This window comes from Kerstersia similis (genome assembly GCF_965139615.1).
Classification (GTDB): Bacteria; Pseudomonadota; Gammaproteobacteria; order Burkholderiales; family Burkholderiaceae_B; genus Kerstersia; species Kerstersia similis.
Genome location: NZ_CBCSIQ010000009.1, coordinates 56,877 through 114,547, shown reverse-complemented (window position 1 = coordinate 114,547; position 57,671 = coordinate 56,877). Strand labels below are relative to the sequence as shown.

At 63.5% G+C, this 57,671-nt stretch carries 50 protein-coding genes and 1 riboswitch (2 of these 51 cut by a window edge); of the genes, 28 read left to right on the top strand and 22 right to left on the bottom strand.

Going from position 1 to position 57,671, the window contains the following annotated elements:
• The 4 genes from ACNA1V_RS07940 to metK all read right to left on the bottom strand — a co-directional run.
• Window positions 1-269, bottom strand: the 5' portion of a protein-coding gene (locus tag ACNA1V_RS07940; RefSeq protein ID WP_415833057.1) for a phage holin family protein. 67 nt of this gene lie to the left of the window's left edge; 269 of the gene's 336 nt are visible here — the first part of the coding sequence; the start codon lies at window positions 267-269; the stop codon falls past the left edge of the window.
• Window positions 270-402: 133 nt separating this feature from the next.
• Entirely contained in the window at window positions 403-1,815 is a 1,413-nt protein-coding gene (ahcY, locus tag ACNA1V_RS07935) for an adenosylhomocysteinase (RefSeq protein ID WP_415833056.1), read from the bottom strand.
• 193 nt (window positions 1,816-2,008) lie between these two features.
• A riboswitch (S-adenosyl-L-homocysteine riboswitch) is annotated at window positions 2,009-2,088 on the bottom strand.
• On the bottom strand, window positions 2,081-3,109 hold the full coding sequence (locus ACNA1V_RS07930) for a glycosyltransferase family 4 protein (RefSeq protein ID WP_415833055.1): 1,029 nt from the start codon (window positions 3,107-3,109) through the stop codon (window positions 2,081-2,083). Its footprint overlaps the riboswitch before it by 8 nt.
• A gap of 180 nt (window positions 3,110-3,289) precedes the next feature.
• Window positions 3,290-4,450, bottom strand: a complete 1,161-nt coding sequence (metK, locus tag ACNA1V_RS07925) for a methionine adenosyltransferase (protein WP_415833054.1) — start codon at window positions 4,448-4,450, stop codon at window positions 3,290-3,292.
• 252 nt (window positions 4,451-4,702) lie between these two features.
• Between metK and ACNA1V_RS07920 the strand changes: the two genes are divergently transcribed.
• From ACNA1V_RS07920 to xerC, 5 genes are all read left to right on the top strand, one after another.
• On the top strand, window positions 4,703-5,581 hold the full coding sequence (locus ACNA1V_RS07920; RefSeq protein WP_415833053.1) for a lysophospholipid acyltransferase family protein: 879 nt from the start codon (window positions 4,703-4,705) through the stop codon (window positions 5,579-5,581).
• 136 nt (window positions 5,582-5,717) lie between these two features.
• On the top strand, window positions 5,718-6,614 hold the full coding sequence (locus ACNA1V_RS07915) for a lysophospholipid acyltransferase family protein (protein ID WP_415833052.1): 897 nt from the start codon (window positions 5,718-5,720) through the stop codon (window positions 6,612-6,614).
• A gap of 107 nt (window positions 6,615-6,721) precedes the next feature.
• Entirely contained in the window at window positions 6,722-7,633 is a 912-nt protein-coding gene (gene dapF / locus ACNA1V_RS07910) for a diaminopimelate epimerase (protein ID WP_415833051.1), read from the top strand.
• A gap of 31 nt (window positions 7,634-7,664) precedes the next feature.
• On the top strand, window positions 7,665-8,486 hold the full coding sequence (locus ACNA1V_RS07905; protein WP_415833050.1) for a DUF484 family protein: 822 nt from the start codon (window positions 7,665-7,667) through the stop codon (window positions 8,484-8,486).
• A complete protein-coding gene (xerC, locus tag ACNA1V_RS07900) occupies window positions 8,479-9,474 on the top strand; it encodes a tyrosine recombinase XerC (protein WP_415833049.1) in 996 nt (331 codons plus the stop codon). Before ACNA1V_RS07905 ends, xerC begins: the two co-directional genes overlap by 8 nt.
• A 69-nt stretch (window positions 9,475-9,543) precedes the next feature.
• Here xerC and feaR read toward each other — a convergent pair whose 3' ends face one another.
• Entirely contained in the window at window positions 9,544-10,536 is a 993-nt protein-coding gene (gene feaR / locus ACNA1V_RS07895) for a transcriptional regulator FeaR (protein ID WP_415833048.1), read from the bottom strand.
• A 345-nt stretch (window positions 10,537-10,881) separates the two neighbouring features.
• Here feaR and ACNA1V_RS07890 point away from each other — a divergent pair, with 345 nt between their 5' ends.
• The 4 genes from ACNA1V_RS07890 (at window position 10,882) to ACNA1V_RS07875 (ending at window position 16,010) form a co-directional block, all read left to right on the top strand.
• A complete protein-coding gene (locus ACNA1V_RS07890; protein ID WP_415833047.1) occupies window positions 10,882-12,183 on the top strand; it encodes an NAD(P)/FAD-dependent oxidoreductase in 1,302 nt (433 codons plus the stop codon).
• 47 nt (window positions 12,184-12,230) lie between these two features.
• Window positions 12,231-12,599, top strand: a complete 369-nt coding sequence (locus ACNA1V_RS07885) for a cupin domain-containing protein (RefSeq protein ID WP_415833046.1) — start codon at window positions 12,231-12,233, stop codon at window positions 12,597-12,599.
• A 145-nt stretch (window positions 12,600-12,744) separates the two neighbouring features.
• Window positions 12,745-14,187 (top strand): APC family permease, encoded by a 1,443-nt coding sequence (locus ACNA1V_RS07880; protein WP_415833045.1) that lies wholly within the window; start codon window positions 12,745-12,747, stop codon window positions 14,185-14,187.
• A gap of 242 nt (window positions 14,188-14,429) precedes the next feature.
• Window positions 14,430-16,010, top strand: coding sequence for an amidase (locus tag ACNA1V_RS07875; RefSeq protein WP_415833044.1), 1,581 nt, complete (start codon window positions 14,430-14,432; stop codon window positions 16,008-16,010).
• A 112-nt stretch (window positions 16,011-16,122) separates the two neighbouring features.
• Here the strand turns inward: ACNA1V_RS07875 and ACNA1V_RS07870 are convergent, their stop codons facing one another.
• From ACNA1V_RS07870 to ACNA1V_RS07845, 6 genes are all read right to left on the bottom strand, one after another.
• The gene (locus ACNA1V_RS07870; protein ID WP_415833043.1) at window positions 16,123-17,304 is read right to left on the bottom strand and encodes a HoxN/HupN/NixA family nickel/cobalt transporter; all 1,182 of its coding nucleotides are present in this window, start codon (window positions 17,302-17,304) and stop codon (window positions 16,123-16,125) included.
• A 174-nt stretch (window positions 17,305-17,478) separates the two neighbouring features.
• Window positions 17,479-18,255 (bottom strand): DUF1007 family protein, encoded by a 777-nt coding sequence (locus ACNA1V_RS07865; RefSeq protein WP_415833042.1) that lies wholly within the window; start codon window positions 18,253-18,255, stop codon window positions 17,479-17,481.
• A complete protein-coding gene (locus tag ACNA1V_RS07860) occupies window positions 18,252-19,304 on the bottom strand; it encodes a metal ABC transporter solute-binding protein, Zn/Mn family (RefSeq protein ID WP_415833041.1) in 1,053 nt (350 codons plus the stop codon). Before ACNA1V_RS07860 ends, ACNA1V_RS07865 begins: the two co-directional genes overlap by 4 nt.
• Window positions 19,304-20,185, bottom strand: coding sequence for a metal ABC transporter permease (locus ACNA1V_RS07855; RefSeq protein ID WP_415833040.1), 882 nt, complete (start codon window positions 20,183-20,185; stop codon window positions 19,304-19,306). The genes ACNA1V_RS07860 and ACNA1V_RS07855 overlap by 1 nt, the downstream gene beginning before the upstream one ends.
• Window positions 20,176-20,919, bottom strand: a complete 744-nt coding sequence (locus ACNA1V_RS07850) for a metal ABC transporter ATP-binding protein (protein ID WP_415833039.1) — start codon at window positions 20,917-20,919, stop codon at window positions 20,176-20,178. Before ACNA1V_RS07850 ends, ACNA1V_RS07855 begins: the two co-directional genes overlap by 10 nt.
• Window positions 20,916-21,149: a hypothetical protein gene (locus tag ACNA1V_RS07845; protein WP_415833038.1), complete on the bottom strand. Its 234-nt coding sequence runs from the start codon at window positions 21,147-21,149 to the stop codon at window positions 20,916-20,918. Before ACNA1V_RS07845 ends, ACNA1V_RS07850 begins: the two co-directional genes overlap by 4 nt.
• Window positions 21,150-21,323: 174 nt before the next feature.
• Here ACNA1V_RS07845 and ACNA1V_RS07840 point away from each other — a divergent pair, with 174 nt between their 5' ends.
• From ACNA1V_RS07840 to hslU, 5 genes are all read left to right on the top strand, one after another.
• Window positions 21,324-21,833 carry a Fur family transcriptional regulator gene (locus ACNA1V_RS07840; protein ID WP_415833037.1) on the top strand — a complete coding sequence of 170 codons (510 nt, stop codon included), beginning with the start codon at window positions 21,324-21,326 and terminating at the stop codon, window positions 21,831-21,833.
• Between the two features lie 395 nt (window positions 21,834-22,228).
• The gene (locus tag ACNA1V_RS07835) at window positions 22,229-23,374 is read left to right on the top strand and encodes a CobW family GTP-binding protein (protein WP_415833035.1); all 1,146 of its coding nucleotides are present in this window, start codon (window positions 22,229-22,231) and stop codon (window positions 23,372-23,374) included.
• A 196-nt stretch (window positions 23,375-23,570) separates the two neighbouring features.
• Window positions 23,571-23,948, top strand: a complete 378-nt coding sequence (gene dksA / locus ACNA1V_RS07830; protein ID WP_193755146.1) for an RNA polymerase-binding protein DksA — start codon at window positions 23,571-23,573, stop codon at window positions 23,946-23,948.
• Between the two features lie 262 nt (window positions 23,949-24,210).
• The gene (hslV, locus tag ACNA1V_RS07825; protein WP_415833034.1) at window positions 24,211-24,750 is read left to right on the top strand and encodes an ATP-dependent protease subunit HslV; all 540 of its coding nucleotides are present in this window, start codon (window positions 24,211-24,213) and stop codon (window positions 24,748-24,750) included.
• 83 nt (window positions 24,751-24,833) lie between these two features.
• The gene (hslU, locus tag ACNA1V_RS07820; RefSeq protein ID WP_415833033.1) at window positions 24,834-26,162 is read left to right on the top strand and encodes an ATP-dependent protease ATPase subunit HslU; all 1,329 of its coding nucleotides are present in this window, start codon (window positions 24,834-24,836) and stop codon (window positions 26,160-26,162) included.
• 138 nt (window positions 26,163-26,300) lie between these two features.
• Here hslU and ACNA1V_RS07815 read toward each other — a convergent pair whose 3' ends face one another.
• The 5 genes from ACNA1V_RS07815 to ACNA1V_RS07795 form a co-directional block, all read right to left on the bottom strand.
• A complete protein-coding gene (locus ACNA1V_RS07815; protein ID WP_415833032.1) occupies window positions 26,301-26,612 on the bottom strand; it encodes a copper-binding protein in 312 nt (103 codons plus the stop codon).
• 102 nt (window positions 26,613-26,714) lie between these two features.
• Window positions 26,715-27,944: a Bcr/CflA family multidrug efflux MFS transporter gene (locus ACNA1V_RS07810; protein ID WP_415833031.1), complete on the bottom strand. Its 1,230-nt coding sequence runs from the start codon at window positions 27,942-27,944 to the stop codon at window positions 26,715-26,717.
• A 172-nt stretch (window positions 27,945-28,116) separates the two neighbouring features.
• The gene (locus ACNA1V_RS07805; RefSeq protein ID WP_415833030.1) at window positions 28,117-29,436 is read right to left on the bottom strand and encodes a TRAP transporter large permease; all 1,320 of its coding nucleotides are present in this window, start codon (window positions 29,434-29,436) and stop codon (window positions 28,117-28,119) included.
• The gene (locus tag ACNA1V_RS07800; RefSeq protein ID WP_415833029.1) at window positions 29,433-30,002 is read right to left on the bottom strand and encodes a TRAP transporter small permease; all 570 of its coding nucleotides are present in this window, start codon (window positions 30,000-30,002) and stop codon (window positions 29,433-29,435) included. The genes ACNA1V_RS07805 and ACNA1V_RS07800 overlap by 4 nt, the downstream gene beginning before the upstream one ends.
• A 30-nt stretch (window positions 30,003-30,032) precedes the next feature.
• A complete protein-coding gene (locus tag ACNA1V_RS07795; RefSeq protein ID WP_415833028.1) occupies window positions 30,033-30,980 on the bottom strand; it encodes a TRAP transporter substrate-binding protein in 948 nt (315 codons plus the stop codon).
• Window positions 30,981-31,344: 364 nt separating this feature from the next.
• Between ACNA1V_RS07795 and ACNA1V_RS07790 the strand changes: the two genes are divergently transcribed.
• The 14 genes from ACNA1V_RS07790 to hpaA (ACNA1V_RS07725) all read left to right on the top strand — a co-directional run bounded on the left by ACNA1V_RS07790 (window position 31,345) and on the right by hpaA (ACNA1V_RS07725) (window position 46,829).
• The gene (locus ACNA1V_RS07790) at window positions 31,345-32,025 is read left to right on the top strand and encodes a fumarylacetoacetate hydrolase family protein (RefSeq protein ID WP_415833027.1); all 681 of its coding nucleotides are present in this window, start codon (window positions 31,345-31,347) and stop codon (window positions 32,023-32,025) included.
• A 1-nt stretch (window position 32,026) separates the two neighbouring features.
• Entirely contained in the window at window positions 32,027-32,803 is a 777-nt protein-coding gene (locus ACNA1V_RS07785; protein ID WP_278857122.1) for a fumarylacetoacetate hydrolase family protein, read from the top strand.
• Between the two features lie 175 nt (window positions 32,804-32,978).
• Window positions 32,979-34,439 (top strand): 5-carboxymethyl-2-hydroxymuconate semialdehyde dehydrogenase, encoded by a 1,461-nt coding sequence (gene hpaE, locus ACNA1V_RS07780; RefSeq protein WP_415833075.1) that lies wholly within the window; start codon window positions 32,979-32,981, stop codon window positions 34,437-34,439.
• Between the two features lie 110 nt (window positions 34,440-34,549).
• On the top strand, window positions 34,550-35,473 hold the full coding sequence (gene hpaD, locus ACNA1V_RS07775) for a 3,4-dihydroxyphenylacetate 2,3-dioxygenase (protein WP_415833026.1): 924 nt from the start codon (window positions 34,550-34,552) through the stop codon (window positions 35,471-35,473).
• 63 nt (window positions 35,474-35,536) lie between these two features.
• On the top strand, window positions 35,537-35,944 hold the full coding sequence (locus tag ACNA1V_RS07770) for a 5-carboxymethyl-2-hydroxymuconate isomerase (protein WP_415833025.1): 408 nt from the start codon (window positions 35,537-35,539) through the stop codon (window positions 35,942-35,944).
• A 44-nt stretch (window positions 35,945-35,988) separates the two neighbouring features.
• Complete coding sequence (hpaH, locus tag ACNA1V_RS07765; protein WP_415833023.1) at window positions 35,989-36,792, top strand: 2-oxo-hept-4-ene-1,7-dioate hydratase; 804 nt, start codon at window positions 35,989-35,991, stop codon at window positions 36,790-36,792.
• Window positions 36,793-36,804: 12 nt separating this feature from the next.
• On the top strand, window positions 36,805-37,614 hold the full coding sequence (hpaI, locus tag ACNA1V_RS07760) for a 4-hydroxy-2-oxoheptanedioate aldolase (protein WP_415833022.1): 810 nt from the start codon (window positions 36,805-36,807) through the stop codon (window positions 37,612-37,614).
• 92 nt (window positions 37,615-37,706) lie between these two features.
• Window positions 37,707-39,314, top strand: coding sequence for a GMC family oxidoreductase (locus ACNA1V_RS07755; RefSeq protein WP_415833021.1), 1,608 nt, complete (start codon window positions 37,707-37,709; stop codon window positions 39,312-39,314).
• 43 nt (window positions 39,315-39,357) lie between these two features.
• On the top strand, window positions 39,358-40,845 hold the full coding sequence (locus tag ACNA1V_RS07750) for an aldehyde dehydrogenase family protein (protein WP_415833020.1): 1,488 nt from the start codon (window positions 39,358-39,360) through the stop codon (window positions 40,843-40,845).
• Between the two features lie 15 nt (window positions 40,846-40,860).
• Window positions 40,861-42,345 (top strand): NADP-dependent succinate-semialdehyde dehydrogenase, encoded by a 1,485-nt coding sequence (gene gabD / locus ACNA1V_RS07745; protein ID WP_415833019.1) that lies wholly within the window; start codon window positions 40,861-40,863, stop codon window positions 42,343-42,345.
• A 153-nt stretch (window positions 42,346-42,498) separates the two neighbouring features.
• Complete coding sequence (gene hpaA / locus ACNA1V_RS07740) at window positions 42,499-43,431, top strand: 4-hydroxyphenylacetate catabolism regulatory protein HpaA (RefSeq protein WP_415833018.1); 933 nt, start codon at window positions 42,499-42,501, stop codon at window positions 43,429-43,431.
• A 190-nt stretch (window positions 43,432-43,621) separates the two neighbouring features.
• On the top strand, window positions 43,622-45,208 hold the full coding sequence (hpaB, locus tag ACNA1V_RS07735) for a 4-hydroxyphenylacetate 3-monooxygenase, oxygenase component (RefSeq protein ID WP_415833017.1): 1,587 nt from the start codon (window positions 43,622-43,624) through the stop codon (window positions 45,206-45,208).
• A 228-nt stretch (window positions 45,209-45,436) separates the two neighbouring features.
• Window positions 45,437-45,862, top strand: a complete 426-nt coding sequence (hpaR, locus tag ACNA1V_RS07730; protein WP_415833016.1) for a homoprotocatechuate degradation operon regulator HpaR — start codon at window positions 45,437-45,439, stop codon at window positions 45,860-45,862.
• 61 nt (window positions 45,863-45,923) lie between these two features.
• The gene (gene hpaA / locus ACNA1V_RS07725) at window positions 45,924-46,829 is read left to right on the top strand and encodes a 4-hydroxyphenylacetate catabolism regulatory protein HpaA (protein ID WP_415833015.1); all 906 of its coding nucleotides are present in this window, start codon (window positions 45,924-45,926) and stop codon (window positions 46,827-46,829) included.
• Here hpaA (ACNA1V_RS07725) and ACNA1V_RS07720 read toward each other — a convergent pair.
• The 6 genes from ACNA1V_RS07720 to ACNA1V_RS07695 all read right to left on the bottom strand — a co-directional run.
• Window positions 46,804-47,763, bottom strand: a complete 960-nt coding sequence (locus ACNA1V_RS07720) for a p-hydroxyphenylacetate 3-hydroxylase reductase component (RefSeq protein ID WP_415833014.1) — start codon at window positions 47,761-47,763, stop codon at window positions 46,804-46,806. The two genes, hpaA (ACNA1V_RS07725) and ACNA1V_RS07720, sit on opposite strands and share 26 nt — an antisense overlap.
• Before the next feature lie 169 nt (window positions 47,764-47,932).
• Complete coding sequence (locus ACNA1V_RS07715; protein WP_415833013.1) at window positions 47,933-49,108, bottom strand: p-hydroxyphenylacetate 3-hydroxylase oxygenase component; 1,176 nt, start codon at window positions 49,106-49,108, stop codon at window positions 47,933-47,935.
• Window positions 49,109-49,430: 322 nt separating this feature from the next.
• Window positions 49,431-49,646 (bottom strand): TOBE domain-containing protein, encoded by a 216-nt coding sequence (locus tag ACNA1V_RS07710; RefSeq protein ID WP_415833012.1) that lies wholly within the window; start codon window positions 49,644-49,646, stop codon window positions 49,431-49,433.
• 101 nt (window positions 49,647-49,747) lie between these two features.
• The gene (ssuE, locus tag ACNA1V_RS07705) at window positions 49,748-50,335 is read right to left on the bottom strand and encodes an NADPH-dependent FMN reductase (protein WP_415833011.1); all 588 of its coding nucleotides are present in this window, start codon (window positions 50,333-50,335) and stop codon (window positions 49,748-49,750) included.
• Window positions 50,336-50,567: 232 nt separating this feature from the next.
• Window positions 50,568-52,904, bottom strand: coding sequence for a peptidoglycan glycosyltransferase PbpC (pbpC, locus tag ACNA1V_RS07700; RefSeq protein WP_415833010.1), 2,337 nt, complete (start codon window positions 52,902-52,904; stop codon window positions 50,568-50,570).
• 100 nt (window positions 52,905-53,004) lie between these two features.
• A protein-coding gene (locus ACNA1V_RS07695) for an alpha-2-macroglobulin family protein (RefSeq protein WP_415833009.1) crosses the window boundary here: on the bottom strand, window positions 53,005-57,671 show its 3' portion. Its footprint extends 292 nt past the window's final position; the window shows 4,667 of its 4,959 coding nt (coding positions 293-4,959); the start codon falls outside the window, past its right edge; the stop codon is at window positions 53,005-53,007.

Sequence of the window (57,671 nt, the reverse complement as noted above, 5' to 3'; positions counted from 1 at the left end):
CACCAGAAGCCATTGACCGTAAAGCCGCGAAACAGCGAACCCGCCAGCCAGAACACCAGCGCATTGATCACGAACAGGAACAGGCCCAGCGTGACGATGGTAATGGGAAAGGTCAGGAAGACCAGAATGGGCTTGACGACGGCATTGAGCAGACCGAGCACGACCGCGGCCAGCAGCGCCGACCAGAAACTGGCAATGGCGATACCGGGCAATAGCGATGCGACGATCAGCAGCGCGACGGCATTGAGGATCCAGATCAGTAGAAACATGGCACAGCTCCTATGACAGACAACATTGGACATCCTGCATGAAGCAGCCGCCGCGCCGGCCTGCACCCGGCCGGCCGATCAAGCGCGCCAGGCGGCTGTCCGGCAGGAGCAGCGCCCGGCGCGTGCGACTGCCTCAGTAACGATAATGATCAGGCTTGAACGGGCCGTCAACCGGCACGCCGATGTAAGCCGCCTGGTCAGGGCGCAGCACGCTCAGGTTCACACCCAGTTTCTTCAGGTGCAGACGCGCCACTTTTTCGTCTAGGTGCTTGGGCAGCACATAGACCTTGCCCTTGGTATAGGCTTCGTTGCGCGTGAACAGCTCGATCTGGGCGATGGTCTGGTTGGTGAAGGAGGACGACATCACGAAAGACGGGTGGCCAGTGGCGCAACCCAGGTTGACCAGACGCCCCTTGGCCAGCAGGATGATGCGGCGGCCATCAGGGAAGATCACGTGATCGACCTGCGGCTTGATTTCTTCCCATTCCAGCTCTTCCAGGCTGGCAACGTCGATTTCATTGTCGAAGTGGCCAATGTTGCAGACGATGGCCTGATCCTTCATGCGATACAGATGTTCACGCGTGATGACATGGTAGTTGCCGGTGGCCGTGACGAAGATGTCGGCCTTGTCGGCCACCTCGTCCATGCTCACGACCTTGTAGCCTTCCATGGCTGCCTGCAGGGCGCAGATCGGGTCGATTTCCACGACCCAGACCTGGGCGCGCAAAGCGGCCAGTGCCTGGGCGCAGCCCTTGCCCACATCGCCATAACCGATCACCACGGCAGTCTTGCCAGCCACCATCACATCGGTGGCGCGCTTGATGCCATCGACCAGCGACTCGCGGCAACCGTACAGGTTGTCGAACTTGGATTTGGTCACCGAGTCGTTGACGTTGATGGCGGCGAAAGCCAGTTCACCCTTTTGCGACATCTGGTACAGGCGGTGCACGCCGGTGGTGGTTTCTTCCGTCACGCCCTTGATCTGGGCCAGACGCACCGAATACCACTTGGGGTCGATCGCCAGTTGCTTGCGGATGGCGGCGAACAGCACGCGCTCTTCTTCGCTGGCGGGTTTGTCGAGCACCGAAAGATCGGATTCGGCACGCGTGCCCAGATGCAGCAGCAGCGTGGCATCGCCGCCGTCATCGAGGATCATGTTGGCATGCTGCTCATTGGGCCAGGAGAAGATCTGGTGCGTGTATTCCCAGTATTCTTCCAGCGATTCGCCCTTGACGGCGTACACCGGCGTACCGCCGGCAGCAATCGCCGCCGCCGCGTGATCCTGGGTGGAATAGATGTTGCACGAGGCCCAGCGCACTTCTGCGCCCAGCGCCTTCAGGGTTTCGATCAGCACGGCCGTCTGAATCGTCATGTGCAGGCTGCCCGCGATGCGCGCGCCCTTCAGGGGCTGGCTGGCAGCATATTCTTCCCGCGTCGCCATCAGGCCGGGCATTTCAGTTTCGGCAATGGCGATTTCACGGCGGCCCCAGCCTGCCAAGGCCAGGTCGGCCACCTTGTAATCTACGGAAGAAGTCACAGTCGTCATATCAGTCTAGCTCCAGATATCCGGTATCCATGCACGGAGCCGACTGCGCACACGCGCCGCCATCCCCGTGCGAAAGGGAATTGGCGAGCGCCGTTCGTCCCGCGCCCAGGCGCAGGCCACGGCGGCCAGGGCAAGCCCTGTACCGCCCCCATGCCCTGGCAGTGATCCGGGCAGGCGCAAAACGCGCCCGGCCAGCACAGCAACATGGTTGACGAAACTATCCTGAGCCTGGCACGCCGGGCAAGCCGGCGCGTCGCAGCGCTCCTCAGGATGCGCGGAATTGTACCGTACTGACCCCACACAGCGCATCCAGCAATTGCTGCGCAATCGCATCCCAGGTAAATGCCTGCACCCCAGCGCGCACCTTGTCCCGGGGCAGTTGCGCCGCCCGCAGGCAGGCTGCCGTCAGGTTGGCATCCAGGCTGCCTGTCACCCCCTCGCGCACGACTTCGCGCGGCGCATCGGCCGGCAGTGCCGCCACGGGGGTGCCGCAGGCCATGGCCTCCAGCATGACCAGGCCGAAGGTATCGGTCTGACTGGGAAACACAAAGACATCGGCTGCCGCGTAGTACGGCGGCAGCTCGGCATGGTGGCGCGCCCCCACGAACAGCGTATCGGGATACTGCGCTCGCAGCCGTTTATCCTCCGGGCCGCCACCCACCACCACCTTGGTGCCCGGCAAGGGCAGGGACAGGAAGGCATCAAGGTTTTTCTCACGTGCCACGCGCCCGACATTGAGCCATACCGGCCGCGGCAAATGGGACAGCTCCGGCGGCGCGGGCAGATCTGGCGCGAATGCCGCCAGGTCCACGCCACGCGCCCATACCTGCAGATTGGCAAACCCATGCCCAGACAGGACATCGGCAATATTGCGCGTTGGCACCAGCACCCGGTGCGACGGTTTGTGAAACCAGCGCATGAATGCCCACGACCACCTGGCCGGCACCCCCAGGCGCACTTTCAGGTAGTCGGGAAACATGGTGTGAAAGGAAGTGGTGAAACGCCAACCCTGCTTGAGGGCATGGCGCCGCGCCGCCAGCCCCAAGGGCCCTTCCGTGGCGATATGCACGGCGTCTGGCGTAAAATTTCCCAGGCGGTGACGAAAATGGCGGCCGGGCTGCAGGCACAGCCTCAGCGTCGGCTCGGACGGCGCACCGATGGTACGCGCGCCGCCAGGGTCGATGACACGGACCTCATGCCCCCAGGCCGTCAACAAATTGCACATGACGGTCCAGGTTCTCACGACGCCATTGACCTGGGGATGCCAAGCATCCGTCACCAGCAGAATTTTCATGGCAGCACGGCAGGCAGTGGAAAATGCCCCCATTGGGCCAGATGCGCATGACAGCAACAATACATCGTGGCTCCATGAATACAAACGGGGAGCCTGCCTTGGGCAGCTCCCCGTTGTCATCGGCCGTCCTGCTGCCGGCAACCACCGCCGTCAGCAGGCACTGCGTTGATCCTGCCTGCTTCAGCCTTGGCGCAGCAAGGCCGCGCGGTCAGTGGCTTCCCAGGTGAACTCCGGCTCCGGACGGCCGAAGTGGCCATAGGCAGCCGTCTTGGAATAGATCGGACGCAGCAGGTCGAGCATATTGACGATGCCGCGCGGGCGCAGATCGAAATGCTCACGCACCAGCTTGGCGATTTCCTCATCGGGAATGACGCCGGTACCTTCGGTATAGACCGTGATATTGATAGGCTCGGCCACGCCGATCGCATAGCTCAGCTGCACCTGGCACTGGCGCGCCAGGCCGGAAGCCACGACGTTCTTGGCCACATAGCGGGCCGCATAGGCAGCCGAACGATCGACCTTGGAAGGATCCTTGCCGGAGAACGCGCCGCCACCATGGGGGCATGCGCCGCCATAGGTATCGACGATGATCTTGCGCCCGGTCAGGCCGCAATCGCCTTGCGGCCCACCAATCACGAAGCGGCCGGTGGGGTTCACCAGGAAACGCGTCTTGGGCGTCAACAAGCCCTCAGGGAAGCACGGACGGATGATCTCCTCGATCACGGCCTCTTTGATGACATCCTGCGAAATTTCGGGGGCATGCTGGGTGGACAACACCACGGTATCCACTTCCGCCGGCTTGCCATCCACATAGCGGAAGGTCACCTGGGATTTGGCATCCGGACGCAGCCACGGCAGGCGGCCATCTTTGCGCAGCTCGCTCTGGCGCTGCACCAGGCGGTGCGAATACCAGATCGGCGCCGGCATCAGGTCCGGGGTTTCGTCGCAGGCATAGCCGAACATCAGGCCCTGATCGCCTGCGCCCTGGTTCAGATAGTCTTCGCTGGAGCGATCCACGCCCTGAGCGATATCGGGAGATTGCTTGTCATAAGCAACCAGAACGGCGCAGCCCTTGTAGTCAATACCGTAATCGGTATTGTCATAGCCAATGCGGCGGATCGTGTCACGCGCCACCTGAATGTAATCAACATTGGCAGTAGTGGAAATTTCGCCTGCCAGCAGCACCAACCCCGTGTTGCACAGTGTTTCGGCTGCTACCCGGGCATTGGGATCCTGCTCGAAAATAGCATCCAGCACCGCATCGGAGATCTGGTCGGCAACCTTGTCAGGATGCCCTTCGGATACGGACTCGGAGGTGAAAAGGAAGGAGTTCTGCACCACGGTTTTGTCCTTTATAGACCGGCATGGGCCGGCTCTCAGATGAAACGAGGCGTTGCACCCCCAGGAGCCGGCATGACAGGACGGAATCGGGCGCGACGCTTTAGCGGTAAGACGATAGCCGGATGAACCGGCGCCACCCCGCAAGTTGTCGTTTAACACGGTGGCGATTGTCATTCTAAGCGAAAATGCAACGATAATCTCAAATATACCCTGTTGCCGACCCGCACTTTCGTCCTGTTTCCGCCCTGAACCATGCTGCTGTTCCTGCTCCGTCTGCTTGCCCGATTGCCCTTGCCAGCCTTGCATTTGCTAGGCCGTGCCGCGGGCCGTCTGATCTATGCCATCCCTGGCAAGTATCGGGATCGCCTGCGCGCCAATGCGGCACAGGCCGGCTACGACGACCCGGCCTTCGCCCGGCGTGCAGCCGCCCAGACCGGGGCCATGATTCTCGAAACCCCGCGCATCTGGTTTCGCAACGATGCCAGTCTGAAACAAATTGTCTGCGACGACGAATACATTGTTGATGACGCCAGCAAAGAAGGCCGGGCATTGCTGATGCTGACCCCGCACCTGGGGTCCTTCGAAGTCACTGCCCGCTACTTCGCCCGCAAACGTCCTGTCACCGTGATGTTCCGTCCGCCGCGCAAGCCCTGGCTGGCCCCGGCGATGGAAGCGGCACGCAATACCTCCGGCGTTTCCACCGTGCCAGCCACCAGCCAGGGCGTGCGGGCCTTTGTCCGCATCCTGCGCGACAAGGAAACCGTCGGCATGCTGCCCGACCAGGCTCCCAGCCAGGGCGAAGGCGTCTGGGCGCCGTTCTTCGGCCGCCTGGCCTATACCGTCACGCTGCCAGGCAAACTGGCCCGCAACAGCAATGCCATCGTGATCCTGACCGCCGCCGAACGCCTGCCCGGCGGCAAGGGCTGGCGCATTCACCATGCGCGCGTGCCCGAGCCCCTGCCCGAGACCGCGGAAGCCCAGGCAGCACTGATCAATCATGAAATGGAAAAACTGATCCGGCGTTTCCCAGAACAATACCTGTGGGGCTACAACCGCTACAAAGTCCCCCGCGGCGCCACGCCACCCGCCGAGGCCGCGTCAACGCCGGCTTCCCCCGATAGGGGCGTATGAACCACGCGCACCGGCTGCAACGCACCTGTGATGCGCCCCACGCTGCCATCCGCCCGGCCTGCGCTGTTCCCGCCCATCAGCCCAACCGCCGTCACGGCCTGCCTATGCCGCCTCGACAGCCCTCGATTTTCACATCATGGATCGTCCTTCGCTGAAAACCCGCCTCCTGCGCCGCCTTTTTTCCTGGTTCGGGCAGATGCGCCCCAGTACCCGTCTGCGCCTGGGCAAATCCTTGGGCTGGCTTGCCTACAAGCTGGTCAAGCCGCGCACCCGTGTCGCCAGGCGCAACCTGGAACTCTGCTTTCCCGAACTGTCCGCCCAGGCGCGCGAAGACCTGTTGCGCCAGCACTTCCGTGCCCTGGCCCAATCCGTACTGGATCGCGGTGTGCTGTGGTTCGGTACGCCGGCTGCCGTGCGCGCCCTGGTTCGCGTGGAAGGCTTCGAGCACTTGCAGCATTATCTGAACCTGGGCCAGCCCTCCCTGCTGCTGGCGCCGCATTTCATCGGCCTGGACGCTGCGGCCTCGCGCCTGACCATGGATGTCCCCAGTTCAGCCACCATGTATTCAACCCAAAGCGATGCGGAAATCGACGCCCTGATCCGTGAAGGACGCACACGTTTCAACGATGTGCAGCTGGTAAGCCGCCGTGATGGCATCCGTACCCTGCTCAAGCACGTACGCGACGGGCGGCCGATCTACTATCTGCCGGATATGGATTTCGGCAGCCGGGGTTCGGTCTTCGCGCCCTTTTTCGGCAACCTCGCCGCCACCCTGACATCCACCGCCCAGATTGCAGGCAAATGGTCGCTGCCCGTCCTGCCCATTCTGTCGGTCTGGCATCCGGAAGACGGCACCTATACCGTACGCGTCCTGCCCCCGCTGCCCGATTTCCCCGGCGCGGACGACCCGGAAGCCGCCTCGGCCCGCCTCAACCAGCTGATAGAAGGCTGGGTGCGCGAATGTCCCAGCCAGTATTACTGGGTGCATCGTCGTTTCAAAACCACGCCCCCCGGCATGGCCGGCCGTTATTGAGCCATGTGCGGCGCCGGACGCCGCCTCGCAACGTGAAAATGCCACAATGAGGACCGACTGTGCGGGCAGGCTTCCTGCCCGGGCCGCTCCGGATGGAAGATAGACTCATGAGCAAACTCTGGAAGTTCAGCAAGATGCATGGCGCCGGCAACGACTTCGTCGTGCTCGACGGGGTTCGCGCCACGCTGGACATCACGCCGGCGCGCATCCGTGCCCTGGCCAACCGCCATATGGGTATCGGCGCCGATCAGGTGCTGGTGGTCGAGCCCGCCAGCCGTGCCGACGCCGACTTCAGATACCGGATTTTCAATGCCGACGGCAGCGAAGTGGAGCACTGCGGCAATGGCGCACGCTGTTTTGTGCGCTATGTGCATGAGCACGGCCTGTCCACCCGCAATCCGCTGCGTGCGGAAATCAGCACCGGCGTCATCCTGCTGGAAGAAGACGCCGATGGCGAAGTCACCGTCAACATGGGCGTCACCTCGTTTCTGCCCGGCAGCCTGCCCTTCGATGCCAGCGGCCTGGCATCGCGCCAGCAAGGCGCGGATACGCAATGGCAATTGCCTGTATCCGGCACCCAGGGGCTGCCCGATGACTGGCAGCGTCCCTGGCTGTCAGTCGTCAGCGTGTCCAATCCTCATACCGTCCTGCGCGTGGATGATGTCGAAAGTGCCCCCGTCGCACAGCTCGGCCCGCTGCTGGAGAGCCACCCGCGCTTCGCCCGGCGGGTGAATGTCGGCTTCCTTCAGGTACTGGGCCCCCACGACGCCCGGCTGCGAGTCTATGAGCGCGGAGCGGGTGAAACCCTGGCCTGCGGCTCCGGCGCCTGCGCCGCAGCCGTCACCGGCATCCGTCAGGGCGATCTGGTCTCCCCGGTACACGTTCAGACGCGCGGCGGAACGCTGACCATCGCCTGGGACGGTCAGCAATTGCGCATGACCGGACCGGCCGTGACGGTCTATCATGGTGAAATCGACATCGACCGGCTGGTCAGCCAGCAACGGCCCATCCATTTCTGACCCAGGTCCCTTTTCAGGAATGCCAGACGCCATGTCCTCAGACTCCCTGCACGCTGCCGAAGTCGCCCGTTTTCTGGAGCGCAACCCAGGTTTTCTGGCCGAACATGCTGACATTTTCAGCACGGTCACGGTGCCGCACCCGCGATTGCCGCATGTCATCCCGCTGGGTGAACGCCAGAACCTGATCCTGCGCGAACGGGTGCAGACGCTGGAACTCGCCCTGAACGAACTGCGCCACCAGGCAGCGCGCAACGAGCACATCAGCGCCCAGCTGCATGCCTGGCTGGCCGGCCTGCTGGCGGAACCCGACGCCCGGCAGCTGGGGCCACGTTTCGCTCAGGGCCTGGTGCGTGAATTCAACCTGCAAAGCGTCACCTTGCTGGCCTGGCAACCGGCACTGCATGTCGTGGCCGGGCCCGGAGGCGTCAGCACGATCCACGCCTCCCCGCTGAACGAGGAATGGCTGCAGCCCCTGCGCCAGTACACCGCCGCCCAATCCCGCCCGACCTGCTGCGCGACCAGTACCGCCAACCAGGCCCTGGCTCCGCTGCTGGCCACCCTGACAGGCGACACGGCTTCGCCCGCAGGCTCGCTGGCTGTCGTACCGCTGCACGCACTGCAACAACAGGATGACGGCAGCACGGAAGAAGCTGCGCTCACCACAGGCCTGCTGATCCTGGCTGACAGCAGCCGCGACCGTTACCTGCCCAATATGGATACGCTCTTCCTGGAGCGCATCGCTCAATTGGCCGGTGCCATGCTCACCCGCCTGGACGCCGTGCAGCGCGATGCAGCCGGGGCAGACGCTGCGGCACCCGCTGCCATCACCACCGCGCCGGTTTCGCATGACTGAATCTGCGGCTCCCGTCGCAAAGGCAGCACTCGCTGCCCAGCCATTGCCCGCCCCCATGCAGCAATGGCTGGAGTACCTGGAACATCAGCGCCGCTATGCGCCCCCCACGCTTGCGGCTTATCGCACCGACCTGATAAGGCTGGCCGCCTGCCTGGGCGGCATGGCCCCGGAACAGGCTGCCAATGGCCACCTGCGCCAGTATCTGGCCCGCCTGCATGGCCAGGGCATGCAGGCACGCGCGCTGGCGCGCATGCTGGCGGCCTGGCGCGGCTTCTACCGCTGGTGGGCGCCGCAATCAGGGATGCCGGGCAACCCGACTGCCGATCTGAGGCCACCGAAAGCGCCGCGCGGCTTGCCCAAGGCCTTGTCGGTGGAACAGGCACAAGGCCTGATGAACCATGCCGCCGCCAGGGCCGGCCATGACACGGTAGCAACGCGTGATCACGCCATGGCAGAATTGTTCTATTCCAGCGGCCTGCGCCTGTCTGAACTGGTGGCGCTGGATCTCCGGTATATCGACGACGGCGGCTATCGTTCGCAGGCCTGGATAGACCTGCATGAAAATGAAGCCCATCTGCTGGGCAAAGGCGGCAAGCGCCGCATCGTACCGATAGGCTCGCATGCGCATCAGGCTCTGCAAGCCTGGATCGCGGCACGGCCTGCCCTGGTGCCGCCCCAGGCACCGGCCAACGATCGCCATGCACTGTTTCTGGGCACGCGCGGGCACCGCATTGCACCACGAATGATCCAGAAACAGCTGGCCCAGCTCGCCATCACGGCCGGGCTGCCTACGCATCTGCACCCGCATATGCTGCGCCACAGTTTCGCCAGCCATGTCCTGCAATCCGCGCAGGACCTGCGGGCAGTGCAGGAAATGCTGGGCCACGCCAATATCTCGACGACGCAGATTTATACCCGCCTGGATTTCCAGCACCTGGCGAAAGTCTATGACCAGGCGCACCCGCGCGCGCGCCGCCGCGACACCTGAGGCCTGCCCCGGTTCAGGCCCGCCCTGGCCCGGACCGCGCCTGTGGCGCCTGCACCGGGCGCCAGCCGCCTACTGTACGCCCAGCCGGTACTCGCGTGGCGACATGCCGAACTGCTTGCGAAAGGCCCGGCTGAAATGCGCCGCGTCATTGAAGCCGCAAGCAAAGGCAATATCCGTGATGGAGCGTGTATCCGTCAGCACGCTGCGCAACTCGACCGCTGCCTGCTGTAAACGGGCACGCTGGATATAGCGGCATACGCTATCGCCGGTTTCCTCGAACAGCCGGTACAGCTGCCGCACGGAGACACCCATGCGATCCGCAATCCGCAGCGGCGACAGCAGCGGATCCGCCAAGGACTGCTCGATCAGGCTGCGCGCCATGGCCAGCAGGCTGCCTCCCGCCCGCGCCCGCTGCCCGCCCGGCATCCCCGCATCGCCCGCAGGCAGCGCATCCGTCCAGTCGCCTGCCGTCAGCCCTTCACCTTGCCGCAACGATTGCGCCAGCAATGACAACAACGCTTCCTGCATGGCCGCGCCATCGCCTTCCACGGCGCAGTCGCCGATATCGCCGGCGCAGATCTGCTCGACCAGGATGCGCGCCAGCCGGCTGCTGGAACTGAAGCGGCCAATGCGGCACAGCTGATTGAGTTTTTCTGGCAGCAAGCGCGCCACCTTGCCGCGATCCAGGTGCACGGAGGCATGCTCCATCAGCCCTTTGGGCACGATTTCACACCCCTGCACGGCATCCATGAGTACCATATCGCCCGGCAGCAGCTCCATCGTCAACCCCTTCTGGCGCAACAAGGAACTGCCCTGGCGCTGCACGACCAGGAAGCAATGGCTGTCATCGACGGAATCCTGGGCCACCGCCATCTGGCGGCACACGATACGGCCCGCATTGGTGCGGATCCGGGTCAGGCCCAGACCGTCGATATCCTGTTGCTGAATGCTGCCGATGAAGATGCCCTGCTCTTCCGACAGGCTGGCCTCAAACTGGCCGCAAGCCTGCCGCAACAACTCGTTCCAGCGCTTCAGATCATAGGCAACGGGGATCATTTCCATAGCACGGCACCTTTGCATTCATGCACGAACAGCCGATTCGGCCTGGGCACAACAACACTGTGAATCAGCAGACATCAGCAAATTCTGTGCCAAAGCCTCGAAAGCAACGATTAGGGTTTACCTGAATACGCGTCGGCGCGGACAGGCAAATGTTGGCAAGCACGTACCAGATCAACAGGGTGGATTTGCGAGTTAATAAACAAGTTAACGAATTTTCCGGAATCCTGCCTCAGGTCTGCCCATTTCACGCAGCATCGGCCGGAACCCGGACTGAAAACCGGCCTCCTGTGTCTTTTACACCACGCCTGCCGGTTTTCCCGACAAGAAATTGCGCAAGGACTGGCCATGCATATCGACGAAACCGCAACCTACTATACCGCCACCAAAAAATATGAATTGAGCTTCCCCTCGCTGGAGGAAGTCATCGAGGCGGACGTCGCCATCATCGGCGGCGGCTTTTCCGGTATCCACACCGCGCTGGAACTGTCCGAAAACGGCGTCGAAAACATCGTGGTGCTCGAAGCCCGCTACCTGGGCTTTGGTGGCTCCGGCCGTAATGGCGGCCAGGTCATGGCCGGCATCGGCCACGACCTCGGCAAGCTGCGCAAGGATGTCGGCGACGAAGGCGTGCAGGCCATTTTCGCGCTGAGCGACATCGGCCCGCAGATCATGCGCGACCGCATCGCCAAGTACAACATCGACGCCGACTTCCACAGCGGCTACGGCTACATGGCCTACAACGGCCGCCAGGCCAAGACGCTGCGCGCCTGGGAGAAAGAATTCAAGTCGCTGGGCTCGCCCTACGAAATCCGCTATGTCGAAGGCAAGGACGTCCAGCAGATCATCGGCACCGACGTTTATCAGGCCGGCCTGCTGCACCGCGGCGGTGGCCACGTGCATTCGCTCAACCTGCTGCTGGGCGAGGCCAAGGCAGTGACCGAGATCTACGGCGTGCGCATCTTCGAGCACAGCCCGGTCGTGGAAGTCACTTACGGCGGCCATGTCGAGCTGCGCACCGCCAAGGGCCGCGTGCGCGCCAAGCGTCTGGTCTGGGCCTGCGACGGCTTCATCAACCGCCTGGAGCCGGAGCTGCACCGCAGCACCATCAATACCTATGCCTTCCAGCTGATGACCGAGCCGCTGTCCGATGCCATGATCGAGCGCATCAGCCCGATCCGTGGCGCCTACAGCGATATCCGCCCGATCATCAACTACTACCGCGTCACGGCTGAAAACCGCATGCTGTTCGGCGCGGCGACCTCCTATTTCGACTACATCCCGAATGACCTGAAAGCCTGGAACCGCCAGCTGATGCTGGAAGTGTTCCCCTACATGAAAGACGTCCGCATTGACCTGGCCTGGGGCGGCCCCATGGCCACTTCACGCAATCTATTCCCGCAGATCGGCAATCTGCCTGGCCATGACAACGTCTTTTTCGTCCAGGGCTACTCAGGCTTCGGCGTCACGCCCAGCCAGATCATTTGCAAGATCCTGGCCGAAGGCATTCTTGGCGGCTCCGAGCGCTACAAGCTGGTCAGCGCCATCAGCCGCCCCTCCATCCACGGCAAGGACCGTTCGCGCGCCCTGCTGTGCACCCTGGGCAAGATCGCGCACCAGACCGCCGGTTTCTGGCAAGGACGCCGCTGATCTTCCCCCACCCTTTTCAGCCATTCAATCCATAAGGAAACACCACCATGGCACTGACCCCCATTCAACAAGACATCACCATCAAGCAACTGGACGCCTGGGGCAGCCTGACCGGCATCGGCGGCGAAATCCTTGACGGCAGCGACGTCCAAGCCTACGGCAAGATGACCCATGGCGCCCCGACCGACGCCATCAGCGCCGGCTACTTCGGTACCAGCAAGGGCAAATACCGCCTGGTCTATCCCTTCAATGAACAGGCCACCATCCTGCAAGGCGAAGTCCGCATCACGGACGAATCGACCGGCGAAAGCAAGCTGTACCGTGCTGGCGACACCTGGTTCGTCACCAAGGGCACCTCCACCGTTTGGGAAGTGCTGAGCGACGGCTACACCAAGCACTACCTGTCGTTCAACTAATCCGCGCGACCAGCGGATGTATCGGCCTGCAGGCCGGTGCATCCGCCAGGACGCCCATGGCGTCCGACAGGAAAACAATATGCCCCTGGCCAGGACAGCCAACGGGCAGCCCCGACGTCACCCCAGGGCCCGGAGACAAAACAATATGCAAAACCAAGAAACCGGACAGGCTACCGGCCTGAATCGCAATGCCATCGGCCTGTGGAGCCTGGTGTTCTTCGTTCTGGCCACCAACGGCCCGCTGACCGGCCTGGTCGGCGTGGCGCCCACGGCCATCCTGCTGGGCAACGGCATCGGCCTGCCCAGCTCCTACCTGGTGGCCGGTATCGTCTATCTGCTGTTCTGTGTCGGCTTCGTCGCCATGAGCCGCTACATCCACAATACCGGCGCGTTCTACGCCTATATTTCCACCGGACTGGGCCGCCCCATGGGGACGGCCGCGGCGTTCCTGGCCATTGTGGCCTATGGCGGCCTGCAAATGTCCTGCTATGGCATGATCGGATTTTTCCTGTCGCTGGCACTTGAAGAAGTCGGCATCCAGGTCGCCTGGTGGGTGGCCAGTATCGTCATCGCCTGCATCGTCCAGCCCCTCAGTTCGCGCAACGTCGCCCTTAATGGCAAAACGCTGGGCATTCTGATGAGCGTTGAAGTCCTTACCCTGATCATCTTTGACCTGGCAGTCATCGGCGATGGCGGCGGCCCGGAATCGTTCAGCACCGCCTCCTTTACCGTCGAGGCATTCCTGTCTCCCGGCGTAGGCGCCGTTTTCGCCTTCGTCGCCAGTTCATTCATCGGTATCGAGACCACCGCCATCTATGCCGAAGAGGCACGCGATCCGGCCCGTACCATTCCACGCGCCACCTATATTTCCGTCATTCTGATCACGGCTTTGCTGGTGTTGTCGTCCTGGCTGCTGATCGTCAGCTACGGGCCCAGCCAGGCCGTGGCGATTGCGGAACAGAACCCCGGTACCATGTGGTTCGACACGGCTGCGCGCGTCGCCGGGCACTGGCTGTCGCTGCTGATGAACGCCCTGTTGATCACCAGTCTGTTTTCCATCGTCCTCAGCCTGCAGAACACCCTGTCACGCTATCTTTACGCGCTGGGCCGTGAACAGGTTTTCCTGCCGTTCTTCGCCCGGCTGCATCCGCGCCACAAAACGCCGCATGTCGCCAGTTTCGTGCTGGCCATCATCAACATCATCCTGCTGGCTGCCTTCGGCCTGGCCAGCATCGACCCGATGACAGGCGTTCTGCCCCTGGGCAGCGCACCGGCGGCGCTGGGTATCCTGAGCGTGCAGGTGCTGACCTCGCTGGCAGTGATCTGCTTCTTTCAGCGCGACAAACGCCATACCAACATCTGGCAGCGCCTGGTCGCGCCGTTGCTGAGCCTGAGCGCCATGAGCACCGGCGTATTCCTGATCGCCACACACATGGAACTGCTGACCGGCGGCATTGAGTTTCTCAATACCGCCATCCCGATCGGCCTGGTTCTGGTGGCCGCCTACGGCATCCTGGTTGCACTCTGGCTGCGCCGCTACCGTCCACAACGCTACGCCAAACTGGCCAACGCGTCCCTGGACACCTGAACCAGCAGCCCGGCCTGCCACGGCAGACCGGGCCCCACCCCTGACACAGACATTGCCTGACAGGCCCATACAAAAATCTGGCAGGCATTTCCTATTCAAGACCGACCCTTCTGCCTCCTAATAGCAGTTCCGGCAGTATTGCGGCTTCTTGTACGTTCAAGCACTGCCACCCCGGTTTTTTACGCTTCGTTCCAGCAGAACAATAACGAGATGCCGTACCAGGCAACAACAGGAGAGACTTCATGAGCCACCTCATTACGGATAGCCAGGCCGCCGCACAGGACGGCCGCCGCCACTTCCTCAAGACCCTGGGCGCCGCCGCACTGGCCAGCAGCGCCAGCCCTGCCGTGTTTGCCGCTGCCGCCCCGGCACGGCCCGAGGGTGCCATTACCGGCTGGAGTGCGACCGAGCTGTCCAAAGCCATTCACGGCGGCCAGGTCTCCTGCGTGGAAGTCATGGGGGCATACCTGGATCAGATCGACCGTCTGAACCCCACCTACAACGCCATCGTCTCGCTGCAACCGCGCGAACAGCTGCTGGCCGCCGCCACCGAGGCCGACCGCCAGGCTGTCGCCGCCCGCCGCGACGGCACCCGCCTGGGCTGGATGCACGGTTTCCCGCAAGCACCCAAAGACCTCGCCGCCACGGCAGGCATCCTGACCACCAACGGTTCGCCGCTCTTCAAGGAATACGTGCCCAAGCACGACGCCATCATCGTCGAGCGTGCCCGCAAGGCCGGCGCCATCCTGATCGGCAAAACCAACACGCCGGAATTCGGCCTGGGTTCGCACACCTACAACCCGGTGTTCGGCACCACCGTGAACGCCTTCGACCCCACCCGCAGCGCAGGCGGCTCCAGCGGCGGCGCTGCGGTGGCTCTGGCCCTGGACATGCTGCCCGTCGCGGATGGCAGCGACATGATGGGTTCGCTGCGCAACCCGGCGGCCTGGAACAATATCTTCGGCTTCCGCCCGTCCTTCGGCCGCGTGCCTTTCGGCCCGACCAGCGATGTGTTCATGCAGCAGCTCGGCTATGAAGGCCCCATGGGCCGCAATGTCTCCGACCTGGCCATGCTGCTTTCCGTTCAGGCCGGATTTGACCGCCGTGCGCCGCTGTCCATCAAGGAAGACCCGGCGCAGTTCGCCCAACCGCTGCAACGTGACGTCAAGGGCATGCGCATCGGCTGGCTGGGTGACTTCAATGGCTATCTGCCCATGGACCCCGGCGTCATGGACACCTGCGTCGGCGCGCTGGAAAACTTCCGCACCCTGGGCTGCAAGGTGGAAGCCGTGCAGCCGGACTTCGACATGGACTCGCTCTGGAAGACCTGGCTGGCGCTGCGCAGCAGCACCATCGCCGGCGGCCTGGGCGGGTTCTACAAGGATCCGGCCAAGCGCGCCCTGTTCAAGCCGGAAGCCATCTGGGAAATCGAAAACGGGCTCAAGCTGAGCGCCATGGATGTCCAGGCAGCCGCTGCGAACCGCACGGCCTGGTACAAGGCGCTCGATACGCTGTTCCAGGACTACGATTACCTGGTGCTGCCCTCGGCGCAGATTTTCCCTTTCGATGCCAAGCAGCATTGGCCCAAGCAGGTTGGCGGCCGCGACATGGACACCTATCACCGCTGGATGGAAGTCGTGATCGGCGGCTCCCTGGGCGGGCTGCCGGTACTCAACGTGCCGGCAGGCTTCGGGCCCAACGGTCTGCCCATGGGCCTGCAAGTGATGGGGCCGGCACATGCGGATCTGGCCGTCCTGCAACTGGGCCACGCCTACGAACAGGCCAGCGGCTACACGCAGCGCCGTAGCCCCGCCCTGGGCTGAGCCCGGCATCCGATATGCGGCGCCCCGGCGGGCTGCCGCATACCGTGCGTATCCAGGGGATATCTGCCGCCCAACATTTCGGCCCGATTCCCTTGCCCCACACCCCCTGGATTTATCCGCCAAGGGGCGCGGCGCTCATCCAGGCGCCACCAAACAACAGTACGCCCAGGACCAGTACCGCGCATGCGGCCAGGGCCTGTATCCAGCCGTACAGGATGGCGCCCCAGCGCCCCTCGCCCCCCACCAGGCGCGTGGCCAGATTGCCTGCCACCAGCGCGGCCACCGCCATCGCAGCCACCGTCAGGCCGGTGCCCACGCCCATGGCCAGGGCCGACCAGACGCCCGCCATGAACATGCCCTGCGAATAGGCGAACACCAGCACGATGATGGCGCCCGAGCAAGGCCGCAAGCCCACGGCCAGCAAAGCCGACCAGGCCTGGCGCCAGTTCAGCTCGCCCGCCACGCTGCTCGCTGGCGGAATATGCACATGGCCGCAGCCGCAGCTGCCGTCATGCACATGGCCGTCGTGCTCGTGGACATGGGCATGTGTGTGCGCCTCTATGTGCGTATGTGCCTGCAACGCTGTGCGCGCGGCGGTGACCGTTTGCGCGCTCGCGGCGCCGCCATCGTGGGCAAGCTGGGCCTGTGCGTGGGAATGATCGTGGACATGATCGCGATGAAGGTCATGATGATGTCCATGCCCCTGCGCCAGGGCGGCATGACCGTCCGATCCATGAGGCGCATGGGCATGCCCATGCGCCGGGACAGAATCCTGTCCAGGTACCGAGTGCGCCCTCTGTCCGCGAGCACGCGCCGTGCGTCCCTGCCACCAGCGCCAGGCCGGATGTACCGCATGCTTCCAGACCAGCCAGGCGCCCAGCAGTGCCACGCAACCGAAGGAGGCCAGCTCCAGCCACCAGGTCGCCTGCGTCAGCGTGGCGCCGCCCCATTGCAGCACGCTCACGGCCAGGCCTACCAGCACCACCGCCACCAGCGCCTGCACCATGGCCGACACCAGGGACAATATCGCGCCATTGCGCACGGTCTGGCGATTAGCCAGCACATAGGCGGTGATGACGGCCTTGCCATGCCCCGGCCCCAACGCATGAAACACGCCGTAGGCGAAGGACAGCCAGACCAGCAGCCAGGCGCCGCCACCATCGCGCCAGGTACGCACCGCGCCCGTCAGCTGCCGGTAAAAACCGCTTTGCCAGGCCGATATCTGCGCCATCCAGCCCTGGCTGTAGGCCCTCCCGCCCGCACTGGCCTCCGGCACGCCGAAGGGGTGCGACATGCCCTGCGCCCAGGCGCCTGAGGCCCAGCCGCATGCCAGCAGCAAAACCACAACAGCCAGGCACGCAGGCAGGCTCCCTGTCCAGGAGCGCGGCGGGCAAACCTGAGCTGCCGGCGCCACGTGCCATAGAGAAAAACGGGAACGGGGACGCGTAAGCATGACGGGAAATACCTTTTACGGGCAGCTCAATTCAATACGGTGAGACAGGCTGCGGGTGATGAGGAACAGCTCTTCCGGCAGCGTTTCGATATCAGCCGGCAACTCGGCCAGTTTGGCGGCTGTCTGCCAGTCCAGTTCGTTTGGCGGATGATAGGTATGGGTGCAGCCGGCGGGCGCATTTTTCAAGGTTACGGCGCCGGGCGCACTGAAATCGTAGGCCACGTAATAGGTCGGGTCGAAAACATCCAGGCGCAAGGGCTGGCCACCGGCTGCGGCGGGCTGTTTCAATGGCAGATCGAAGGTCATGGAGATACGGCCGGAATCGCCATGCCAGGCCATGCTGGCGTCGCGCCATGCCCCAAACGGCAAACGTGGCGAGTCTCCACCGCCACGCCTGACCCCAGAGAAAAAATGGGTCTGCGGCACGGCCAGCGCCTCCATCCACTCCTGCGCCAGTGGCGCCAGCGTGGCCTGGGAATAGCTGCCGTCCTTTGCCTTCTCCAGGCCCAGCAGTGCATAGGCCGTGAACATTTCATCGAACAGCCAGGTCTGGCGCACGGCGGCCAGATGCCCGGCATCATCGAATTCAAACTCCGCGCTGGCATCTATCCACATATGCGGATGCGCCTGCGCCGCCAGCGGGATCAGGCCGGCAAGCACCACGGCCAGCATGCCGGCCAACCGCGCCCAGGGCTCGCGGCGCACCACGCTGGCCAGCCACCAGGAAGGCCGGCCTGCCGGCCCGGCATCGGCCGGGCAAGCTCTGGCGCCCGCGCCGGCCAGGCGGCTCAAGGCTGGGGATTCAATGCATCGAGAAGCTGTTGCGCGTTCCATTCCATCATATCCAGGTAGGTCGAACCGCGCTGCCCGGATGCCGCCAGCGCGTCGGTAAAGAGAAGACCACCGACCTTCGCGCCAGTTTCCCGGGCAATCTGGTCAGCCAACCTGGAGCGTGACACATTTTCGATGAATACGGCATTGATATGCTCGTCGCGGATCTGCTTGATAAGGCGTGCCATCTCTGCGGCCGAAGGCTCGGCCGCCGTGGATTGCCCCGCCACCGGCAGGAAAACCAGCCCATAGGCCTGGCCAAAATAGTCCAGCGCAGCATGCGCCACCACTACCTTGCGGTGATCCTGCGGCAAGGCACCGAACGATGCGCGCAAGCGGCCATCCAGCGCCTGCAGGCGGGCGACATAATCATTGGCGCGCTGGCGGTAGCCCTCGGCGTGTTCCGGGTCGGCGGCGATCAGCGCGCGCTCGATATTGCGCGCATACAGGATGCCGTTCCTGGGATCCTGCCAGGCATGCGGATCGAACTCGCCATGGTGATGGTGGCCGTGAGCCTCTTCCGCATGACCATGGGCCTCTTTGCCATGGCCATGGTCATCATGGCCGTGCTCGTCATGGCCCGCCTCATCGTGGTCATGGCCATCATCGTGGTCATGATCTTCTTCCGCGTTGCGCAGCGCCTTGACGCCGGCGCTTGCCACGGCCGTTTGCCCCTTGAAACCGGAGGCCTTGACCAGCCCTGGCAGCCAGGTTTCGAACTCCAGGCCGTTGACGACCAGCAGTTGGGCCTCGCCCAGCTTGCGCGCATCGCCCGGGCGGGGCTCGAAACTGTGCGCATCCTGGTTCGGCCCGATCAGGGCCACGGTCTGCACCTGGTCGCCCCCCACTTCATTGACCATATCGGCCAGAATGGAAAAACTCGCCACCACCTTCAACGGCTCAGCCTGCGCGGCACCGGCCCCGCAGGCCGCCATCACGGCCACCAATGCGCCCAAGCGCGCCCAGCCGCGCCGCACGCGCCCACCTGCCGACAGCATCCCTGCACTCATCACTTATCTCCTTGCGTTTCAGTCCGGAAAAGGCCGCGCAGCAACCCGTCACGGGGGCCGCACAGCAGGGAAAACAGGTAGATCACGCCGGCGGACAAGATGATCGCGGGCGAGGACGGGATATCCCAATGAAAGGACCAAAGCAGGCCGATCAAGCCGGCAGCCACCCCGATAACGGCAGCCAATGCGATCTGGCCGTCGATGAATTCAGCCCAGAACCGGGCAGCAGCGGCCGGCAGCATCATCAGACCGACAGCCATGAGCGTCCCCAGCACCTGAAAGCCGGAAACCAGGTTCAACACCACCAGTCCCAGGAATACCATGTGCGCCAGACCGCCCTTGCCGTACTCGGTGCGGACAAATTCGCTGTCCAGACATTCGGCCACCCAGATGCGGTAGAACAGCGCCAGCGCCAGCAGGGTCATGGCCGTGCTGCCGCTGACCAGGTACAGCGCGGCATTGTCCAGGCCCAGCACCGTGCCGAACAGCACATGCATCAGATCGACACTGGTTCCCTTGAGCGACACCAGCAACACGCCCAGGCTCAGGGAAATCAGATAGAAGGCCGCCATGCTGGCGTCCTCGCGCAGCGGCGTCAGCCGCGAAACGATGCCGGACAGCAATGCCACCAGCAGCCCCGTCACCAGACCACCCGCCAACATGGCCGGCCAGGACAGGCCGGCCACCAGAAAGCCCACGGCCACTCCCGGCAGCAAGGCATGCGACATGGCATCGCCCATCAGGCTCATCCGGCGCAGGATCAGGAACACCCCCAGCGGCGCGGCTGCCAGCGCCAGCAGCACAGTGCCTGTCAGCGCACGGCGCATGAAACCGAAATCCACGAAGGGCGCCAGCAGAAAATCATAAAACGTCACAACCATTCCCCCTGGCCCGACTGGCGTGCCCGCTGCAGATTGGCAGCGCTCAAGACCTCGCGCGACGCGCCCCAGGCCAACATGCCGCCCGCCCCCAGCAACAGCGTGTCGGGGAAATGCTGGCGCACCAGCTCCAGGTCGTGCAACACGGCGATGATCGTCCGGCCTTCCTCATGCCAGCCATGCAGCAGCTGCATCAGGTCTTCAATCGTTTCACCATCAACAGCAGCAAAAGGTTCATCCAGCAGCAGCACCTGCGCATCCTGCATGATGAGCCTGGCAAACAGCACGCGCTGCATTTGCCCGCCGGACAATTGCCGCAATGGCCGGTTGGCGCAGAACCCCAGCCCCGCTGCCTCCAGCGCGGCATGGGCGCGCTCCCATTCGCTGCGCGAGAGGCGCCCCCACGGCCCGACCCGGCGCCATGCGCCCAGCGCCACCAGGTCGATGACGCGTACCGGCATGGAACGGTCGATCGCACAGGCCTGCGGCAGCCAGGCACGTGCCTGGCGCGCCCAATCTGCCCAGGACACCGTGCCGCCGCATGGCGGCAACTGTTCCATCATGGTGCGCAACAGTGTGGATTTGCCGCTGCCATTGGCACCGACAATGGCTGTCAGACTGCCATGGCGAACCTCGCCGTTGAGGTCATGCAACACAATGCGTTCACGCCAACCCACGCACAGGCCGCGCAGGCTGATGGCAGCCGGCAAGGGCTGCGCCACGGACAAGCGGCTCATGGCAATGTCGCCCAGGCCACCATCAAGGCGCCGGCCACCGCCACGCCCACTACCAGCAGCAGGCGTGCGCCTGCCGAGGCATCCAGCCAGGCTCGCGGCGCCAGGCCCTGCGGCTCGCGGCGCGCCGGCGCATGCTGGCAGGCATGCGCCGCGCTCATGGCGGCAGGGCTGGCTTCGCTGGCGGAACGGGGTGATGTCGCAGCAGGCATGGGATTGTCACGATATATCATTAGTAGGGTTATATCATAACATTTCATGCCTGACAGCCCTGCACGACTTGCCCTCCCCGAGTATGGTTAGAATAGCGTTATGACTTCTGCCGCGACGGGCCTCCCGGCGCGGCACTTCCCTTACCTCTGGCGTCGCGGCCTGCCGCAGCGCCGTTTAGCGTGAACAGGCCCAGAATGTCCCAAGCACCTCGCCCGCCCCAGGCGGACCCGGTAGCCGAAAGGCTGGCCGTCGCCGAATCCCTGTGCCTCAGCCGGGGACGCCGCCTGACGCCTATCCGCCGCAAAGTCCTGGAGCTTCTGCTGCGCCATGACCGCAGCCTGAAGGCTTATGAACTGCTGGATGCCATGCGCGCCAGCCATCCCGGCGCTGCGCCGCCTACGGTGTATCGCGCGCTGGACTTCCTGATGGAAGAAGGCCTGATCCACCGCCTGGACGCCGTCAACGCCTGGGCCGCCTGCCAGGATGCCGGCGGTACACCGCACGACATTCTCGTCGTGTGCACCGCCTGCGGCAACGTGGCCGAGCTCAGCGACCCCGACATGACGCGTGCGCTGGCGCAGCGCGTGGCGCATACCGGCTACGCGCTGAGCACCCATGAAATCGAAATCCGGGCACTTTGCCCCGCCTGCCAGCTCGCTGGCAAACAGGCTGACTGCGGCCATGGGCACTCCCACGCGCACTGAGCCCCTGCCATGCGCCCCCTGGCCGGCCAGACGGCCAGGGCAGACCGGCCGCTCGCGCCGCTCCGGTCGTTGACATTTGTTGTTCCACCCGGCTGGCCAGCTGCCCGACATCGAAAAAATGGCACTCGCCCCTTCCGCCGGACCCTGCCACCCAGCATTGACGCGGATCTTGCGGCAGTGATCACCCCACGCATGCCCTGCATCGCCTGAATTTTCCTGCTTGCCGACTGGCGATATAACCCGTGGTTACAGCCTTACGCCGCGCCGGTATGCTAAAAGTTTGCCCAACTCGCCATGCTGTGATGTAATCCAGCGTTCCCTATACGTTACCGAGGACGTTCCAGCCTGCATTTTCGATGGGCAAGTCCGTCACTTCAGGCAAGAACCGGCCAAGCATGAATCAACCGCTCAGACTCGAACAAATGGTCCCCGTCACTGTCCTGACAGGCTTTCTTGGCGCAGGCAAGACGACGCTGCTCAAGCGTATCCTGACGGAGCATCATGGCCGCCGCATCGCTGTCATCGAAAACGAATTCGGGCCGGAAAGCATTGATAACGACCTGCTGGTTCAGGACAGCGACGAACAGATCGTCGAACTGAACAACGGCTGCGTCTGCTGCACCGTGCGCGGCGACCTGCTGCGCGCCCTGCTTGACCTGAAGCAGCGCCGTGACAGTGGCGCCATCCAGTTCGAGCGCGTCATTATTGAAACCACCGGCCTGGCCAACCCCGGCCCGGTGTGCCAGACCTTCTTCATGGACGACGAAGTCGCCGGCTACTACCGCCTGGATGCCGTCGTCACCATCGTCGATGCCAAGCACGGCATGGAAACGCTGGATCGCCAGCCTGAAGCCCAGAAACAGATCGGCTTTGCCGACCGCATCCTGGTGTCCAAGAAAGACCTGGTGAATCAGGCCGACTACGACGCCCTGCGTCATCGCCTGGTGCGCATCAACCCGCGCGCACCCATCGAACCCGTCAATTTTGGCGACACCGATCTGAACAAGATCCTGGACATCAGCGGCTTCAACATCGACTCCATTCTGGAGCTGGATCCGGCGTTCCTGTCGGATACCCATCCCGATGCCGCCCACGATCATGATCACCATGACCATGGCCACCACGGCCACGATCATCACGATCACGGCCATGAGCACCATCACCATGGTCATGATGATGACGAAGGCCACGAATGCGGCCCGAACTGCCATCACCATGACCACGCCCATCCCGCCCACGACGACGAGATCGGCGCTTTCATCTTCCGTTCCGACAAGCCCTTCGATCCGGGCCTGCTGGAAGAATTCCTGGGTGGCGTGCTGGAGGTTTATGGTCCTGACCTGCTGCGCTACAAGGGAATCCTGTACCTCAAGGGCGTGAACCGCCGTATGCTGTTCCAGGGCGTTCACATGCTGATGGGCGCAGAGCCCGGCAAACCCTGGGGTGCGCAGGAAAAGAAATCCACCAAACTGGTGTTTATCGGTCGTAAGTTGCCCAAGGAAATCTTTACCCAAGGGCTGGAGCAGTGCCTGGCGAAATAAGGGGCGGGCCACGCCTGGAAACGTCCACCGGCAGTATGCAGGTTGCGCATTCAGAGTGATCAGCCCCGACACGACGCCGTAACATCATCAAGACGGAGTGTTTTTCATGGCTACCAAGGCTGCAAACCAAGAAACGAACCCGGTTGCTGGCAACGCCGAAGTCATCGACCTGCCCACGGAACAAGAGCTGCTGGCCATGCCCGAGTCGGACTACATGAACGACGTACAGCTGGCTTTCTTCCGCAACCGGCTCCGCCAGATCGAACAGGACATCCTGAACAATGCCGGCGCCACAACGGAAAACCTCAGGGAAACGCAGTTCGTCCCTGATCCCGCCGACCGCGCCACGATCGAGGAAGAGCATGCGCTGGAACTGCGCACGCGCGACCGCGAGCGCAAGCTGCTGAAGAAAGTGCAGCAGTCCATTGCCCGCATCGACAGCGGCGAATATGGCTGGTGCGAAGAAACCGGCGAGCCCATCGGCATTCCCCGCCTGCTGGCACGTCCGACCGCCACGCTGTCGCTGGAAGCCCAGGAACGCCGTGAAATGCGGCAGAAGATGTTCGGCGACTAATCCCACCGGGGCCATCCCTACCGCAAAGGCGGCACCCGTCAGGGCGCCGCCTTTGTTTTTTCCGGCTCCCATCGCGCTGCCCGCAGGCTTCCTCCGGCAAGCAGCGCTTGAATTGCCCGACATCGTCCCCATGTAGAGGGCACGGACTGTCCCTGGGCAGCCTGATTGCCCCGCCCCTGCCGCCGCTCCGGCCCGGCAGCGGCCCAGGCGGCAGAGGCACCAGGAACATTGCACCGCCACAGAATCACCGGAAGAATTCGCCATGGAACAATTTCACGCCACAACCATTCTCTGCGTCCGCCGCGGCAACCGCGTCGCGCTGGGCGGCGACGGCCAGGTCACGCTGGGCAATGTCGTCATCAAGGGAACGGCCCGCAAAATCCGCCGCCTGTACCACGGCAAAGTCCTGGCCGGATTCGCAGGCGCCACGGCCGACGCCTTCACGCTGCAGGAACGCTTCGAAGCCAAGCTGGAGAAGCACCAGGGCCACCTGATGCGCGCGGCGGTCGAACTGACCCGTGACTGGCGCACCGACCGCGTACTGCGCCGCCTGGAAGCCATGCTCATCGTCGCCGACAAGGATCACACGCTGGTGCTGACCGGCAACGGCGATGTGCTCGAACCCGAACACAGCCTGGCCGCCATCGGTTCCGGCGGCTCCTATGCGCAGTCCGCCGCACTGGCGCTGCTGCACAATACCGACATGGCGCCGGAAACCATCGTCAAGAAATCGCTGGAAATCGCCGGCGACCTCTGCATCTATACCAACCAGAACCACATCATCGAAATTCTGGAAGACTGAACGCCGTCTGCGCGACACGGCCTTTTACGCCACCTTGCGTCCCTGCACTGCGCCAGCCTCCCCTCATCCCAGGATAGCCCCACATGTCCGCTTCGAACATGACGCCCGGAGAGATCGTCTCCGAACTCGACAAATTCATCATCGGCCAGCACCGAGCCAAGCGCGCCGTCGCCGTGGCACTGCGCAACCGCTGGCGCCGCCAGCAGGTTGCCGAACCGCTGCGCCATGAAATTCATCCCAAGAACATCCTGATGATCGGCCCGACCGGCGTCGGCAAAACCGAAATTGCCCGCCGCCTGGCCAAGCTGGCCGGCGCCCCCTTCATCAAGATCGAAGCCACCAAATTCACGGAAGTCGGCTATGTCGGCCGCGATGTGGACACCATCATCCGCGACCTGGTGGAATATGCCATCAAGCAAACCCGCGAACGCGAAATGCAACGTGTGCGCACCCTGGCCGAAGATGCTGCCGAAGACCGCATTCTGGATGTCCTGATTCCGCCAGCACGTGATGGCAACGGCAATCCCCAGCGCGAGGAAAACACCGCGCGCCAGGTCTTCCGCAAGCGTTTGCGCGAAGGCCAGCTGGACGACACCGAAATCGAAATCGACGTCGCCCAGCCGCTGCCGCAAATGGACATCATGGGCCCGCCGGGAATGGAAGACATGACCGAGCAGCTGCGCGGCATGTTCGCCGGACTGGCCAAGGAACGTACCAAACCGCGCAAGATGACCGTCAAGGAAGCCTTCAAGCTGCTGGTCGATGAAGAAGCCGGCAAGAAGATCAATGAAGACGACCTGCGCCGCAACGCCATTACCAGCGTGGAGCAGAATGGCATTGTGTTCCTGGATGAAATCGACAAAATCGCCACCCGCCAGGAACAGAGCGGCGGTGATGTGTCGCGCCAGGGCGTGCAGCGCGACCTGCTGCCGCTGATCGAAGGCACGACCGTCAACACCCGCTATGGCATGGTGCGTACCGATCATATCCTCTTCATCGCATCAGGCGCCTTCCATCTGGCCCGCCCGTCGGATCTGATCCCAGAACTGCAAGGCCGCCTGCCTATCCGTGTGGAACTCGATTCCCTGAGCGCCGAGGATTTTGTCCGCATCCTGAAGGAAACCGACGCCTCGCTGGTCAAGCAATACACGGCGCTGCTGGGCACCGAAGGCGTGGAGCTGGAATTTACCGAGGATGGCATCCGCCGCCTGGCCGAGCTGGCATCCGAAGTCAATGAGCGTACCGAAAACATCGGCGCGCGCCGCCTCTATACCATCATGGAAAAATTGCTCGAAGAGATTTCCTTCGATGCCTCCGGCCACCATGGCAAGGTCGTGATCGACACCAGCTACGTCAATCAGCGCCTGGCGGAAACCGCCGGCAGCGAAGACCTGGCACGCTACGTGCTGTAAACATTCCGGCATGAAAAAAGGCGGGCCGCGCTGGCCCGCCCTTCAGAAGCCCGTCGCCTGAACGATTCCCCTTGTGGGGCGTTCAAGCAGCGGGCTTTTTCTCGGCCACGCTCCGGGAGCAGTGGCACCACCACTGCCTCAGCGGTCGATCTCAATCACCCAGTATTGCCCGTCCTTGCGCGTGGCGGTAAAGCGGATCTTGTCGCCAGGGTTGACCAGCACCAGCAACTCGGGATTGATGCGATACACCAGCGTCATCGCACCCAGTTCCAGTTCGGGAATCGCGCCGTGCTTGATCGTCACCTTGCCGTTACTGGCGTCCACGCGCCGCACTTCGCCCGAGGACTTGGCTTGCACCTGGGCCTGGGCCAGCACGGCAACAGGCGCAGCCAGCACTGCCAGCCCGGCCGAAGCCTTCAGCAAGAGAGAGAAAACTGCAGCTGCACGCATAATGAATCCTCCTGTGGCAAATGGCAGCCAGTCGCCAGCAACCAGGCAACCGGGCCTTTTGCAGCGCACGCCAAAACAGCGGCGCTTCATCCTATTTTATGCCTATCCGGGACGGCCTGCCCACCAAGCGGATGCGCAGGCCACCAGACCGGCGCAGCATACGCCTACGCCCATGGCCAGCGGCGTCCCGTCGTGCAGCCATGCCACCAGTGCATTAAAGACCGCCCCCAGCCCGAACTGCAGCGCCACCGCCAGACCAGTAGCCGCACCAGCCTGCTGCGGATACCAGGCCAGCAGGCAGGCCAGCGCATTGGCCCCCATCATGCCCGTTACGCTGAAAAATGCCAGCATGGCCACGACAATCCACGGCAGGCCGGCGGCGCCCCCCAAACTGCAGGCGAGCAAGAGCGCGATACCTGCCAAGGCCGCGATGCTGCCGCCCAGGCGCAACAATTGCCGGGGCTCGCGGCGCTTGAGCAGACGTGTATTGGTATAGGTCATCACCATGACACCGGCGATATTCAGGCTGAACAACCAGGCATAGCTACGCGGCGACAGGTCGAAATACTCGATATAAACAAACGGCGAAGCCGTGATGTAGGCGAACATGCCGCCAAAGGTAAAACCCATTGCCAGGATGCAGGCCAGCGCGCGAGAACGGCGCAGAATCTCGCCGTACGATTTGAACGCCGCCAGCACCGAATCCTTGCGCTCGCCCGGCGGCAAGGTTTCCGGCACGCGCAGCAGCACGGCCAGCCAAACCGAGGCCGCCAGCACCGCCAAGGCCCCGAATACGGCCCGCCACCCCAGCACGCTCAACAACAGGCTGCCCAGCAGCGGCGCCACGAGGGTCGCCACCATGGTGATCATATGCATCCAGGACAGCACCGTGGCAGCCTTGCCGATGGGAAAGGCATCCCGCACCACGGCTCGCGCCAATACCGACGCGCCCGCGCCGCCCAGTGCCTGCAACAGCCGCCAGCCTATGAGCTGTCCGGCCGACACCGCCAGCAGGCAGCCGATACTGGCAATCACATAGAGCGTAACGCCCCCCAGCAACAAGCGGCGCCGGCCATAGCGATCCGACAAAGGACCGTAGAACAGCATGCCTATACCAAAACCGGCCAGAAACACGCCAATGGTGGATTGGATTTTCCCGGTATCCACCCCCAGCGCCGCGGCGATCTCCGGCAACGCAGGCAGATACATGTCGATGGACAACGGCCCGAAGGCAGCCAGCGCCGCCAGGATCACGATCAGCCGGGAACCGCCTTGCGGCGCACGCCCCTGCCCTGCCGCCGCCACCCCGGCCGTACTTGTACTCAGGCCCATGCTCACCGCCCCCTTTTGCCAGCATGCCTGATAGCCACGGCACACCGCCATTCACCCATGAAAATGGCCCGAAGAAGCGGAATGCCTCTTCGGGCCCTTGCGTATTCGCGGTGCCAGCAGCAAAACGGCATTGCCGCCGGCACGCCGGGCCCGAGCAAACGGGCCCGTTCGATCAGAACTGCAACAACCAGAGCGCCAGGCCAGGGAAGACCAGCAACAGGCCGATCCGGATGAAGTCCGAAATCAGGAACGGCACCACTGCCTTGGCCGAGGCCATGAACGGCACATCCGGCGCAGCACGCTGCACAATGAACAGGTTCATGCCGTGCGGCGGCACGATCAACCCGATCTCCACCACCATCAGTGCCAGGATACCGAACCAGATGGCGCGGTTTTCACCCATCAGCTCCGGCATATCCAGCCCCATCACAATGGGGAAGAAAATGGGAATGGTCAGCAGCAGCATGGCCAGCGAATCCATCAGGCAACCCAGGATCAGGTAGATCACCAGAATGGCCGCAATGACCAGCATGGGCGACAGGCCGGACTCGCTGATGCGGGCAGCCAGTTCCGCCGGCATTTGCGTCAGCGCCATGCCAGAGTTGAGCAAGTCAGCGCCCAGCAGCACCAGGAAGATCATGGCTGTCGTTTCCGCGGTGCCCAGGATACTGGCGCGCAGGCCGGGCCAGCGCATGCCACCCTGGAGCACAGCCAGAATGCCGCAGGCAGAAGCACCGATGGCAGCAGCTTCGGTCGGGTTGGACCAACCGCCGTAGATACCGACGATCACGACCAGGAACACGCCGATCACAGGCAGAATACCAATGAAAGCCTTGACGCGCTCAACCAGCGGCGCCTTGGTCAGTTCAGTGGTGATGTTCCGCCGGCTGACGATGATGCGCAGCACGATCAGATAGCCGATGATGGCGATGGTACCGGGGATTACGGCTGCCACGAACAGCTTGGCAATGGATTCCTGGGTCAACACCGCATAAACGATCAGCGGCACGGACGGCGGAATCAGGATACCCAGCGTACCGCCGACGGCAACCGTCGCCGAGGCCAGCGGGCCGGGGTAGCCGTTGCGGCGCAGTTCCGGCAGGATCACGTGGCTCATGGTGGCGGCCGTTGCCAGCGAGGAGCCGCAAATGGCGCCGAAACCGGCGCAGGCGCCGATTGCCGACATGCCGATGCCGCCCTTCTGGTGCCCGACGAATGCCGATGCGCACCGGAAAATGGCGCGCGACAGGCCGCCATGGGTCGCAAACTGCCCCATCAGCACGAACAGCGGAATCACCGCCAGATCGTAGTTCGACAGGCGCGCATAGGCCAGATTGTTGAGCGTGAACAGCAGGCCCGACAAATCACCGTCATTGACGGCCCAGTAGCACAGGATGCCGCCCGCCAGCATGGTCAGGCCGATATGCACGCGCAAGACCAGCAGCACCAGCGTGAAAGCCAGCGCAATCAATCCAAGGGTCATGCCGCTCATGCTTGCACCCCTTGCTGCGCGGCTGCCGCCGTTTCTTCCCTGCCGATCTTCAGCAGGTCAAGGATGCGCGCCAGCGCGGCCAGCGCCAGCAACGCCAGGCTGGGAAGCAAAAGCATCATCGGAATCCACATGGGTACGGACAACAGCGTGGATACGTCGCCGTATTCCATGTTGTCCTGCATTTGCAGGAACGTGCGCCAGGTCAGCAAGGCCGCTGCCAGGAACATCAGCAGGTGGGCGAAGATATCCAGACGACGATTGACACGGTCGGGCGCCCACAGGGTGAAGGCATCCGCCTTGATATGCCGGCCATGCAATTCGCACAGCGGCAAGAAGGCGGCGATAGCGATGGCGGCGCCCATTTCCATCAGTTCCATGTCGCCCCGGATGGGGGTCGCGAACAGCTTGCGACCGACCAGGGAGATCAGGGACATGATGATCAGGGCCACCAGAACCAGGCCGCCTGCCAGGGCGAACCACCGGCAGACGGGCTCCAGCAGCCTGTGCAGGCGGCTGGGCAGGGACAGGGTGGACGGATCCATCCCTGTTGGGAAAGCTTCGTTCATGAACGTACTCGTATGCAGTTCAGCGGAGTGTTACTGAGCCAGCAGGCCACGCGCGGCTTCGAACAGCTCGGCGCCGTCCTTCTTGCCACGCTTGTTGTAGTCCGCTACCCATTCCTGGCCGACAGCATCCGTCGCCTTGCGCATGACTTCATAGTTCTCCGGCTCGATCGCAATGATCTTGTCGGCCGTAACCATGTCCTTGGCCTTGCGGGTCGCTTCGTCCCAGGCCACGCCGAAGTCGCGCACCAGCGCGTCGCCGCTGTTGCGGTCGAGGATTTCCTTCAGGTCGGCCGGCATCTGATCATACTTGCGCTTGTTCATCAGCATGGACAGCACGGTGTAGCCAATGGCGGGCTCGCCCTCGGCCATAGCGCTGTGATAGCGCGTGACTTCTTCCAGCTTGGTGGAAGGCACGACTTCCCAGGCACCCAGCGCGCCATCGACCACGCCCTTGGAAATGGCTTCGGTCATCTGCGCCGGCGGCATGCTCACGGGCGTGGCACCCAGGGCTTCCAGCGTACGGGCCACCGTGCGGCTCGAGGCGCGCAGCTTCAGGCCCTTGAAGTCTTCCAGGGTACGCACGGCGCGCGGACGCGAGTGGATATCCATGCCGCCGTCACCGAACATGGCCAGTACCTTGTAATCCTTGAAGTCGTCCTGACCATGTTCCTGGTAGAACTTCCAGATCAGGTCATTACCCTTCACACCACCATAAGGCAGCATGAACGGCAGTTCCAGCACTTCCAGGGTCGGGAACTTGCCTGCCGAATACGCCGGCGCCGTCCAGACGATGTCGGCCACGCCATTGCGGGCCATATCGGCCAGCTGGGCCGGCGTGCCACCCAATTGCATGGACGGATAGATCTGGCAGTTGATACGGCCTTCGGATTCAGTCTTGAGCTTGGCGCACCACGGCTCGATCACATTGGCCTGCGCATTGGAAGCGGCAGGCAGGAAGTGCGCGATTTTGAGGGTCACATTTTCTGCTGCCATAGCGGTGCTAGCGGCTGCAGTCATTGCGCAGATGGCTGCCAGTCTGGACAGTTTCATCGCCTTGTCTCCGTGAAGGATTTGACCGGCAGACGGGACGGCATCATGCGCCTCGGACCGGTCTATTGTGAAAATCAATTTTGTTAACAAGTTAATTACTTGGTGTTTTGGTGTCAATAGGATTCTAGTCGCATAAGGGATAACCCGCCCCCCTTTCCTGCATGGTTGACAATGCATCCGCGCCATCCCCATAATGATTAACATGTTAATTAAATGAGGCACATGCCCGGCGGCCTGCCAGCCTCTCTTCAGACTGGGGAAACCCGCTGAATACGCCGGGCTCGGAGCACCCATGACATCATCGACCCATCCTTCGCTCAGCGACGCCACACGGGGCACCCTGTTCGGTATCGCCTTGAACTATCGCGGCCTGCTCGACAGCCGCCTGGAAGAATTCCAGCAGCCGCCCTACCAGCGGCCGCCGGTCAAACCCGTGCTGTTCATCAAAACCCCCAATACGCGCAACCAGGACGGCGGCCAGGTCGCCAAACCGCATGATGCGCGTCTGCAGCCCGGCCCGGCGCTGGGCGTGGTGATCGGCAAGCGCGCCAGCCGCGTCAAGGCCGCCGATGCCATGTCGCATGTGGCGGGCTATGTGATCGTCAACGAATTCAGCCTGCCCGAAGACAGCTACTACCGTCCGGCGGTCAAGGCCAAGTGCCGCGATGGCTTCTGCGCCATCGGCCCGGCCCTGGTGCCTGCCGCCGACATCGCCGACGTCAACCAGCTCGGCCTGCGCGTGTTCGTCAATGGCGAACTGCGCCAGCAGAACTCGACGGCGAACTGGGTACGCACCATTCCCGAACTGATCGAAACACTGAGCGAATTCATGACGCTCAATGAAGGCGACGTGCTGATCACCGGCACGCCGGAAGGCCGCGTGGACGTCGAACCCGGTGACGAAGTCATCGTCGAGATCGACGGCCTGGGCAAACTGCGCAACGTCGTCGTGCAGGAACAGGAGAAGAACTGACATGAAACGCGCCATCATCCGTCACCAGGGCCAGCCCGTCCATGTCACCGTCGAGGACATCGGCGGCAAGATCGAAGTCGTGCTGCAGGACGGCACGCGCCTGGCAGAGCAGGACGTCGAATGGCTGCCGCCCGCCAGCGGCAGCATGTTCGCGCTGGGCCTGAACTACGCCGACCACGCCCGCGAGCTGGCCTTCAAGCCGCCCACGGAGCCGCTGGCCTTCGTCAAGGCACCCAATACCTATACCGGCCACCGCCAGCAGACCTGGCGCCCCGACAACGTCGAATACATGCACTACGAGTGCGAACTGGTGGCCGTGATCGGCAAGCCGGCGCGCAATGTGCGCAAGGAAGACGCGCTGGAGTACCTGGCAGGCTATACCGTCTGCAACGACTACGCCATCCGCGACTACCTGGAAAACTACTACCGCCCCAACCTGCGCGTGAAGAACCGCGACGCCACCACCCCCGTGGGCCCGTGGATCGTGGACGCCGCCGACGTTCCCAACCCGGCCGCGCTGACGCTGCGCACCTGGGTCAATGGCGAGCTGCGCCAGGAAGGCACGACGGCGGATATGATTTTCGACATCCCGACGCTGATCGAATACTTCTCCAGCTTCATGACCCTGCTGCCCGGCGACATGATCGCCACCGGTACGCCGGAAGGCCTGTCGGATGTGAAGCCCGGCGATGAAGTCGTCACCGAAGTCGAAGGCGTGGGTCGCCTGGTGAACTTCATCGTCAGCGAAAGCGATTTCTTCGCCAAGCACAATCGCTGAACCGCAGCACCCGTCTGCAGCCGGCCCCGGCCGGCCGCAGGCAAAACGATGCACCGAACGGAGCGCCTGCGCTCCTCGCAGTACTGGAACAGCCCGGCCCCGAGCCGGCGTTTTTCAAACGGCGCGCCGGCATGAGCCTGGCGCCCCCGCCACCCAACAGGATATCGACATGAGCATGATCAAGCACTGGATCAACGGCCAAGAGGTCGAAAGCAAGGAAACATTCACCAACTACAACCCGGCCACCAACGAAGCCATCGGCGAAGTCGCCAGTGGCGGTGCCGAGGAAGTCAATGCCGCCGTGGCCGCCGCCAAGGCCGCGTTCCCCGGCTGGGCTGCCACGCCTGCCAAGGAACGCGCGCGCCTGATGCGCCGCCTGGGCGACCTGATCGACGAAAACGTCGGCCGCATCGCGGAACTGGAAACCCTGGATACCGGCCTGCCCATCCACCAGACCCGCAACGTCCTGATCCCGCGCGCCTCGCACAACTTCAACTTCTTCGCCGAAGTGTGCACCCGCGTCAACGGCCACACCTATCCGGTCGATGACCAGATGTTGAACTACACGCTGCACCAGCCGGTGGGCGTGTGCGCGCTGGTGTCGCCCTGGAACGTGCCGTTCATGACGGCTACCTGGAAGACCGCGCCATGTCTGGCACTGGGCAATACCGCCGTCCTGAAGATGAGCGAACTGTCGCCGCTGACCGCCAATGAACTGGGCCGCCTGGCACACGAAGCCGGCATCCCCCCGGGCGTGTTCAACGTCATCCAGGGCTATGGCGCCCAGGCGGGCGAACCGCTGGTGCAGCACCCCGATGTGCGCGCCATCTCCTTTACCGGCGGCACGGCCACCGGCCGCCGCATCATGAGCAATGCCGGCCTGAAGAAGTATTCGATGGAACTGGGCGGCAAGTCGCCGGTGCTGGTGTTCGCCGACGCCGACCTGAACCGTGCGCTGGACGCAGCCCTGTTCACCATCTTCTCGCTCAATGGCGAGCGCTGCACTGCCGGCAGCCGCATCTTCATTCAGGAATCGGTCTATGACGAGTTCGTGGCCGAATTCGCCGCACGCGCCAAGCGCCTGCTGGTCGGCGATCCGCAGGATCCCAAGACCCAGGTCGGCTCGATGATCACCAAGCAGCACTACGACAAGGTGACGGGCTACATCCGCATCGGTATCGAAGAAGGCGCCAACCTGCTGGCTGGCGGCCTGGAGCGTCCGGCCAACCTGCCCGAGCACCTGAAGAACGGCCAGTTCATTCAGCCGACGGTGTTCGCCGATGTGGACAACCGCATGCGCATCGCCCAGGAAGAAATCTTCGGGCCGGTGGTCTGCCTGATGAAGTTCAAGGACGAAGCCGACGCCCTGCGCCTGGCCAATGATGTGGAATACGGCCTGGCCTCCTACATCTGGACCCAGGATATCGGCAAGGCACACCGCCTGGCACGTGGCATCGAAGCCGGCATGGTCTTCATCAACAGCCAGAACGTACGCGACCTGCGCCAGCCCTTCGGCGGCGTCAAGGCATCGGGCACGGGACGCGAAGGCGGCGACTATAGCCTCGAAGTCTTTACCGAGATCAAAAACGTGTGCATTTCTATGGGCAGCCATCACATTCCCCGCTGGGGAGTCTGATACGCTGTATCCACAGCGCTGAAAACGGCCCGCCCTGTGCCCTGCCGGGGCCGGGCCGAACCGACAGATGACAGGGCAGGCCTTGCCGTCAGGCAAGGAAGGAGACAGTTATGGGCAAACTCGCACTGGCTGCAAAAATCACCCACGTTCCGTCCATGTATCTGAGCGAACTGGACGGCCCCCGCAAGGGCTTCCGCCAGTCCGCCATCGACGGCCACATCGAGATCGGCCGCCGTTGCCGCGAGCTGGGCGTGGATACCATCGTGGTGTTCGATACGCACTGGCTGGTCAACGCCGGCTATCACATCAACTGCGCGCCCCACTTCAAGGGCAACTACACCAGCAACGAACTGCCGCACTTCATCAGCAACATGCAGTACGAGTTCCCCGGCAACCCGGAGCTGGGCCAGATCCTGGCGAAGGTCGGCCGCGAGTACGGCATCGAAACCCTGGCGCACGACAAGACCACGCTGGGACCGGAATACGGCACGCTGGTGCCGATGCGCTACATGAATACGGATCAGCACTTCAAGGTGATTTCCGTTTCCGCGCTCTGCACCGTGCACTTCCTGAATGACAGCGCACGCCTGGGCTGGGCCTTCCGCAAGGCCGTGGAAGACCACTATGACGGCACCGTCGCCTTCTTCGCCAGCGGTTCGCTCTCGCACCGCTTCGCCCAGAACGGCCTGGCGCCTGATTTCTCGGACAAAATCTGGAGCCCCTTCCTGGGCACGCTGGACGAGGAAGTCGTCCGCATGTGGGAACGCGGCCAATGGCAGGACTTCTGCGCCATGCTGCCCGAGTACGCTGCCAAGGGCCACGGCGAAGGCTTCATGCACGACACCGCCATGCTGCTCGGCGCCATGGGCTGGTCGGAATATGACGGCCATGTCGAAGTGGTCACGCCGTACTTCCCGTCCTCGGGCACCGGCCAGATCAACGCCATCTTCCCCGTGACACCTCAGACCGGGGCTGCGATTCCGGAAGCCCAGGCGACCCAACAGGCCTACGTACCGGCCTCCGCCCGCCTCTGATGCCACACACCGGGAAGCCTACAGGCTTCCCGGCTTCCTTTATCTCTCAGTGCGGACTTCGCCATGCCTCACCTCGTACTGCTTTTCACCCCTGACCTGGAACGCGACGCCGATATCGGCGCCGTCTGCCGCGACCTGGCCGACACCATGCTGGAACAGCGCGACGAACAGGGCAAGGCGGTTTTTCCCAAGGGCGGCACACGCGTGCTGGCCTACCCGGCTGCCTATTCGGCGGTAGCCGACGGCAAGGGCGACTACGGCTTCTGCTATGCCAACCTGCGCATGGGTTCCGGCCGCAGCAGCCTGGTCCACAAGCAGGTCGGCGACGCCTTGCTCGCCACCTTGCGCCGCCACTTCGATAGCGTCCTGGCGCAACGCCCCGTCGGCGTCACGCTGCAGATAGACGAAGGCACCGGCCAGGTCTATGACGCCAAGCACAGCAGCCTGCACCCCCTGTTCGCCAAAGGCTGAACGCCGCCCTCCCGCGCGCCGCGCCCTCTTATCGCTTTTATTCCATGCTCTCTACCGACATCATCGAACAAGCTGCTGCCCGCCTCGACGAGGCCGAGCGCAGCGGCAAGCAAATCCGCCAATTCTCGCTGGAATACCCCGGCATCACCATTGAAGACGCCTACGCCATCCAGCGCGCCTGGGTCGCCAAGAAAATCGCCGGCGGGCGCCGCCTGGTCGGACACAAGATCGGCCTGACCTCGCGCGCCATGCAGGTCTCTTCCAACATCACCGAGCCCGACTACGGCGCGCTGCTCGACGACATGGTGTTCGAAGAAGGTACCGATATCCCCATCAGCCGCTTCATCGTGCCGCGCGTGGAAGTCGAACTGGCCTTCATCCTCGGCAAGCCGCTGCGCGGCCCCGGCTGCACCATTTTCGACGTGCTGGACGCGACCGAATACGTGGTGCCCGCGCTGGAAATCATCGACGCGCGCATTCACCAGATCGACCCGGAAACCAAGGTGACCCGCAAGGTCTTCGACACCATTTCCGACAATGCCGCCAACGCCGGCATCGTGCTGGGCGGCCGCCCTGTGCGCCCCAACGACATCGACCTGCGCCGCGTGCCCGCCATTCTGTATCGCAATGGCGTGATCGAGGAATCCGGTGTCTCCGCCGCCGTGCTCAACCACCCTGCCAAGGGCGTGGCCTGGCTGGCCAATAAACTGGCGCCGTACGGTGTTACGCTGGAAGCGGGCCAAACCATCCTGGGTGGCTCCTTCACCCGCCCGGTTTCGGGCAGCGTCGGCGATACCTTCCATGTCGATTACGACCTGCTGGGTTCCATCGCCTTCCGTTTCGTCTGAGGTACGAAGAGCATGGATCTCCCTATCAATACCTTCAAGAAAAACCTGAAGGCCCGCCCGCAGATCGGCCTGTGGGTCGGCCTGGCAGAAGGCTATGGCGCGGAAATCGCCGCCACCGCCGGCTTCGACTGGCTGCTGCTCGATGGCGAGCACGCCCCCAATGACCTGCGTGCTGTCCTGGCGCAGCTGCAGGCTGTCGCGCCCTATCACAGCCATCCCATCGTGCGCCCTGCCACTGGCGACGCCGTGCTGATCAAGCAATTGCTCGATATCGGCACGCAGACCCTGCTGGTGCCCATGGTGGAAAACGCCGAACAGGCGCGCCAGCTGGTACGCGCCACGCGCTACCCGCCGCACGGCATCCGTGGTGTCGGCGCTGCCCTGGCCCGCGCCTCGCGCTGGAACACCGTGCCGGATTACCTGAACCGCGCCGATGAAGAAATCTGCCTGCTGCTGCAGGTGGAAACCCCGACCGCGCTGCAAAACCTCGACGAAATCGCTGCCGTCGAAGGCGTCGATGGCGTTTTCATCGGCCCCGCCGATCTGTCGGCATCCATGGGCCATCGCGGCAACCCCGGCCACCCGGATGTGCAGGCCGCCATCGAAGACGGCATCGCCCGGATCGTGAAGGCAGGCAAGGCCGCCGGCATCCTGTCCGCCAACGAAGCGCTGGCGCGCCGCTACCTGGAACTGGGTTGCTCCTTCGTCGCCGTCGGCGTGGATACCAGCCTGCTCGCCAATGCGCTGGGCCAGCTGGCTGCCCGCTTCAAGGGCGATGGCCAGGTTGCCGCACCGGCACAGCCCGCAGGCCCGGGCTACTGATGGGATGACGCAGTGGCCTCACCGGCCACTGCCCCACCAGCAATAACCTTTGATGCCGCCACAAGACGGCAAGAGAAACCCAGGAGACATTCATGTCCAGCCAGGAATTCGATTACGTCATTATCGGCGCCGGTTCCGCCGGCGCCGTCATCGCCGCCCAGATCATTCGCCGCGGTGGCGGCAGCGTGTTGCTGCTGGAGGCCGGTGGCAGCGACGACAACCTGATGATCCGCATGCCGGCAGGCGTCGCCAAGATCATCGCCAAAAAAACCTGGCCCTACATGACCGACCCGGCCCCGGAAACCCTGAACCGCCCGATGATCGTGGCGCAAGGCAAGGTACTGGGCGGCAGCAGTTCGGTCAATGGCATGATCTACATGCGCGGCCATCGCGAAGATTACGACGCCTGGGCGCAGCAGCATCAATGCACGGGTTGGGGCTTCGACGACCTGCTGCCTTATTTCAAGCGCGCCGAAGCGCATGAAAGCCTGACTGGCGAATACCATGGCAATGATGGCCTGTTGCCGGTGAGCGAGAACCGCTACCGTCATCCGCTGTCCATGGCCTTCATCCGCGCCGGCCAGGAGCTGGGGCTCGATTACGTCAACGATTTCAATGGAAAATCGCAGCAGGGCGTAGGCTATTACCAGACCACCACCCTGCGCGGCGAACGCGCCAGCACCTCGCGCACCTACCTGAAATCCATCCAGGGCAAAGGCCAGTTCGAACTGATCCTTGATGCCCTGGTGGAAAAAATCAACATCCAGAACAAACGCGCCGAAGGCGTTACCTACCGGCGCGGCAACGGCACCCCGGTAACGGTCAAGGCGCGTCGCGAAGTGATAGTCTGCGCGGGCGCCATCGGTTCGCCCAAGCTGCTGATGCTCTCCGGCATCGGCCCGGCCGAACACCTGAAGGAGCACGGCATCACGCCGGTGCAGAACCTGCCCGTGGGCCAGCACTTCAAAGACCACCTGCACCTGTCGGTCAACGCCGAAACGCGCGAACCGGTCAGCCTGTACGGCCAGGATAGCGGGATCAACGCCATCCGCAACGGCATCGAATGGCTGGCCTTCCGTTCCGGCCCGGTCAGCTCCAACGTGCTGGAAGGCGGCGCCTTCGTGGATACCCATGGAGAAGGCCGCCCTGATGTGCAGATCCACTTCCTGCCCATTCTGGATACCTGGGATGACCCGGATGGCGTCGGCAAGGGACGCACCCACGGCCTGACCCTGAAAGTCGGCCACCTGCGCCCGCGCTCCGAAGGAGAAGTGCTGCTGTCCAGCGCCGATCCGGCAGCCTTGCCACGCATTCGCGCCAACTTCCTGTCGCACCCGGACGACCTGCCGGCGCAGATGCGCGCCGTACGCCTGGGTCTGCAGTTCCTCGGCACGCGCACCATGCAGCCGCTGCTGCGTGACATTTTCTCGCCCAACCCCGACTGGCTGAACGATGCGAACGCACTGGAACAGTTTGTTCGCGGCGGCGTCAAAACCACTTACCATCCCATCGGCACCTGCCGCATGGGGCCGAATCCCGACAGCGCCGTGGTTGGCACGGATCTGCGGGTTCATGGCATCGACGGCCTGCGTGTCGCCGATTCCTCGATTTTCCCGGATATTCCCAGTGGCAACACCAATGCGCCGGTCATCGCCGTCGCCGAAAAAGCCGCCGACCTAATACTGGGCCAACAACACTGATTACCACGGCATACGGTAAGCCGAACACAAGGAGTCATTCCCCATGAGCCAAGTTACTCTGCTCCCCGAAGTCGAAGCCTTTCTGGCCCGCCAGCATGGCCATTTCATCGACGGCCAGGCTGCTGCCAGCAACGGCGCGCGCATTGCCGTCATCAACCCGGCCAACGGCCAGGCCGTCGCCAGCATCGCCAGCGCCACGCAAGCGGACATCGACGCCGCCGTGGCATCGTCGCAGCGTGCCTTCCGCGGCGCCTGGGCCAACACCACCCCGGCACAACGTGGCGAACTGCTGCTGCGCATCGCCGACAAACTGCTGGAACACACCGAAGAGCTGGCCCAGCTGGAAACCCTGCAATCGGGCAAGCTGATCAATATTTCGCGTGCCTTCGAAGTCGGCCAGGCCGCCGCCTTCCTGCGCCACTACGCCGGCGCCGCCACGCGCATCACCGGCGAAACCATCAACCCGTCGCTGCCTTCCTTCAACGGCGAGCGCTACACCGCCTTCACACGCCGCGAGCCCCTGGGCGTCGTGGCCGGCATCGTGCCCTGGAATTTCTCCATCATGATCGCCGTCTGGAAGTTCGGCTCGGCCCTGGCCACGGGTTGCACCAGCATCATCAAGCCCAGCGAATTCACGCCGCTCACGCTGCTGCGCGTGGCCGAACTGGCGCGCGAGGCCGGCCTGCCGGACGGCGTGCTGAACGTGCTCAACGGCGGTGGCGATGTCGGCCGCCAGCTCATCGAGCATGACGGCACGGCCAAGGTCAGCTTCACCGGCTCCGTGCCTACCGGCATCGCCGTGGGCCGCACCGCACTGGGAGCCAAGCTGACCCGCTTCACGCTGGAGCTGGGTGGCAAGAATTCGGTCGGTTTCCTCAAGGATGTCGAGGCCGACAAGGCCGTGGCCGGCATCATGGAAGCAGGCTTCCTGCACCAGGGCCAGATCTGCGCCGCGGGCGAGCGCTTCTTCGTGCACCGTTCGCGCCAGGATGAAATCCTGGAGAAGCTCTCCGCCACCCTGAGCACCCTGCGCATCGGCGACCCGCTGGATGACGCCTCGCAATTCGGCCCGCTGTCCAACAAGCCGCACTTCGACAAACTGCTGTCGCTGTTCTCGCAGGCTCGCGCCGAAGGCTGCACCATCGTTCACGGCGCCAAGCCGGTCGATGGCCCGGGCTACTTCGTCGAACCCACCGTGCTGCTGGCCAAGGATGCCAAGGCGGCGCTGCTCAATGAAGAAACCTTCGGCCCCGTGGCGACCTTCCTGCCCTATGATGACGAAGAAGAACTCTTGAGCCTCTTCAATGACACGCCCTACGGTCTGTCGGCCAGCCTCTGGACCAACGATCTGGGCAAGGCCCTGAATTATGTGCCGCGCATCCAGGCCGGCACGGTCTGGGTCAACATGCATACGCTGCTGGACCCCGCCGTGCCGTTCGGCGGCGCCAAGCAGTCCGGCCTGGGCCGCGAATTCGGCTCGGCTTTCATCGACGACTACACGGAACTGAAGTCCGTCATCATCCGGCACTGAGATCAGGATCTGACCATGAGCACCCAACACATTCCCGCCTCACTCGCGCTGAACGACAATCGCCTGCTGCGCACCCAAGCCTATATCGGCGGCCAATGGGTCGATGCCGATAGCGGCAAGACCTTCCCGGTCACCAACCCGGCCGACCTCAGCCTGATCACCAACGTGCCGTCGCTGGGCGAAGCCGAAACCGACCGCGCCATCCAGGCTGCCGAGCAGGCGCTGCCTGCCTGGCGCGCGCTGACGGCCAAGCAGCGCTCCGCGCTGCTGCGCCGCTGGTTCGAACTGATGATGGAAAACCAGGAAGACCTGGCCCGCCTGCTGAGCCTGGAACAAGGCAAGCCGCTGGCGGAAAGCCGTGGCGAAATCGCCTATGGCGCCAGCTTCATCGAATGGTTTGCCGAGGAAGCCAAGCGCATCTATGGCGACATCATCCCGCAAGACCGCTCCGGCCGCCGCTTGCTGGTCGTCAAACAGCCCATCGGCGTAGTCGCGGCCATCACGCCGTGGAACTTCCCCAACGCCATGATTACCCGCAAGGCCGGGCCTGCCCTGGCAGCCGGTTGCACGGTCGTGATCAAGCCGGCTTCCGAAACGCCGCTGTCCGCGCTGGCCCTGGCGGAACTGGCGGCACGTGCCGGCATCCCGGCCGGTGTGGTAAACGTGGTGACGGGTGATGCCCGCGCCATCGGCGGCGCACTGACGCGCAGCCCGATCGTGCGCAAGCTGTCCTTCACCGGCTCCACCGGCATCGGCAAGCTGCTGATGGCGCAAAGCGCCGACACCATGAAGAAGGTCAGCATGGAACTGGGCGGCAATGCGCCGTTCATCGTGTTTGACGACGCCGACCTCGATGCCGCCATCCAGGGCGTGATCGCGTCCAAATTCCGCAACAGCGGCCAGACCTGCGTCTGCACCAACCGCGTGCTGGTGCAGGACGGCGTCTATGACGCCTTCGCAGCCAAGCTGACCGAAGCCGTCAACGCGCTCAAAGTGGCTCCGGCCCAGGAAGCCGGCGCCGAACAAGGCCCGCTGATCAACGCCAAGGCCGTCGTCAAGGTGGAAGAGCACATTGCCGACGCCATCAGCAAGGGCGCCCGTGTCCTGGCCGGCGGCAAGCCGCATGCGCTGGGCGGCACCTTCTTCGAGCCGACCGTGCTGGGCGATGTCACGCCCGACATGCTGGTCGCGCGCGACGAAACCTTCGGCCCGCTGGCGCCGATCTTCCGTTTCAGCACCGAAGCCGAGGCCATTCACATGGCCAACGATACCGAATTCGGCCTGGCCTCCTACCTCTTCACCCGCGACCTGGGCCGCGCCTGGCGCGTCAGCGAAGCGCTGGAATACGGCATGGTGGGTGTCAACGAAGGCATCATCTCCACCGAGATCGCGCCCTTCGGCGGCATCAAGGAATCGGGCATGGGCCGTGAAGGCTCGAAGTACGGCATCGAAGACTACCTCGAACTGAAGTACGTCTGCATGGGCGGCATCGGCGCCTGAGCCCCAGGCCCACCATGCCATGCCCGGCCCATGGCGCAGCATTCCTGCCTGCGCCATGGGCCAGCCGCCGCATCCGGCCGGCCGCACGGCCAGATGGCCAGATGGCCACATGGCAAGCACTCCGATTGACCCAAGATTTAGGCAATTCCCTCATTGACGAGCACTCCCTGGAAAACCGCGTCCATTCCTTTCCTGGACCTGAGCCCCGTCCATGACCAGCGTTATGCCGACGCCGACTTTCACTGCGACGCGCACGGACGGCTCAGCGCCTACTTCGGACGCAGCGTACCGGTGCACCGGCATGACCGCTTTTTCCAGATTCACTGCATTTTCAACGGCCAGGTTCACCTCTACCTGGATGACCAGCAGTACCGCCTGCCCGGCCCCGTCTGCTTCTTCACGCCACCGGGCATTCCCCATGCCTTCGTCACGGATGCCGATAGCGAAGGCATTACCCTGACGATTCTGCAGCAGCGTGTCTGGCCGCTGTTTCAGGGCGAAGCGGAACTCAGCCTGGCCCTGGGCCAGCCTTTATGTGTCGATCTGGCGCCGCATCAGGCCCACGAACACGATACGGGGCATGCCCTGCTACGCCTGTTCCATCAAACCCAGGCCGAATTTCATGCCGTGCATCCGGGACGGGACGGCAACCTGATGGCCTTGCTGCGCCTGATCATCGCCACGCTGCTGCGGCTCGGGGCTGCTGCGCCTGCGCGACGGCCGGTCGCGCCCACCGAACTGCAGCTATTCCATCGGTTCAATCAACTGGTCGTGGCGCACTGCGTGGATAACTGGCCGCTGCAACGCTATGCCGAACAACTGGGGCTCACCACGGCACGGCTGAACCTGATCTGCCGCCGCCTGGCAGATATGTCATCCAAGCAGATCATCGCTGAACGTCAGTTGCAGGAAGCCAAGCGGCTGCTGCTGCACAGCCATCAGTCTGTCAGCCAGATTTGTTTTGCGCTGGGATTCCAGGACCCGGCCTATTTTTCGCGCTTTTTCAGCCTGCGTACCGGCATGCCGCCGGTGCGCTACCGGCAGCTGGGTGCCACGCCCGATACCTTGCGAAAAATCCAAGCTTAACGACGAAAGCTGCATTCCACTGCGGCGGCAGTGTTCCTACCATGTCGGTTCCATGCATGGCTTGCCCAGGCTGCCCGCCTGGCGCCGGCAGGCTCTGTGGCCCTGGGCCTGGTTGCCTGCGCCCTGGCCTGCCCCCTCCGGCGCCCGGCCATGCCTAAGACACCCCCATACAGGAATGGAGACACCCAGCATGTATCCCGAAAGCTACCGCAGCAATGCCCAGCGCCCGCTGACCGGCGCAGAATACCTCGCCAGCCTGCGCGACGGCCGCGACATCTACATTTACGGTGATCGCGTCGAAGATGTCACCACCCATCCGGCATTCCGCAACGCTGCCGCTTCGGTGGCACGCCTGTATGACGCCCTGCACGATCCCGCCACCAAAGACGAACTGTGCTGGCCAACCGATACCGGCAACGGCGGCTATACCCACAAGTTCTTCACCATCCCGCGCACCCAGGATGAGCTGCGCGCGCAGCGCGATGCCATCGCCGCCTGGTCGCGCCTGTCCTATGGCTGGATGGGCCGCACCCCAGACTACAAGGCCGCCTTCGGCCAGGCACTGGGCGCCAATCCCGAGTTCTACGGCCGCTTTGCCGATAACGCACGCCACTGGTACCGCCGCATCCAGGAATCCGTGCTGTATCTCAACCACGCCATCGTCAATCCGCCCATAGACCGCAACCTGCCCAGCGATCAGGTCAGCGATGTCTTCATGCGTATCGTGGAAGAAAATGACAAAGGTATCGTGGTCAGTGGTGCCAAAGTCGTTGCCACCAATTCCGCACTCACGCACTACAACTTCATCGGCTTCGGTTCGGCGCAAGTCATGGGCGACAACACCGATTTCGCCGTCATGTTCCTGGCACCAATGAACGCCAAAGGCGTCAAGCTGATCTGCCGCCCGTCCTACGAACTGCAGGCCGGACTGACCGGCGGCGCATTCGAGTACCCGCTGTCGAGCCGCTTCGACGAGAACGACGCCATCCTGATCCTCGACCACGTCTTTGTCCCCTGGGAAGATGTCCTGGTGCACCGCGACTATGAACGCTGCCGCAGTTTTGCCAGCCAGGGTGGCTTTGGCCGCATCTATCCCATGCAGGGCTGCACCCGGCTAGCCGTGAAGCTGGACTTCATCAGCGGACTGCTGGTCAAGGCGCTGGAATGCACCGGCACGCTGGAGTTTCGCGGCGTCGCGGCCCAGGTCGGTGAAGTCATCTCCTGGCGCAATCTGTTCTGGTCGCTGACCGACGCCATGCATGGCGCAGCCGAGCGCCAGGACAACTGGAGCACCCCTGCCCTGCTGCCCAGCAACCAGGCCATGCAGACCTACCGCGTCATGGCGCCGACCGCCTACCCGGCCATCAAGAAAATCATCGAGCAGACGGTCGCCAGCGGGCTGATCTACCTGCCTTCAGGTGCCCGTGACCTGGCCAACCCGGAACTGGACAAATATCTGTCGGTGTATTGCCGTGGCTCGGGCGGCATGGATCACGTGCAACGCATCAAGATCCTCAAGCTGATGTGGGATGCCATTGGCAGCGAGTTCGGCGGCCGCCACGAACTGTACGAGATCAACTACGCCGGCAACCAGGACGATATCCGCCTGCAGACGCTGGGATATGCCAAGAACTCGGGCAAACTGGCCACCATGGTCGATCTGGTGGATCAATGCCTGTCCGAATACGACCAGCATGGCTGGACTGTCCCTCACCTGCACAACTCGGACGACGTCAACGCGCTGGACCGCATCCGCCAGACGACGGGACGGGCCTGAAAACCAGCGGGAACTCTTCCCTACGCCGGCGCAAAATCCGTCATAATCGGATATTCACCGCCGCACCTGGCTGACAGAAACGCATTCTGCGAAAACCATATGGCCAGGCGGTATCACGGTGCCCAGGAGACTGTCCCCACCACGGGCCAGCACCGGTCCGCGCAACAGTGCCCGGGCCGGTCACATCCGCCTGCCTTCCGGCAGGGGCGCCCCTTCCGCTGATCTCCCATGTCTATCATCACCCGTCCGTTTCTTACCCTCTCATTGCTGCAGGCCCGTGAAGCATCCATGCAGTTTTTCCGGCCCTCGCTCAACCGGCACAACCTCACCGAACAGCAATGGCGCATCCTGCGCACGCTGGAACAGCACGGCGATATGGAAAGCCACCAGCTGGCCGACCTGGTCTGTATTCTCAAGCCCAGCATGACCGGCATCCTGAACCGCATGGAGCGCGATGGCCTGGTCAGCAAACGCAAGGCCGAGCACGACCAGCGACGCATTTATGTCAGCATCACGGACAACGGCAGCAACATCTACCAGCGCATGACGCAGGAGGTCGAGCAAAACCACAAAAGGCTGCAACAGCAATTCGGCAAAGACAAACTGGACCAGTTGCTGAACCTGCTCGACGAACTCAAGCAAATCAAACCGTGAAGCGTCTATGCCGGCCGCACCGGGCATGCATGGCCCGCCGGATTCCGGCAGCGTTCGCCGCATGAATATCCCGACCGGACAACCCATCCCCAATCTCGGCATCGGCCACTTGGCCGGGGCCGAACATGCTGAGGCGGATGTCCATTACGCCGAACTGGATACCCTGGCCAACCGGCTGGGCCGCAGTATGTCTGTCCACCGGCATGACCGCTATTTCCAGGTGCATTACGTAGCCAGCGGTGCGGTACGCGTCCATATGGATGAAAGCCTGTACCGCCTGGACGGGCCGATGATTTTCCTGACGCCGCCCGCCTTCGCCCATGCCTTCGTCACTGAAGACCATGCCAGCGGCCATGTCCTGACCGTCCGGCAACCTATCATTACCGATTTGCTGAACGCGGAGCCCGGCCTGGTGCATGGTCAATCCATCGCCCCCATCTGCCTGTCCATAGACGCGCTGGATGCACGCCACCGCGAAGAAATCCACGGGCTGACCCAGCTGTTCGAACGTCTGCGCGTGGAGTTCCAGGCGCGCCATCCGGCACGCGCCCAGGCCCTGCGCCTGCTGGCGCAGCTGACCTTCATCAGCCTGTTGCGGCTGGCGCCGGCGTCCATGCCTGCACCGCCGGCGCGCAAAGACGACCTGGCCTTGTTTCGCGCCTTCAACACCTTGCTGGAAGAGCATTTCCTGCAACACTGGCCGATTGCGCGCTACTGCGAATTGCTCAATGTCAGCGACCTGCGCCTGAATGAAACCTGCCGGCGCGTGGCCGGCTACTCATCCAAGCAGTTGGCCAATGAAAGGCTGCTGCAGGAATCCAAACGGCTGCTGATTTTCACCAATCATCCGGTGGCCGAAATCGCCCATTTGCTGGGCTTCAAGGATCCTGCGTATTTCAGCCGTTTTTTCCATCGTCTGGCGGGCCAGCCGCCAGGCGCATTCAGGACTGAGGCTGGGAGTCGATAACCGCAGCCAGCACCGTGCGGAACGCATGCATTTGCGCCGGGCTGAAACGGCCGAATACCCGCTCCTGCTGCGCCTGAGCCACTTCCCAGACCGCCTTGGCTTCGGCCGCACCGGCCTCCGTCAGCAACACGCCGTCCGCAGCATCCTGCACCAGGCCACGCTCGCGCAACAAGGCCAGGGCGCCGTCGATCTCGCGCGCCGGCATATCGGCTTCGCGTACCAGTGCGCCCAGGCTCAAGGGCTGAGCCGGATCCAGCACCATCAGCAGGCGGGCTTCGCCAGCACGCCAGCCGGTCTTGAGCTGTTCCGGTTGATAATCTTCCTGATAGCGACGCACGGCCTGGGTCATCAGGTAATAGTAGTTGTCACGCAGGCGTGACTGATAGCCGCTGGGCAACTGCGGCGCGGCGTTCTCGCCACGCGCGCCGTGCGGGTGCGGCAACACCATGGAATAAGCGCCCTGGTGATAGAGCAGCGGCGCCTGGCCGCCATCTTCGAATTCCAGCACGCGGCCAATCAGAATCCAGTGGTCGCCGGCATCAACAACCTGATGCTTTTCGCACTGGAAACTGGCGGCGCAACCCTCCAGCAACAAACTGCCGCCATGGCCTTCGCGCAGCGCCACGCCAGCGAATTTATCCGTATTGGGACGGGCAAACTGATTCGACAGCGGGATCTGGTCCGACGCCAGGATATTGACGGCGAAATGACTGGCCTGCTCGAACACCGCGCAGCTGCCCGAACGCTTGTCCAGGCTCCACAGCACCAGGGGCGGGTCCAGCGACACCGAGTTGAAGCTGTTGGCGGTCACGCCCGTGCGTTCGCCGGCGGGCGAAGTGGCCGTGACTATCGTCACGCCCGTGGCAAAGTTGCCCAGCGCGCGGCGCAGGACTCGCGGGTCAACCGAAGTGCCCGTCTGAGTGGCTTGTGTCATATCGTCTCCTTGCCATCCATGGCATGCGGCGCCCGTTGCGGCTGCGCCTCCAAGATGGAAAACGACTGCCTGCGGCAAGCAGGCAGTCCTGGTGCGCCAACCACCGGCCTGTCACACGCCGCCTGGCGGCGGCAGCACGGCCAGGCCGGCCGCGGCGCGGTACATCACATCAGGTCAGGGTAGGATCGGGATCCAGGCCCATCAATTCACGGCCCAGAATCTGAGCGCAGACATCGTAGTCGGTGTAAGCGTGAGCACCCGTCATGTGGCTGTCACGGAACAGACGCTGCATCTCATTGGTTTCGAACCAGGCACCGCCACCAGCCGCCGCGAACAGGCGATCCACGGCTTCAATGCACATCTTCACCGCATAGGCCTGATTGGTACGCCAGAACGTCAGCGTTTCACGCGTCGGGTAGCGCTTGGCAGCGCCGTGCTCGCGGTGCTCTTCCCAGGTCTTTTCCAGCAGCGCGCGCGCCGCAGCCACCTGATGGGTCGATTCGGCCAGGCGCATCAGGGCCGGCACGGAATTGCCCACCGTCGCGCCAGTATAGGCACGCACGCGGGTCTTGGTCTTTTCCTTGAAGGCTTCCAGCATACGCTCGGCCACGCCCAGGCTGATGGCGGAAAAGCCGCTGGCGAAGTACGGACGATACGGCGTATAGAAAATCTTGCTGTCCGGGTACAGACCGAAACCGGCAGACTTGCCTTCCATCATGTCCTTGGCTGCCTGGATACGATGATTGGGCACGAAGGCCTTGTCCACCACCAGGGTCTTGGAGCCGCTGCCACGCATGCCGATGGCGTACCAGTCGTCCAGGATTTCATAATCCTTGCGCGGCAACACGGCGAAACAGTAGATTTTTTCGCCGGCTTCGTTCAAGCGATGGAAGCCCATGATGGCCCATTCGGCGTGATCACAGCCGCTGCTCCAGCCCATGCGACCGCTGAACAGCACGCCGCCTTCGACTTCTTCGATCTTGCCAAAGGGCGCAATGCTGCTGCTGGCCGTCGCGTCAGGGTTTTCGCCCCAGACTTCGTCCTGCAGCTGCTTGGGGAACATGGCCAGCTGGTGATTGTGGGTGCACAGCAGGCTGAACGCCCAGGCGGTGCTGGCGCAAGCGCCGGCCAGGGTCACGATGCACTGGGCGAAATCCGGCAAGGACATTTCCAGGCCACCGTAGGCCTTGGGCAAGAAAGCGCGGTTCAGGCCGATGCCCTTGAGCAGCGCAATGTTTTCAGCCGGTACCTGACGGTCATGTTCAGCCTGGGCCGCACGCGAAGCGATCTCCGGCAGCAGCGCCTTGACCTTCTCCAGCATCGGATTGGAAATTGTGTTTTCCATATCTGTCTCCGTATAAATGGCCGCTGTGGAAAATGGGCGGCCAGGCAAGCCAGGAATATGGAAAACCTTTATATGACAGCTGGTTGCCGCTATCAAACAGGTATCCCTGGCAGATTACGAGGAGATTATAAATATGTTAATGATGCCGCTGGAATGCAATATTCCGGACAATCATTGCACTTTTCCATGAACCGAGGGAAAACCCTCAGTCCTTCCGTCTGCTGCTCAGGCAATTGGTCTGAACCTCATTCCTGCCCCCAGCATAGAACAAAAACCGGCCCGCAAAGCACGCGGGCCGGGGCAGGCAGAAAATAGGCCTGACTTACAGCTTGGCGACCGACACCTCGGTGGCTTTGACAAAGGCCAGCACATCGGTACCGATTTCCAGGCCCAGGTCATGAACAGACCGGGTCGTGATCACCGAGGTGACAATGCCGGCTGGCGTTTCGATTTCCACTTCGGATACGACCGGGCCAAGGATCAAGGCTTTGACCTTGCCACGGAACTGATTACGGGCATTGATGGAAGACACGGACATGGTTTCACTCCTGCGGGAAGAACGGCAAACGCCTGCGGCCGGCAAGCGCCAGGATGCTGCGCACTGCCATGCAGCATGGGTGGGGGAAAATCTATAGCTACTCAGACTGCCAGCTGCAGCTGGCTCGCCAGGTGCCCCAGATCGTAGGAAGGCTGTGGCTCCGGCGCCGGCAACAGCTGGCTGACAGCGGCGATAGCGGCATCCAGGCGTTCCCGGATGCTGTCATCGAACTGCGCCTGGCCGTGCTCATCCACCTTCACCTGGGCCTCGGTCGCGTACACCCCGGCCAGGATATGGCGCGCCCCGAGCGCGGAGAGCACGGGCTTGAGGCTGTACTCCAGCGCCAGCAAGTGCGCAGCGCTGCCGCCGGTGGCCAGGGGCAGCACAATCTTGCCCGCCAGCGCCGTCTGGTCCAGCAGATCCAGCAAGGCCTTGAGCCCGCCCGCGAACGACGCCTTGTAAACCGGTGTGGCGATCAGCACGACACGGGCCGGCGCGACGCGCTGGCGTAACCGGAGTGCATCCTGCCCGGCATAATTCCCATGCACGAGATCTTCCGCGCTGATGTCGCGCAAGCTCAGGCTATCCACAGCACCATGCTGCTGCGCCAGCGCCTGCGCGGTATAACGCAACAAGGCATTTGAACGTGAGCGGGCCGAGGGGCTGCCCGCTATCGCGATGATAGACATAACGGCGTAAGACCTTATTCCACAACAAAATCGGAAAAGCCAGGCCACACCGGAAGGCCATCCCGGGCAACAAGGCGAAGCACCATGCTACCCAGACCCCGCGAAAAATCGAACGACGCTTTTCCTATTTTCTAATGCCCTGCCCAGGCAGACAGGCCGGCCTGCCATCCCGACAGCCTCGCGTCCCGCTGCCCCCCATCAGGCCGTCAGCAAGCGTTGACGGCCAGCGCCGCTACTCGACAACTTCGAAACTCACGCTAGCCGTCTGCCCAGCCTCGTCCAGCAGGCTGATCCGGTAGCGGCCGGGCCGCTGCAGGACCACTTTCAGCAGCCCGGCAAGCTCCTGTTCCGGCATCGGATTCCCGTTCATATACCACCAGCGCTGGCCACTGCCCCCCAGGACGCTCAGGTTCAAGGTCACGGGCGCGCGGCTGCGCGCGGGACGACGCAGGCGATCCCCCTCCCGCACGCCCAGAATCACCAGCGGCGTCCCCGTCTCCAGCGCCGGCGGCGGGCAGGCCTGATCCACGGCGGGCAAGCGCGCCAGCAAGCGCTCCTGGCGCGGCAGCCAAGGCTCCAGCGGCAAGGGCCAGGCCACCATGCGAGCAGGCTGCGCACCCGGGCAATCTGCCGCCACCCGCCGCCCTGAAGGCGCAAGCCAGTAATCCAGCAGCAGGCCCGTACCCGGCCGCTGATCCCCAGCCAGCAAGGTCGGCGGCGTCACACCATCGAGCACCCAGGCCTGCCGCACCTGCCGGCAATCCGGGCTGCCTTCGGGCATGGGCTGCCCCAGGGGCCAGCAAATACGCGCCACCCCCACGGCCGGCGGCGCGGCCGCCGCCATCTGGCGCGCCAGGCTCGCTCCCTCGCGATGCGCCAACCGGTGTACCTGGAACAACAGGGGCGCAGCCGCTGCCTGCCCGAACTGCCCGGCCACCGGGGCGCCATCCGGCCGCCCGACCCACACGCCGATCAGATAGCGCGGCCCCACGCCAACAGCCCAGGCATCGCGAAAGCCGTAACTGGTCCCGGTTTTCCAGGCCAGGGCATTGGCATCGACAGGCGCTTGATCCGGCGCCAGGCGGCCGCTCAGTACCTGCCGGGTAATCCAGGCCGCGCCGGGCGATACCAGGCGGTGTTCGCGCAAGGGCTCATCGGCAGCAAAGCGCGGCGCCGCCATGCGGCCACCGCGGGCATAGATGCTGTACGCCGCCACCAGCTGCTCCAACGAACTGCCCGCTCCGCCCAGAATCAGCGACAGATTCGGCACGGCCTGCGCCGGCAAACGCAAAGGCAGCCCGGCTTCCCGTAACTCCCCGGCAAAACGGGCCGGCCCGTAAGCCTCCAGCAGCTGCACCGATGGCAGATTCAGTGACCGCGACAAGGCCTCTGCCGCCGACACGGGACCGGAAAAATCCGCGGCAAAATTCTGCGGACGATATTCGCCGTAATGGCGCGGTACATCCTGCAGCAAGGACGACGAGTGAATCAGGCCCTCATCCAGGGCCATCGAAAACAAAAAGGGTTTCAAGGTCGAACCCGGTGAACGCGTCGCCGTCACCATATCCACCTGGCCATTGCGCGCCACATCCAGAAAATCCACCGATCCTGCATAGGCACGCACGGCCATGGTGTCATGCTCGATCACCAGCACTGCCGCCGACACCCGTGGCGGCAACGAGGCCTTCCAGCGCTGCATGGCCTGCTCGATACGCAATTGCAGCATGCCGTCTATGGTGGTGCGTATGACCGGCGCGGCGCCCGGCTGCTGCACGAGCCGGCGTGCCAGCAGTGGCGCCGCCTGAGGCCTGGGCAGGAAAAACAGATAGACGGGCTCTGCCAGCGCTTCATCGACCTGGGCCTGGCTCCAGATGCCCTGCTCGGCCATGCGTTGCAGAACCTTGTCGCGCGCCTGCCTTGCCAGCTCGGGATGGCGGTCAGGCCGCAAGCGGCTGGGCGCCTGCGGCAAAACGGCCAGCAGCGCGGCCTCGGCCCGGCTCAAATCCGCCGGGGACTTGCCTAGATACGTCCAGCTGGCCGCCGCGACCCCTTCCAGCACGCCGCCAAAGGGCGCACGGTTCAGGTACAGCTCAAGAATCTCTTCCTTGGAAAAATGCCACTCGAGCTGTAGCGTGCGCCAGACCTGGCGCAGCTTTCCGGATAGGGTACGGGGATGCGGATCCAGCAAGCGCGCCACTTGCATGGAAATCGTGCTGCCGCCCGACACCACCCGCCCATACCGCAGATTCAACCAGCCCGCGCGCCCCAATGCCACCGGATTGATGCCAGGATGCTGCCAGAACCAGCGGTCTTCATACGCCAGCAAGGCCTCGACATAATAGGGAGAAATGTCTTCCCGCGTGGCGGCATAACGCCACACCCCGTCGGCATCGGCAAAGCGCCAAAGCGGTGTGCCATCCTCGGCCAGCACCACTCGTGCCGTTTCAGCCGACGGCAAGGGCAAGGGGAAACAGCGATCAGCCAGCCAGAGCAGGCCGGCCACCAACAGCAGGCCGGCCGCCAGCCAGCCACCACGACGCCACCAACGGCCTGTCAGTGCAAGCTTCACCGTGCAGCCATCCGCCCAAACCGGCGGCGGCCGCACCGCCCCTCAGACGGCCAATCCGCCAGCGCCCCGGCTGCTGCTGCCTTCATGCCATGCCAACCGGTCAGGGCTTGATGGTCATACGCCCCGGCGCTGCCCCCAGGCCATTGCGCGAAGGCGTGTACATCGACTCGACAAAGGGTGGCGGCACCAGATAGGTGCCCGGCGTCACCGCGCGCGCCAGATACAGCAGCTTGGTATTGCTGTTCTGGAACAGCGGCAAGGCAGCCACATAGCGATCATCGCGGTATTCCTGATGCGTAATGCGCGTCTGCATCGCTGCTTGCCAGAGATCACTGACCTGCCCGCCCGCCTGTTCAAGACTGGCGGACGCGTTCGCCAGATTCTGGTTTTCCGGCTCCAGCCCGGCGGGCAGCAGATCCACCACCAGGGCATCAGGCACGTAAACATCCGCACGCACGGTGATAGACACCAGAATCAATTCCCCGCTGCGTACATTGGCCAGATTAATCGGCCGGCCTTCCATATCCAGGTACTGACGCTGGATGGCGATCCCGTTGTTCTGCGCCTGCGGCACCGTGTTCGGATAGCCACGCAGCGTCAGGCTGGCGTACAGCTCGGTCTGCCCGTCATTGCGCAGCGTCAGCGAGTTTCCAGCCAGATCGGCCGCCGGCACCATGATGCCGCGCGCCCGATCCGAAGAAATCGTCTCGCTGGTGCTGCCCGCTTCCCAGGTTGCCGTCCAGCGCGGCTGGGCCGATTGATCCAGGCGCACCGCTGCCAGCAGCAGCGCCGCACGCTCCTGCGTCGAAAGCCAGCGCTTGGCGTGCATCAGTTCCGCCACCGACAGCAACAATTGATTGCGCTCTGCAGGCAAGGCATCTTCTTCCAGCATCAATTGCAGGATGGCGGCGCTATCGCGCAGCTGGCTGCCATAATCGTTCAGCCAATAATTGTCCGGACGCTGCTTGCCCAGGGCTTCGCGCAAAGCGGTTTCACCGCGCTTGCCGTCACCCATGGCAATCAATGCCAGCCCCAGATGCGCCAGGGGCAGGCCCGACAGGGACACATCCCGCCGCTCGAACAAAGCGCGCAACCCGGCCAGCGGCACCTGCTTGCTGCGTGCCAATACCGACCCGGCATAGGCGCGCACGGCGAAGATGGCATGAGCGGGTCGTTCCGAAACAAAATCCAGGCCGACATTGCCATCCGTCAGATAGGATTGCAGTTTGCGGGTCGCCTGCTCCAGCGCATCGGCCGGCACCGCATGACCCTGGGCCTTGGCGCGCAGCAGGAAGTCGGTCGCATAGACCGTCACCCAATGCGCTTCCGGCGATTCCCCGCTCCACAGGCCGAACGATCCATCTGCCCGCTGCATGGACAACAGGCGCTGGATACCGATATCCACCGATTTGCGGCGCTGCTCGTCTGCTTCGCCCTGTACCCCCAGGCGCTTGAGCGCAGCCTGATCGAGATACAACGAGGCATACAAGCCGCTGACCGTCTGCTCGGTGCATCCATACGGATAGGCAATCAGCTCACCGATCTGCTCGGCCACGTTCAATGGCGGCTGCGAGGAAATATCCAGCACGGCCTGCAGGCCGCCCTCCTGCCAGCCACCCTCCATATCAGCGGGCAAGGTCCAGGCCTCGCCTGCGACCGGAATCACCGTCCGGAACCGGCGCGTCTGCGCCGGCACGGCCGGACGGATGCCGATCTGCCAATCGCGCGTCAGCGTACTGTCGGCGGCATCCGGTAGTTTCAGGCCACTGACCTTGACCGTAATCGTGCCCTGGCCGAAACCACCCACGGCCTTGATAGGCAAATCCAGCGTCCGTTTGGCGCCATTTTCCAGCTTGAGCCGGGTGCCCTTGGCACGTTCGGCATCTGCCGCCAGCGAACCGGTGAATGTCAGGCTGACATCCAGGTCCTGGGCCGCGCCGGACAGATTGTGCAAATCCAGCGCCAGTGTCGTGCGATCGCCGCCCGCCAGGAAACGCGGCGCGGCCAGTTCAGCCACCAAAGGCGCGGACACAATCGTTGCGGCCTCGCCCGAGCCATAGGAAGCGTCGTTCCAGACCTGGGCCATGACACGCAATTCGCCATTGAAATCCGGGACATCCACATTGACATCCACATAACCCTCGGCATTGGTCACGACCGGCGCGGCCAGCAGCGACACCAGCCGGACGGTGGTCAAAGGCGGCAGGCCGCCGGGCGTGGAAGAGGCATCGCCGCCAAATGCCAGCGAGGCCTGACGGAAATTACCGCCTTCGATCAAACGGCCATAGATATCCATCTGATCGACACCGTAGCGCTTGCGGCCAAAGAATGCCGTGTAGGGATCCGGCGTCTTGAACTCGGTGATATTGAGGATACCCACATCCACGGCGGACAGCAGCACATGGGTATTGGCGACCGGCTTGCCCTGTTCGTCCTTGACCTGCACGCGTGTGCTCAGCGTGCGTTCGGGACGCATCTGCGCCGGCGCGTCCAGCGTCACGCTCAGCTTGCGGTCTTCGCGCGACAGCGGCAGATACAACACCCCAACGGCGCGCTTGGGTGTCTGCAGGGTTTTCCGTTCGCCAGGGCGCACGACCAGCGCACTGATATACAAATCATGGCGATCCCATTCACGTGCCACGGGAATGTCGAATACCTTGCCTTCAGCCGGTACATCTATGGCCTGCCACCACAGCGGGCCTTCGGACGACTCCACCAGCAGGTAGCCGCTGCCGGCCACGGGTGGCGCCACCGTGACCTTCGCCACCTCACCGGCGCGATAGGCGGCTTTGTCCAGCGTCAGTGCCACCTGGTCGGGACGCACCACCCCCAGGCCTTCGCCCGTATCCTGCCAGCGGTAGCCCGCCCAGAAACGTTCGCTGGAAACCAGGCCCGTCACCGGGTCTTCCACTTCCACCCGGTAGGGCCCCCACTCTACCAGGAAGCCTATCTGGGCCGCCTGGCCTGCGGCCACATCCAACTTGCGTTCATCAACGACAAAATGTTTTTCGTCATAGCGATAGCCCCAGCCATCGCTGCCGCCGTAGGTCCAGTAGTAGTCCCGGCGCTCGCGCACCAGACGCACGATCAGATCCTTGCCCGCCAGGCGCTTGCCCTCCCGGTCAGCCAGGACAACGCTGAACTCCGCCAGGCTGTCCATGTCCACACTGTCATCACTATCTGCATTGATGATCCGCACGCCCGGCAGCTGATCCGCCGGCCAGACTGCAACCGACTGACGCCGCGTCACCGGGCGGCCGCCGGTTTCCTGGACGCTGGCCTGCAGGGTCACCTGCAAGGGCGAACGGGCCTCGCGCCACAGGGAGGGCTGGGAAATGACAGAGGTGCCATCATCGTCCAGCACCGAAGGTTCCAGCTCGATCGTCTGGGTCAGGCCGGTTTCATCAACACGGCCAAAGTGATACCCCGGCAAGGCCGCCACGGCCTCGCGCAGGGGAGCTACATAGATCTGCCCGGACAGGCGATTGCCGCCAGCAGGCGCACCATACAGATAGCGCGCCTCGATGCCGAAATCGACTTCATCGGCTGGCTGCAGGAGATCCGCCGGCTCTTCCAAGGCCAGGCTGATACGCTCCGGCATGAAATCCTCGACATGGAAGGTGTAGGTATGCAGCTCCTCGTTACCGGTACGCGCCTGCACCGTCCACAAGCCCGCCTGGACATCCGAGGGCAAGGCCAGATCACGCTGGTACAGACCGCCGCTGTCGGCGGTCCAGGTAAAGCGCAGGCGCACATTGCCGTCCGGCTGCATGACTTCGACCGCCACCGGTTGCGCTGGCACCGGCTTGCCATCCGCATTGCGCAGCAAGGCATTGATCGGCACCGTCTCCCCAGGGCGATACAGGTCGCGCGGACCGAACATGAAGAAGTTCAGGCTGCCGGCAGGCGGACCCTGCACCTTGAATTCGGACAGATCCAGCACGGAGGTCGCCAGACGCAGCAAAGTGGTCTGGCCGTCACGGTGAGCCATGACCAGGCGGGCTTCCTCTTTCTGCGGCAATTCCAGCATGCCATGACTATCGGTACGGCCGCTGGCCAGTACCTTGCCATCCTTGTCATGCACCGAGACATCCACGCCCGATTGCGCTTTGCCGCCGGCCAGCGCCTGGGTGAGCACCAGCATACGATCCTGGTAGCGGCGCACCGACAGGCCGATATCACTCAGGCTGAACAGCGTAACCGGCAAGGAATACTGATAGCTGCCCGCCTGCTGCATCACGGCGAAATAGACGCCAGGCTGCTTGAGCGGCTCGATATTGCCGAGCGGCAGCAACACGGTTTCGCGAATATTGGGCTTGGTATTCAGATCGAAGCGGCCCGAATACACCAGGTCGGCACTTTTGGTCAGGCTATTCGCGTCCCAGATATCCATGCCGCCGCGCACACCGCCATACTCCAGCACCGACACCAGGTCTTCCGGATGAACCCGGAAGAAATCGACATTCACCTTGTCCACGTTCAGCGCCATCACAGGCAAGCCATCGACCAGCTCAGTCGGCAACAGCGAACCGCTGGAAGCAAACCCCACTACCGGGTCGGCATCGCGCGTCTTGATCTGCTGCGTGTTGTCGTGCTCCAGGCGCGTCCCGCCCAGACTGGACAGCCCGGACGCCACCGTGACATCCAGGGTACGGCGTGGCGCCAAAGGCCCCAGCGTGGCCGTCATCAGGTTGTGGGAAAGGTTCCAGGCGCCATCGACCTTGCCGCTGTTCTGATCTACGACGCTCAGATAGTTCGCCAGCTTCT

What these genes read in the sequence shown, in the direction of transcription:
- ahcY (WP_415833056.1), bottom strand. Translation starts at nt 1,815, where the DNA reads ATGACGACTGTGACTTCTTCCGTAGATTACAAGGTGGCCGACCTGGCC.
- ACNA1V_RS07930 (WP_415833055.1), bottom strand. Translation starts at nt 3,109, where the DNA reads ATGAAAATTCTGCTGGTGACGGATGCTTGGCATCCCCAGGTCAATGGC.
- ACNA1V_RS07920 (WP_415833053.1), top strand. Translation starts at nt 4,703, where the DNA reads ATGCTGCTGTTCCTGCTCCGTCTGCTTGCCCGATTGCCCTTGCCAGCC.
- ACNA1V_RS07915 (WP_415833052.1), top strand. Translation starts at nt 5,718, where the DNA reads ATGGATCGTCCTTCGCTGAAAACCCGCCTCCTGCGCCGCCTTTTTTCC.
- dapF (WP_415833051.1), top strand. Translation starts at nt 6,722, where the DNA reads ATGAGCAAACTCTGGAAGTTCAGCAAGATGCATGGCGCCGGCAACGAC.
- ACNA1V_RS07905 (WP_415833050.1), top strand. Translation starts at nt 7,665, where the DNA reads ATGTCCTCAGACTCCCTGCACGCTGCCGAAGTCGCCCGTTTTCTGGAG.
- xerC (WP_415833049.1), top strand. Translation starts at nt 8,479, where the DNA reads ATGACTGAATCTGCGGCTCCCGTCGCAAAGGCAGCACTCGCTGCCCAG.
- feaR (WP_415833048.1), bottom strand. Translation starts at nt 10,536, where the DNA reads ATGGAAATGATCCCCGTTGCCTATGATCTGAAGCGCTGGAACGAGTTG.
- ACNA1V_RS07890 (WP_415833047.1), top strand. Translation starts at nt 10,882, where the DNA reads ATGCATATCGACGAAACCGCAACCTACTATACCGCCACCAAAAAATAT.
- ACNA1V_RS07885 (WP_415833046.1), top strand. Translation starts at nt 12,231, where the DNA reads ATGGCACTGACCCCCATTCAACAAGACATCACCATCAAGCAACTGGAC.
- ACNA1V_RS07880 (WP_415833045.1), top strand. Translation starts at nt 12,745, where the DNA reads ATGCAAAACCAAGAAACCGGACAGGCTACCGGCCTGAATCGCAATGCC.
- ACNA1V_RS07875 (WP_415833044.1), top strand. Translation starts at nt 14,430, where the DNA reads ATGAGCCACCTCATTACGGATAGCCAGGCCGCCGCACAGGACGGCCGC.
- ACNA1V_RS07870 (WP_415833043.1), bottom strand. Translation starts at nt 17,304, where the DNA reads ATGTCGCACCCCTTCGGCGTGCCGGAGGCCAGTGCGGGCGGGAGGGCC.
- ACNA1V_RS07860 (WP_415833041.1), bottom strand. Translation starts at nt 19,304, where the DNA reads ATGAGTGCAGGGATGCTGTCGGCAGGTGGGCGCGTGCGGCGCGGCTGG.
- ACNA1V_RS07855 (WP_415833040.1), bottom strand. Translation starts at nt 20,185, where the DNA reads ATGGTTGTGACGTTTTATGATTTTCTGCTGGCGCCCTTCGTGGATTTC.
- ACNA1V_RS07850 (WP_415833039.1), bottom strand. Translation starts at nt 20,919, where the DNA reads ATGAGCCGCTTGTCCGTGGCGCAGCCCTTGCCGGCTGCCATCAGCCTG.
- ACNA1V_RS07845 (WP_415833038.1), bottom strand. Translation starts at nt 21,149, where the DNA reads ATGATATATCGTGACAATCCCATGCCTGCTGCGACATCACCCCGTTCC.
- ACNA1V_RS07840 (WP_415833037.1), top strand. Translation starts at nt 21,324, where the DNA reads ATGTCCCAAGCACCTCGCCCGCCCCAGGCGGACCCGGTAGCCGAAAGG.
- ACNA1V_RS07835 (WP_415833035.1), top strand. Translation starts at nt 22,229, where the DNA reads ATGAATCAACCGCTCAGACTCGAACAAATGGTCCCCGTCACTGTCCTG.
- dksA (WP_193755146.1), top strand. Translation starts at nt 23,571, where the DNA reads ATGCCCGAGTCGGACTACATGAACGACGTACAGCTGGCTTTCTTCCGC.
- hslV (WP_415833034.1), top strand. Translation starts at nt 24,211, where the DNA reads ATGGAACAATTTCACGCCACAACCATTCTCTGCGTCCGCCGCGGCAAC.
- hslU (WP_415833033.1), top strand. Translation starts at nt 24,834, where the DNA reads ATGTCCGCTTCGAACATGACGCCCGGAGAGATCGTCTCCGAACTCGAC.
- ACNA1V_RS07815 (WP_415833032.1), bottom strand. Translation starts at nt 26,612, where the DNA reads ATGCGTGCAGCTGCAGTTTTCTCTCTCTTGCTGAAGGCTTCGGCCGGG.
- ACNA1V_RS07810 (WP_415833031.1), bottom strand. Translation starts at nt 27,944, where the DNA reads ATGGGCCTGAGTACAAGTACGGCCGGGGTGGCGGCGGCAGGGCAGGGG.
- ACNA1V_RS07805 (WP_415833030.1), bottom strand. Translation starts at nt 29,436, where the DNA reads ATGAGCGGCATGACCCTTGGATTGATTGCGCTGGCTTTCACGCTGGTG.
- ACNA1V_RS07800 (WP_415833029.1), bottom strand. Translation starts at nt 30,002, where the DNA reads ATGAACGAAGCTTTCCCAACAGGGATGGATCCGTCCACCCTGTCCCTG.
- ACNA1V_RS07790 (WP_415833027.1), top strand. Translation starts at nt 31,345, where the DNA reads ATGACATCATCGACCCATCCTTCGCTCAGCGACGCCACACGGGGCACC.
- ACNA1V_RS07785 (WP_278857122.1), top strand. Translation starts at nt 32,027, where the DNA reads ATGAAACGCGCCATCATCCGTCACCAGGGCCAGCCCGTCCATGTCACC.
- hpaE (WP_415833075.1), top strand. Translation starts at nt 32,979, where the DNA reads ATGATCAAGCACTGGATCAACGGCCAAGAGGTCGAAAGCAAGGAAACA.
- hpaD (WP_415833026.1), top strand. Translation starts at nt 34,550, where the DNA reads ATGGGCAAACTCGCACTGGCTGCAAAAATCACCCACGTTCCGTCCATG.
- ACNA1V_RS07770 (WP_415833025.1), top strand. Translation starts at nt 35,537, where the DNA reads ATGCCTCACCTCGTACTGCTTTTCACCCCTGACCTGGAACGCGACGCC.
- hpaH (WP_415833023.1), top strand. Translation starts at nt 35,989, where the DNA reads ATGCTCTCTACCGACATCATCGAACAAGCTGCTGCCCGCCTCGACGAG.
- hpaI (WP_415833022.1), top strand. Translation starts at nt 36,805, where the DNA reads ATGGATCTCCCTATCAATACCTTCAAGAAAAACCTGAAGGCCCGCCCG.
- ACNA1V_RS07755 (WP_415833021.1), top strand. Translation starts at nt 37,707, where the DNA reads ATGTCCAGCCAGGAATTCGATTACGTCATTATCGGCGCCGGTTCCGCC.
- ACNA1V_RS07750 (WP_415833020.1), top strand. Translation starts at nt 39,358, where the DNA reads ATGAGCCAAGTTACTCTGCTCCCCGAAGTCGAAGCCTTTCTGGCCCGC.
- gabD (WP_415833019.1), top strand. Translation starts at nt 40,861, where the DNA reads ATGAGCACCCAACACATTCCCGCCTCACTCGCGCTGAACGACAATCGC.
- hpaB (WP_415833017.1), top strand. Translation starts at nt 43,622, where the DNA reads ATGTATCCCGAAAGCTACCGCAGCAATGCCCAGCGCCCGCTGACCGGC.
- hpaR (WP_415833016.1), top strand. Translation starts at nt 45,437, where the DNA reads ATGTCTATCATCACCCGTCCGTTTCTTACCCTCTCATTGCTGCAGGCC.
- hpaA (WP_415833015.1), top strand. Translation starts at nt 45,924, where the DNA reads ATGAATATCCCGACCGGACAACCCATCCCCAATCTCGGCATCGGCCAC.
- ACNA1V_RS07720 (WP_415833014.1), bottom strand. Translation starts at nt 47,763, where the DNA reads ATGACACAAGCCACTCAGACGGGCACTTCGGTTGACCCGCGAGTCCTG.
- ACNA1V_RS07715 (WP_415833013.1), bottom strand. Translation starts at nt 49,108, where the DNA reads ATGGAAAACACAATTTCCAATCCGATGCTGGAGAAGGTCAAGGCGCTG.
- ACNA1V_RS07710 (WP_415833012.1), bottom strand. Translation starts at nt 49,646, where the DNA reads ATGTCCGTGTCTTCCATCAATGCCCGTAATCAGTTCCGTGGCAAGGTC.
- ssuE (WP_415833011.1), bottom strand. Translation starts at nt 50,335, where the DNA reads ATGTCTATCATCGCGATAGCGGGCAGCCCCTCGGCCCGCTCACGTTCA.